Genomic DNA, 56,553 nt, shown 5'->3' with positions numbered 1-56,553 from the left:
CGCCGCCGGCACCCGAGGTGGCCACGCCGCCGCCGCCGTCGATCACCGGCACCGCCTGGCTGCTGATGGACTACCAGACCGGGCAGGTGCTGGCCGGCGAGAACATCGACGAGCAGCTGGAGCCGGCCAGCATCACCAAGGTCATGACCAGCTACGTCATCGCCTCCGAGCTTGAGGCCGGGCGCATCACCGAGGACGACCAGGTGATGATGACCGAGAACGCCTGGCGCAAGGGCGGGGCCGCCACCGGCGGCAGCTTCAGCGGCTTCGAGGTCAACCAGACCGCGCGCCTGCTGGACATGGAAATCGGCATGGCGGTGCAGTCCGGCAACGATGCGGCGATCGCGCTGGCCGAGCACGTGGCCGGCACCGAGGAGGCGTTCGCCTCGCTGATGAACGCCCACGCCCAGCGGCTGGGCATGACCAACAGCCACTTCGTCAATTCGCACGGCCTGAGCGAGGAGAACCACTACTCCAGCGCCCGCGACCTGGCCACGCTCGGGCGCGCGCTGATCCGCGATTTCCCCGACATCTACGCCCACAACAAGATCCGCGAGTTCACCGTTGGCCCCATCACCCAGCGCAACCGCAACCGGCTGCTGTGGCGTGACGATGCGGTCGACGGCATCAAGACCGGCCACCACTCGGGCGCGGGCTACTGCCTGATGACCTCCGCCCAGCGCGACGACCAGCGCCTGATCTCGGTGGTGCTGGGATCGACCGGCGAGGCCCAGCGCGCCAATGACTCGATGGCGCTGCTCAACTGGGGCTTCCGCTTCTTCGAAACCCATCGCCTGTACGACGCCGGCGAGGAGCTGGCCACCCAGCGGATCTGGAAGGGGCGTGCCAACGAGCTGCGCATGGGCCTGGCCGAGCCGCTGCTGGTGAGCACCGGCCGTGGCAAGTACGACCAGCTGCAGCCTTCGATGGATCTGCCCGCCACCCTGGTGGCGCCGATCGAGGAAGGCCAGGTGATCGGTACCGTACGGGTGAAGCTGGATGGCGAGGTGGTGGCCGAGCGGCCGCTGGTGGCGCTGGAGGCGGTGGAGCGCGCGGGCTTCTTCAAGCGCCTGTGGCACGAGTTCCTGATGTGGTGGCAGGCCGACTGATCCCACCGCCGCCGCGCGCACGCGCGGCTTGACGCTCCCACTGCAGGTGGCATTATTCCGGGGCAAGGATGGCCTCGGGCCAGGGAGCACACCATGCATGGAGCATCTGGTGCGGCCGCGCAGCTGGCCGCGCTCGTGGGGGTCGATGACGCGACCCGGCTGTACCGCCTGGAGCTGGCGGACGCCGGCGCCCCGCTGATTGTTGAACGCTGGGCCGGCCGTGAGCGGCTTTCAGGCGACTTCCAGTGGACGGTGGACGTGCTGTCCACCGACGCCGCGCTGCCTCTTGATGACTGGCTGGGCAAGCCCGCCACCCTGCAGACCCGGCTTGCCGGCGGGGGGCTGAGCCCCCGCAGCGGCCTGGTGCGCGAGGCCGCGTGTGTTGGAGCGGACGGCGGCCTGGCCCGCTACCGCCTGGTACTGGTGCCCTGGACGTGGCTGCTGAGCCGGGGCCGGCACAGCCGGGTGTTCCAGGATCGCAGCGTGGTGGAGATCGTGGAGGCGGTGTTCGCCGGCTACGCGCCGCTGGCGGCCTGGCAGCTCGGCGACGAGGTCGGCCCGTTCCTGGCCGGAACCCGCCCGCGCAGCTACTGCGTGCAGTACCGCGAAACCGATGCCGCGTTCGTCCAGCGACTGCTGGCCGAGGAGGGGCTGGGCTGGCGGCTGGAGGAGGATCCCGAAGCCGCTGCCGGCCACCGGATGGTGATCTTCGCCGAGAGCGCGGCGCAGCCGGAAGACGCCGCTTCGGCCGACGGGTCGGGCGTGCGCTACCACCGCAGCGACGCCACCGAGGCGCGCGACGCGGTGCAGGGCATCGGCCTGCAGCGGCGCATCGGTGCCGACCGCATGAGCGTGCTGGGCACCGATTACAGAACCATGCAGGCGGTGGCCGCGCAGCTGCCGCTGCAGCACGCCGGCCATGACGGCACCGTCGAACAGTACGATCCCGCCGGCGCCTACGCGTGGGCGGGTACCGCCGAGGCCGAGCGCCATGCACGGCTGATGGCGCAGGCGGTCGAAGCGGGACGCGAGCAGTGGCTGGGCCATGGCACCGCGCGCACGTTCCGCGCCGGAACCTGGTTCCGGCTGCTGCAGGCGCCATCGGCGGCAGGCAGCGAGTCGACCCCGCCCGAGCTGCTGCTGACCGGCGTCGACCACCTGGGCGTGAACAACCTGCCGGTGGATCTGCGCGAGGCGGTGCAGGCCGAGCTCGGGCCGGCACCGGGCCAGGATGAGGCGCATGGGCCGCACGGATTGGCGGCGGGGCGCCTGCTCGAACGCGCCGGGGCGGTTGGCTACGCCAATGCATTCGAAGCCGTGGATCGCAGCCGTCCGTGGCGGCCGGTGCTGGTTGACGACACCGGCGCGCGCGCCAACCCCCGCCCGACCGCACCCGGCTACCAGACCGCGATCGTGGTCGGCCCGGAGGGGCAGGATCGCGCGTCCGGCCATCAGGAATTGCACAGCGATGCGCTGGGGCGGGTGCGGGTGCGATTCCACTTCCAGCAGGGCCGGGAGCAGGGTGATCGCGACAGCTGCTGGCTGCGCGTCGCCCAGCGCTACGCCGGCCCCGGGGTGGGCAGCCAGTTCCTTCCGCGGATCGGGCAGGAAGTGCTGGTCGCGTTCCTGGAAGGTGACATCGACCGCCCGCTGGTGGTGGGCGCGCTGTACAACGGCCGCGGCGAGGCCGGCGTGCCGGCGACGCCGGGTGGCGAATCCGCCGACCAGGATCTGTCCGCCTACGCCCAGGCCAGCGACCGCGCACCCAGCGCCCAGGCCAACCTGGCCGGCGGCCACGCGCCGCCGTGGCACGGCATGGGCGCCGGAGACCAGGCGCACCGCAATGCCGGCGCGCTGTGGGGCATCAAGTCGAAAGAGTGGGGCGGGGAGGGCAACAGCCGGCTCGTCTTCGACGACAGCGACGGCCAGCTGCGCCTGCAGCTGGCCACCACCCAGGCGGCGAGCGAGCTGAACCTCGGGCACCTGGTGCATCAGGCCGACAACTTCCGCGGCAGCTTCCGCGGCGAGGGCTTCGAGCTGCGCAGCGACGCCTGGGGCGCGGTGCGCGCCGGATCCGGCCTGTGGCTGAGCGCCTATGGCAAGCCGGGCGACACTCCGGCCGGCGACGCGGTGGGCCCGTCAGCGCTGCTGGATCAGCTGCGCAGCCTGGGCGAAACGTTCTCGCAGGCGGCCGCCACCCACCAGGCCGTACGCCTGGCCGGCCATGAAGGCGCGCATGCCGCCCGGGCCTCCCGACTGATCGAAGACAGCGCGCCGCTGCAGGCGCTGCTGGCCAGCGCAAAAACCACCGTGCCGGGTGAAGACTACGGTGCCGCCCGTGGCGAAGCAGGCGAGCGCAGCCCGGCCGCAGGCGAAGGCCGCATCCCGCATACCGGCGATGCGCTGCTCGGGCTGGCGGCTCCGGCCGGGATCGGCCTCATTGCCGGCCAGACCCTGACCTGGAGCGTGGGCGAAACCCTGACCCTGGCCAGCGGTCAGTCCAGCAACCTGGCCGTGGCCGGCAGCCTGCGCCTGCACAGCGGCCAGGCGATCGGAGTACTCACTGCTGCGGTGGAAGGGCAGACCGAGGAGACCGGCCTGAGCCTGGTGACGGGTGAAGGCGAGCTGGATCTGCAGGCCCAGAACAACGACATCCGCGTGCGCAGCCGCGACCAGCTGAAGGTCGTCAGCGCCAACGCCGAGGTGGATCTTGCCGCCGGCAAGGCCGTGCACCTGGCCACCAGCGGCGGCGCCAGCCTCACGATCGAGGGCGGCAACATCGTCATCGCCTGCCCGGGGGAGATCAAGGTGCATGCGGGCAAGCACAGCTTCAGCGGGCCGACCCAGCTGAGCCGGGAGATGAATGCGTGGCCGGAGACGAAGTTCGCGGACGAATACGTGGTTCGCAGCCAGAGCTCCGGCAAGCCGCTGCCCAACACGGAGGTGGAACTCCGGCGGGCCGATGGTGCAGTTCTGCGGCTGGTCACGGATGCGGACGGCCGCCTGCCCAGGCAAAAGAGCGAGTGGCTGGAAAACGTGGGGCTGCGTGTGATTGGAAAGCGCGCGCCGTAACTTCGAAACGCAGGGAAGCAGGATGACTGGCGAGAAAACGGACGCGGGAGAAATCATCCTTCAGCCGGACACCGGCCCGGATGGCAGGCAGTCGTACCGGTCGAGCTTTGCGCCGGATGGAAGCGGCAAGACCAAGGTGCTGATGGCCGAGCAGCCGGCGGTGATTCCGGTGGTTTTCCTGCCGGGGATCATGGGGACGAACCTGCGCGACAAGGAGTCGGGCGACCCGGTCTGGCGCCCTCCCAATGCGAGCTTCAGGCCCGCGGATATCGTGGGGATTCTCGGTGCCCTGTTCACTTGGGGGTTCAAGGACGCCAAGGAACGGCAGGAGCTGCTGAATGGAGAGCGCCTGGAGGTTGATGATCGTGGATCAATCGACGTCGGCAAGTCCGGGCTCTCGCGCGAAACGGCCCGCGAGCGCGGCTGGGGCACCGTGAGCCGTTCAAGCTACAACCCGATCATGGCCCGGCTCCAGGAGAGCCTGAACAGTATCGTCAGGGCCGGGAATCCCGAGGCCTGGTGGGCCGAGGAAGGCGCGCGCAACCCGGCGGATTACGGAGAAGAGCTTGGCGGCAACGAGCCGCTGTCGACGGAGGAGTTGCAGCACGCCTCGCTCTACCAGTTCGACGTGTGGTGCTGCGGGTACAACTGGCTCAAGTCCAATCGTGACTCCGCCGAACACCTGAAGGGCTATATCGAGCACACCGTTCTTGCGCACTACCGGAGCCGTGAAGACGTGGCCGACCAGGTGGACGATATGAAGGTCATCCTGGTCACCCATTCCATGGGCGGCCTTGTTGCACGGGCGCTGAAGCTGGTGGATGGCGGTGACGAGCGCGTTCTCGGTGTGGTTCACGGCGTGCAGCCGGCTACCGGCGCTCCCGCGATCTATCACCACATGCGCTGCGGGTACGAAGGTGTCGTGCGGTTCGTGCTTGGGCGCAACGCCGGGCAGGTCACTGCGGTGACTGCAAACTCTCCCGGTGCGATGGAGCTGACGCCGACCTTCGACCATCATGATGGCAGGCCGTGGCTCTTCGCGTGCAGCGAAGGTGCGTGGAACCCGGAGAGCACGGAGTCCATGCCGCTTCGGCTGCCGCTGGCCGGGAATCCCTATGAAGAGATCTACAAGTCTCCCGAGTGGTATGGGCTGGTGCCCCGACAGAACGAGAAGTTTTTGGATATGTCACGTGCTGACACGGGGCCGCGCATGAACATTCGGCGAAAATTCAATCTCGTTGTTGACAAAGTTTCGGTTTTCCATAATGAGATCGTTGGCAGGTACCACGATGTCACCTATGCGCATTACGGCGCGGATGAGCACGACGACATGCATAGTTGGCGCGATGTCGTTTGGCAGGGGGATGTTTCGATTCTGGAAACGTCTGGAATTTCTCCCGAGGACAACGGGCGCGGCAGCTACCGTCGGTCGGGAATGAGGAGCGCCCCGCGGATAACCGCTGTTGCGGGCGCGGGTGATGGCACCGTATGCGACCGCTCAGGCGCCGCGCCAGGAAAGGCGGGAGTGCAGGCCAGCTTCAGGCATGGGCCGCAGGGTTCCGGGCAGTTCAACGACTCGATCAAGGGATATGATCACCAGGGCAGCTACAACGACAAGCATGGAGCGCGAACCGAGTGGATGACGCTGTTCTCGATAGCGAAAATCTCCAGAGAGGCGGATTGGCATCCGGAGGCGGAATGAGGTGCAAGTCTCTTCTCCGTCTGGCCGTTGCCGGGATTTCCATGTCCCTTCTGTTGGCGCTCAGCGCCTGTGTCCAGACATATGCAAGGAATGCTCCGATGAATAAAAATGGATGGACGACACATTGCTTCGGTCGTTTCCTGATTGATCTGCCTCCGGATGCGCGACTGGGTGTGGGCTACAGGATTTGGGGAGAGAAGATAGAGCGGGAAAGCCTTGACGCCGAATCAATCAAAAGCCGCCTCGACACGAGGGAGCAGGAACTCAAGGGGCAGGAGCACAGAACTCAAGGCAATATGTTTGTCCGCAGGACAGGTTTTGATGGGGCGTCGGCGGGTATTGTTTACTGGAGCAGCGCTCATAGTGTGGAAATGATGCACAGTGAAGCGTACCTTGCGGTGTCGAACAGTCCTGACTCCCCCGTGTTTTCGTATGGTGGAGGCGTTGCGCCAGAGAAGCTGGAGTCGGCGATTGCCTTCGATGAGTCGCTGTCCCGTAAAATCCGGTCGAGGGGCAGGAACGAGATTCCGGTTGAGCCCGGTTTCTGCCTCGATGGCGGTTACATTGCCGGAAGCGAATACATGTCCGAGGGGTTCCGTGCCGGCATTACCCTGCCGGATCATCCGGGCATGCATATGACCTTCCGGTCGAGCACCGGGGCGGCGGAAACCGGGCTCTTGGATCGGGTAGGCGGGTTCTTCCGCACGGAGGTGCTGGGCACCGTTGTCGGCATGAAGACCCTGCGCAAGGGTCGGCGGAGCGCAGGCTCAATCGCCGGCGAAGAGTACCTGGTAGCTGGGGGCGACCGGCAGCAACGCGTCTATGCGTTCCGCTGGGAGCTCCAGGGTCGCGACGACTCGCTGGCCGAGCCCAACCTGTCGCTGGAAATGGGTGTGCTTGAGCGCGACCCCGACGATGACGGCAACCCGCCGCCGCCCGCGTTCGAGTCCGATGAGCAGGCCCTGCAGCTGTGGGACACCATCCTGGAGTCGATTCGGCTCCGGCCCGGCGCTGTTTGAGCCGTTGTCGTTACGAGGTTCCTCGCGTGACCTTGTGAGCGGGGTCGGCCGGGCCGGCAGGCCCATGAGCCGTTGGCACCGGGCCCTGGCCGCGGTGCTGCGGGGGTTCTACTTCGGCCGGATCCCCATCGTGGGGGCGATGGCCGTGCCGGCGGCTCCGCGTGCGGGGCGGCTGGTGGTGTGCAGTCATCGCAACGGGGCCATTGATGGTTACCAGGTGCTGCGCGCGTTTCCACGCGTGCAGTTCCTGGTGTCGGTTCAGCTGCTGCGCCATCCGTTCCTTCGGCTCATGTTCGCGGGCATCCCGGTGGTGAGGGCCAAAGACCGGGCGCGCTACGGTATCGAGTCCGGTGATTTCGGTGATCCGGTGCAGGCGGGCTGCGCGCACCTGCGCGCCGGGGGCGAGCTGGCGATTTTTCCGGAGGGCAGCAGTGAGTGGGGGTCGCGTCCCCGGCGTTACCAGCATGGCGCGGCGCGGATTGCCCGGCGGCTGATGGATGAGGGCGTGGATCTGGAAGTGGTTCCGGCAGGGTTGTTCTACGCCCATCCGGATCGCTTCCGGTCGCGGGCCGAGGTGTATGTGGGCGCGCCGGTGGCCTTGCCGCAGCAGGAGGGGCGCAGCAGCAGGGAGTGGGAGCGTGCGATCCACGATGCGCTGGCGTCCGCGCTCGATGCGGTGTCCGTGGTGTGCCGGGATCAGGCGCACCTGGAAGAAGTGGAGAGGCAGGCCCTGGCGACGGCCGGGCGTGGAGGCTCGTATGCCGAGGCGTTCCTGCGCGTGCAGCGGGAAACGGCGCCGCCGGTATCCCCAGCCGCCTCGCCGCGGCGGGGTTCACTGCCGCGGACGCTGGGCCTGGCTTGCATGGCCCTGCTCTGGCCGCTGCTGCTTGCCGGCTGGCTGGCCGGTCGCAAGGCCGATGGCCGCAACACGGTGACTTTCTTCCGCATGGCCGGTGGCCTGGCCGTGGCCTTGCTTTGGCTGCCGATGCTGGCGGCTGGGGCCCTGGTGTGGCCGCTGCCGGTGGCAGGCATGGCGTTGCTGGCGGCGTTTGGCTGGTGGCTGCTGGGGCGCGGGGAGCTGCGCGCATGAGCCGGGTCGAGCGCGTGGCGCGCATCGCCGGCCTGGTGTTCGCCGTTGAGCTGCTGCTGGTACTGGTCCTGGGCGCGATGGCGGCCTGGCGACTGGAAGATCCGGCGCTGCGCGCGGCGGTTCCGGTGGCGGCGCTGGCCTGGGTCGTGCTGCTGGTTGCCATGCTGGCTCGGCCCGGCAGCATCCGGGCAAGCTGGGCGGGGCCGCTGCAGCTGGTGGCGGCTTGGATGGTCTTTCCGATGTTCAAGGCAATCGCGCAGGTGTTCGTAGCATCGCCTGCCGATGCCGCGCTGCTGGCGCTGGACCGCCGGCTGCTGGGCGGAACGAGCGCGCCCGAGCGCGTGTTCGGCTGGGAGCAGCCGTGGCTGTCCGAGATCCTCAGCGCAGGCTACTTCTCGTTCTACCTGATGATCATCGTGCCGGCGATCTACTACGGCTGGCGTCGGCGCACTGCCGAGGCGCGGGCGTTCTTCTTCGGGCTGATGCTGATGTACCTGGCCGGGTTCGCCGGCTACCTGCTGGTGCCGGCCGCCGGTCCGTTCCTCGCGTTTCCGGATGCGTTCCCCTATCCACCGCAGGGCGGGCCGATGACGGCGTTCCTGGTGGCCATCGTGTCCGAGGGCATCACCGGCATGGATGTGTTCCCCAGCCTGCATACCGGCATCGCGCTCTACGTGCTGGGCTTCTTCGCCCAGGCCGGGCATCGCCGTGTTGCCTGGCTGCTGGTGCCGTGGGTTGGCGCACTCATCGTGGCGACCGTGTACCTGCGCTACCACTACGGAATCGACCTGGTCGCGGGCGTCGTGCTCGCGGCCGCTGTCCTGGCCATTACCGGCCGCTATCGGGAGGCTGTATCCCCATGAACGAGATCCTGGCATTCGACGACCCGCAGGCCGCCGAGGTGGCGGTCAGCGGCGGCAAGGGCGCCCAGCTTGCGCGCGCGGCGCAGGTGCTGCCGGTGCCGCCGGGGCTGGTGGTGGGCAGCGCGGTGTATCGCGGGTTCATCGCGCCGCTGCGCACTCAGATCTCGTCGATCCTTGCCGAGCATGCGCACGACCACGCCGCCGCCAGCGAACGGATCCGGGCGCTGGTGCTGGCCCAGCCGCTGCCGGGCGCGGCGATGGAAGCCCTGGCAGACCGGCTGGCGGGCAGCGACTGGGGCGTGGGGCGGGTGGCGGTGCGCTCATCGGGAACGCTGGAGGATCTGCCGGGCGCTGCGTTCGCCGGCCAGCACGACACCTTCCTCGGCGTGCGCGGCGTGGAGGCCATCGCCGAGGCGGTACGGGCCTGTTACGCCTCGCTGTGGAACGCGCACGTGCTGCCGTATCGCGAACGCATGGGCCTGCGGCACCTGGACGCGGAGATGGCGGTGGTGATCCAGGCCATGGTGGAGGTCGGGGCGGACGAAGCGGCCGGGGTGGCGTTCTCCATCGACCCGGTGCGCGGCGCGCTGGACGAGGTGCTGATCAACGCCGCGTTTGGGCTGGGCGAGACGGTGGTTTCGGGCGAGGCGCCGGTGGATGAATACCGCTGCAGGCGCGGGGACTTCACCCAAGTGGCGGAGACGATCGCCGACAAGCCCATGGCGCTGGTGACCCACGGCGAGTCGACCCGGGCCGTGGCCCTGGAACCGGCGCAGGCCGGAGCCCCGGCATTGACCGCGGACCAGCGGGTGGAAGTAGCCAGGCTGGCGGTGGCGGCCGAGGAGCACTTCGGTTTTCCGCAGGACATCGAATGGGCCTGGCACGACGGCAAGCTGTTCCTGCTGCAGTCGCGTCCGGTCACCCGGGTGCCGGCGCGCTGGACCCGCGATGAATCTGCCGAGCGCTTCCCCAACGCGGTCACCCCGCTGAGCTGGGACCTGTGCGAGGCCGGCTTCCATGCCTCGCTCAACTACAGCTTCAAGCTGATGGGGCTGCCCCCGTTCGGCGACAAGTGGTTCGCGATGCGCGACTACTACATCTACGGCAACCAGAACGCGGTCGAGCTGTACGCCGGCCGCACCCCGGTGGGCATGCTCAAGGACGTGGACAGCATCCGCGCGGCGCTTCCTCAGATTGCGCGGCAGTTCTCCTGGGTGCAGGAGCTGCCCGTGCGCTGGATGCGCGACCTGGACGGCTACCTGATCGAGATCGGCGCCCTGGGCCGGGAGCCGCTGCGGGACCGGTCGCTGCAGGAGCTGTGGGAGTACGTGCAGCGCGTGAACGCGCTGGGCACCGAGTACTTCCTGCCCAACATCGCCATTTCACTGACCCAGCGCCTGCTGTATGCCGGCCTGCAGCAGATGCTGCGGCTGGCGCTGCCCGAAGACCGGGCGCAGGAGGTGTTCGACCGGCTGCTGGCGGTGACCCATACCAAGACCGGCCAGGTCAACGCGGAGCTGTGGGCGCTGTCACGGCGGGTTCGGGAAGATGTGGCGCTGAGGGAGCTGTTCGAAACCCTGTCGGGCACGGAACTGGTGGACGGGCTGGCGGAGTTCGCCGGGTTCGATGCGCAGTTCCAGGCGTTCCTGGGGCGGCACGGTCATCGCGAACTGGATTTCGACGCCTATATCCCCACCTGGTGCGAAGCGCCGCATACGGTGCTTGACCAGGTCCGGCTGCTGGCCGGACGCGCCGACGAAGACCGGGCCGGCGAAGAACAGGCACGCAAGGTGGCCCAGGCGGAAATGGAGCACCTGGTGCTGACCCATGCGCCGGACGGGCTGCGCTACCTGGTCCAGGAGGTGATCCACCTGGCACGTGCCTATACGGCGCTCGATGACCTGGAGCACTACCAGACCACACGCCTGATCCCGCCGCTGCGGCGCGGCCTGCGGGCGCTGGGCGGGAAGCTGGTGGAGGCCGGGGTGCTGGACGCGCCGATGGATGTGTTCTTCGCCCCGTTCGAGATCCTGGACGAGGCAATACGCAGCGGCGAGCTGGCACCGGTCGGCCCGGCCGTGGCCCGGCACAAGGCCGGCTATCAGGCCGCGCTGCAGCGGATGCCTGACTGGGTGCACGGAGAGAGCGACGACGGCGGCGACCTGTCCGGTGACGTCATGACCGGGCTGGCCGGCAGTCCGGGCCGGGTCGAGGGCGAGGTGTTCGTGGTGCGCGGCCCGGAGGACTTTCCGCGTTTCCCGAAGCAGGCAATCCTTGTGGCGCGAACCACCAACCCCGCCTGGACGGCGCTGTTCTACCAGGCCAGCGGCGTGATCACCGAGAGCGGCGGGCCGCTTTCGCACGGCGCGGTGACCGCCCGCGAACTGGGCCTGCCGGCGGTGATGAGCGTGCGCAACGCCATGGAGTGGCTGGATGATGGCCAGCGCGTGCGCGTTGATGGCGCGCGGGGGACGGTGGAGAAGCTCTCCGGCTGACCTTCACCGCCCCGCGGCCTGCCTTCAGCGCGACAGCCCGAACAGCGTCGAGTTCACCCACCCGCGGTTGCCCAGCTCGTCGTCGACTTCCCACATCAGGTCGGAGCGGTTGCCGGTGGGGTAGAGCATCATGCCCACGTCCAGGTCGCGCACGGCGCCGCCGCTGCCGTCGGCGTTGCGCAGCAGGCGGCCGGGCTTTTGCATGGTCACGGCCTGGTGGTGGTTGGCGGCGGAGGCGTCCGTGGGCAGGCCGCCGAGCTGGCCGACCAGATCGGTATAGGCCTGCAGGTAGGCCAGGGTGACGACCTGGCCGATCTCGGTGTTGGCGTAGCCGCTGGCGCCGCCGCCGAGCAGGCCGCTGCGGAATACCGCGCCGCCCCCGCCCCAGCCCAGGTCGGTGTGGCTGGCGTGGCCCTCGGCCATGGCGACCTGCATGGACGAGCGCATGTCGGTGACGGTCAGCAGCACGTCGGCGGTCTTGCGGCTGATGTCGATGCCGCCCAGCACCGCCGCGGCGGTGCGGTTGCCGATCAGGCCGCCGATCAGGCCGCCGATGCGGTTGCCGCTGGAGTTGGCGTTCTGGGAGATCAGGTCGGGCACCAGCACGTAGTCGGCGGCGCGGATCTGGCCGCGGCCGATGTTGGAGCCGCCGCGCAGGTCGCCGGAGGCGGCCAGCTCGCGCTCGTCCTGCATGCGCGCCATGCCGCGGCCGCGGTCGACCAGTTCGAAGCAGCGCGAGCGGTTCACGAACAGCTTGATCAGCGCCGAGGGCGATGACAGCTGCTGGCCTGTCCACCAGTTGCGGCCGGGCGGCTCGTCCACCGCGATCGCGCCCAGGCTGCGGCTGCAGACCGGGATCTCGGCGGTACGCTGGGCGCGCTCGGCCTGCGCGCGCTGGGCGTGGGCCGGGGTGGAGGCGAGCAGTGCGGTGAGCAGAACCAGGGGCAGTGAAATCCTGAGGTAGGCGGACATGGCGTGATCGGCAAATGGAGGGGTCACTCCATACACGCGATTGGCGGCCGCCGACGGACAGCCGGTGGCCGCGGAGTCGCCCCGTGGTCCTGGCCGGCGCGGGCGCGCAGGTCTGCGCGACGGTTGGGAAACCCGCTTCCGATCCCCATAATCCGTGGATGACGATCAAATCCGACAATCCCGACCACGGCTTCCAGTTCCCCGGCGAGTTCGAGCTCACCGCGATGGGCCCTGCCGACGCCGGGCTGGAAACCGAGGTGCCGAACCTGCTGGCCGCGGCCGGCGTCGGCGTGGTGCAGGACTCGCTGGCGGTGCGCGCCTCGCGGGCGGGCAATTACGTGTCGGTGCGCCTGGCGTTCCACGCGGTCTCCCGCGAGCAGTACGAGGCCGCGCACGAGGCCGTGCGCGAACATCCGCACGTGAAGTGGACGCTGTGAGCGCAGCCGCGCAGCCCGGCGTTCCGCCGGCGCAGGTGCGCGACCTCGGCCGGCAGGCGTACGAGCCGGTGTGGCGCGCCATGCAGCGCTTCACCGAAGCGCGCGACGAAGCCAGCGCCGATGAAATCTGGCTGGTCGAACACGATCCGGTCTTCACCCTGGGCCAGGCAGGCAAGGCGGAGCACGTGCTCGGTGCCGGCGGCATCCCGGTGCTGCAGGTGGATCGCGGCGGCCAGGTGACCTACCACGGCCCCGGCCAGGTCGTGGCCTACCCGCTGCTGGATCTGCGCCGGCTGAAGATCGGCGTGCGCGACTACGTGTGCCGGATCGAGCAGGCGGTGATCGATACCCTGGCCGAGTGGAATATCGAAGGCGCGCGGCGCGAGGGCGCCCCGGGCGTGTACGTGGCCGGGGCCAAGGTCGCGGCGCTGGGCATCCGCGTGCGCCGAGGCTGCACCTTCCACGGCCTGGCGTTCAACGTCGCCATGGATCTGGAGCCGTTCTCCCGCATCAATCCGTGCGGCTACGCCGGCCTGCAGGTTGCCGCGGTCGCCGACCTGGGCGGCCCGTCGGGGGTGGACGCGATCAAGCCGGTGCTGCTGGAGCAGATCGGCCGGCAGCTTGGCCTCGTGCTGCACAAGTCCAGCGGCCTGCCGGACTTCGCCGCCGCCGCGTGACCCGGGCGGACGTTGCGATTGCACGCCCCGAGCGTTCCGCCGCCGGGCCGGCCGCCCACGGAGGGTGGTCTACAATGGCGGCCTGCATGACGTACGGTTCAAAGCCATGAATTCCGCCGCTGACAAGTCCATTCCGCTGCAGGTCGTGACGCCGGAGCCGGCCGGGACGCTGCGTCCGGGCCAGCGCCAGGTGGCGGCGGACAAGATCGGCCGCTCGCCGGTGGAGTTCGTGGAAGCGCCGGTGCTGCGCAAGCCGTCGTGGATCCGGGTGCGGATCCCGTCCCACGGCGCGGTCGCCGCGCTCAAGTCCAAGCTGCGCGAAAACCGCCTGGTCACCGTGTGCGAGGATGCCAGCTGCCCGAACATCCACGAGTGCTTCGGCCACGGCACCGCGACCTTCATGATCCTGGGCGATGTCTGCACCCGCCGCTGCAGCTTCTGCGACGTCGCCCACGGTCGACCGAAGCCGCCCGACGCCGACGAGCCGCGCCGCCTGGCCGAGACCGTCGCCGACATGGGCCTGAAGTATGTGGTGGTCACCAGCGTGGATCGCGACGACCTGCGCGACGGCGGCGCCCAGCACTTCGTCGACTGCATCAGCGCGATCCGCCAGGCCACCCCGGGCACGAAGATCGAGATCCTGACTCCCGACTTCCGCGGCCGCGGGCGCATGGATCGGGCGCTGGAGATCCTGGCGGTGAACCCGCCGGACGTGTTCAACCACAACCTGGAAACCGTGCCCGACCTGTACCGCAACGTGCGCCCCGGCGCGGACTACCAGTGGTCGCTGACCCTGCTTTCGAGGTTCAAGGCGCAGCATCCGCACCTGCCCACCAAGTCCGGGATCATGCTCGGGCTGGGCGAGACCATGGAGCAGGTGCAGGCGACCCTGCGCGACCTGCGCGCCCACGACGTGGACATGGTCACCATCGGCCAGTACCTGCAGCCCAGCGTGCACCACCACCCGGTGATGCGCTACTGGACGCCGGAGGAGTTCAAGGCGCTGGAGGATTACGGCATGGCCCTGGGCTTCACCCACGTCGCGTCCGGGCCGCTGGTGCGCTCGTCCTACCACGCCGACCGCCAGGCGGCCGAAGCGGGCGTTGCCGCGTAACCGCGCCGTTTTGCGGCCGGTCGCGCATGCAAGCGCCGTTCACGTCAAGGCCACGATGCCCGGTTAGAGTGGATTGCACCTGGTTGAAACCGCCGCGCGGCGCCGGATGGAAACTTTCGGCACTGTGACGCTGTCCACAACCATCCATACTCAGCCGGCAATCCGGGTTTTCCGGGCCGCCCTTCCCAGGTAACGACACCACGCATGAAAGCCTCCCGCCTGATCTCCGCCGCGCTGGTTGCCCTGGCCCTTTCGGTGCCGCTGGCGCTGATGGCGCGTTCGGGCGGGGAAGACGCGATCCCGGCCTCGGCCAGCCAGGATCAGGTGCGCACCTCGCGCCTGGTCTACGGCCTGCTGTCGGACAGCCGCTTCGTCTACCGGCCGCGGGAGATGGACGCGCAGATGTCCTCGGACATCTTCGACGGCTACCTGGAGTCGCTGGACGGCAACAAGATGTTCCTCACCGCGGCCGACGTGGCGCAGTTCGAACAGTACCGCGGGCAGATGGGCGCGGCGGTGCGGCAGGGCGAGCTGGAGCCGGCCTACGCCATCTATGCGCTGTACAAGCAGCGGGTGGCCGATCGCGTGGAGCACGCCCGCGGCCTGCTGGAGCAGGACATCTTCGATTTCACCGGCGACGACCGTTGGGAGTACGACCGCGAAGACGTGGAGTGGGCCAGCGCCGAGGAGCTGGACGCGGTCTGGCGCCAGTCCGTGCGCAACGACTGGCTGCGGCTGGTGCTGGCCGGCCGCGAGGCGGACGAGATCCGCAGCACGCTCGATCGCCGCTACCAGAACATGGCCAACAGCGTGGCCCAGCTCAAGGGCGAGGATGCGTTCCAGACCTTCCTCAACGCCTACACCGCGTCGATCGATCCGCATACCGACTACTTCAATCCGCGCAGCACCGAGCTGTTCAACCAGAACATGTCGCTGGCGCTGGAGGGCATCGGCGCCCAGCTGCAGAAGCAGGACGACGTGGTGGTGATCCGCGAGCTGATCCCCGGCGGGCCGGCGGCGCTGAGCGGGAAGTTCCGCCCCGGCGACCGCATCACCGGCGTCGGCCAGGGCGAGGACGGGCCGATCGAGGACGTGGTGGGCTGGCGCATCGACGACGTGGTCGAGAAGATCAAGGGCCCCAAGGACACCCAGGTGCTGCTGGAAGTCATTCCGGCCGGATCGGGCATGGACAGCGAGCCGGTCGAGATCGTGCTGACCCGCGCGCGGGTGCAGCTGGAGGAGCAGGCGGCCAAGTCCGAGGTGATCGACATCGAGGGCGTGGGCGAGGCGGCCGACAGGCGCGTGGGCGTGATCGAGCTGCCGGCCTTCTACCAGGATTTCCAGGGCCGGCGGAACCGCGACGGCGAGTACACCTCCGCCACCCGCGACGTGGCCAGGATCCTGGAACAGTTCAAGGCCGACGGTGTCGACGGGGTCGTGCTCGACCTGCGCGGCAACGGCGGCGGCTCGCTCAACGAGGCGGTGGAGCTGACCGGCCTGTTCATCGACACCGGGCCGGTGGTGCAGGTGCGCGAGTCGGGCGGACGGGTGAACGTGGAGGGCGTGCGCACGCCCGGCGTGGCCTGGGAAGGCCCGCTGGCGGTGCTGGTCAACCGCGGTTCGGCCTCGGCTTCGGAGATCGTCGCCGGCGCCATCCAGGATTATGGCCGCGGCCTGATCATCGGCGAGACCACCTTCGGCAAGGGCACGGTGCAGAACCTCATCGACCTGGATCGCCTGCCGACCGGCGAGGGCAAGCGCTACGGCTCGGTCAAGCTCACCGTGGCCCAGTTCTACCTGCCCGGCGGCAGCAGCACCCAGAACCGCGGGGTGGTGCCGGACATCCTGTTCCCGGTCACCGTGGATGCCACCGAGTTCGGCGAAAGCACCTATGACAACGCGCTGCCGTGGAACCGGATCGCCCCGGTGCCGCACACCCGCTACGGCGACTTCGCGCCGATCCTGCCGCGGCTGACCGCGCTGCACGATTCGCGGGTGGCCGAGGATCACGAGTTCCAGTGGTTCCTGGAAGATGTGGAAGAGGTTCGGGCCGAGCGCGCCAAGAAGTACGTGGTGCTCAACGAGGCCGAGCGCCGCGCCGAGCGCGACCGCCAGGATCGCAAGCGCCGCGAGCGCCAGGAAGTCCGCCGCGAGCAGGGGCTGCCGCTGGATCCGCTGGCCGAGGATCGCGACGACGGCCTGTTTGCCAGCGAGCGTGACATCGCCGTGGACACCGCCCGCGAGAAGGCCGCCGAGGAGCGTCCGGATCCGCAGCTGCACGAGTCGGCGGCCATCCTGGCCGACGCCATGCGCCTGCTGGACGGCGACCGGCAGCTCTCGGTGCAGGTGCTGCCGGAGTCGACCCGCCCCGGAAGCTGGGCCCGCTGAAGACCTGAGGATGGCGGCCGGTCGCAGGATCGGGCCGGATGAGCATGGGGAACGACGATGTGATTGATCGCCGCGGTCTGTGGACCGCGGTCGCCGCCTTCGTGCTGTGGGGGCTGATGCCGCTGTACTGGCACCTGCTCAAGGTGGTGCCGTCGTTCCAGATCGTGCTGCACCGGGTGCTGTGGGGCGCGCTGCTGGTGGCCGCCTGGCTGACCTTCAAGTACGGCCGCGGCTGGCTGCGCGACACCCTGTCGCGGCCGCGGGCGGCGGTGATGCTGGCCGTCAGCGGCACCCTGATCGCCTTCAACTGGGGGCTGTACATCTGGGCGGTCAACGCCGGGCACGTGGTCGAGACCAGCCTGGGCTACTTCATCAACCCGCTGCTCAACGTGCTGATCGGGGTGATGGTGCTGCGCGAGCGGCTGAACCGGGCCCAGTGGATCTCGGTCGCGGTCGCGGGCGCGGGGGTGCTGTGGTTGACGTTCAACTACGGCAGCTTTCCGTGGATCGCGCTGGCGCTGGCGGGGTCGTTCGGGCTGTACGGACTGATCCGGCGGCAGCTCGACGTGGGCCCGGTGCGGGGGCTGGGGGTGGAGAGCCTGTACATGCTGCCCATCGCCGTGGTGCTGCTGGCCTGGACGGCGGGTGGCCCGGACGGCGGCGGCCTGTTCGCCTGGGGCGCGCCGGCGGCGGCGCTGCTGGTGATGGCGGGTGCGCTGAGCGTGCTGCCGCTGATCGGCTTCGCGTACGCGGTGCGCAGGATCCCGTTCACCGTCATCGGGCTGATCCAGTACATCGGGCCGACCCTGCAGCTGATCTGCGGGGTGTTCTTCTTCGGCGAGCCGTTCGGCATGGATCGGGCGATCGGGTTCGGGTTCATCTGGGTTGCGCTGATCATCTTTGCCGGCGACGGCCTGTTGCGCGCCCGCCGCCGCGCGGTTGCCCCGGTCGCGTAGGAGCGCGCCATGCGCGCGAAGCCGCGGGCAGCTCAGCGCAGGGCGAGCCAGGCGATGGCCGCGCTGCCGAGGACGGCGATCGCGATCGTGGCGATCCACCAGCGGCGCGCCCGCAGCCGCAGCCGCCGCAGCCGCTCGTTGTGCACCGCGCGGGCCTGCTCGATCAGCGGTTCGGCGCGCCTGCGCGCGGCCACCTGCGCGGCCTCGCGGCGCGCCTCCGGCAGCTCGTCGATGCCGTCGTAGAAGGCGAACACGCTGCGATGGAAGTCTTCGTACAGCGCCTCCAGCTCGCGGCCGGACAGCCGCCGCAGCGCCTCGGGCGAGGTATCCACGTGAAGCTTGCCCTGCCGTCCGCTCATGCCGCCCTCAGCGCAGTGGTCACCGGCAGACGCGCCGCGCGCACGGCGGGGAACAGGCCGCCGACGAAGCCGATCGCCAGCGCCCACTTCAGCCCGTTCCACAGCAGCCCGGGCGTGACCTGGAACTCGAACGTGAGCTGGCCCACGCCGCCGGCCAGGGTGGACGCGGTGTAGCCGTTGAACACCAGCCATGCCAGCAGCCCGCCCAGCGCGCCGCCGATGGCCGCCAGCAGCATCGTCTCCAGCATCACCGCCACCACCACCGGCAGGCCGCCAAAGCCGATGGCGCGCAGGGTGGCGATCTCTCGCGCCCGCGCGGCGACGGTGGCGAACATGGTGTTGAGCGCGCCGAACACCGCGCCGATCGCCATGATCGAGCCGACCACGATGCCGATGATCCGCAGCAGCGTGGTCATGCCCTCGGACTGGCGGGCGAAGTAGTCGGCGGTGGTCTCCACCTCCACTTCCAGCCGCGGGTCGTCGTCGAGCGCGGTTTCGAACGCCTCGAACACAGCCGGATCCGCCAGCCGCAGCGTCAGCGAATTGCGGCTGCTGCCGCGGCGGTAGGTGGTGGCGACGATCCCGGCGTCGCCCCAGATCTCCGACTCCATCGCGTCGCCGGATTCGAACACGCCCACCACCTGCCACAGATCCGGCCCCAGGCGGATTTCGCCGCCCGGCTCAAGCCCGGCAAACTGCTGGCGGGCGCCGCGCCCGACCACCAGCTCGCGGCGCCCCGACTGCAGCGCCCGCCCTTCGACCACCCGCATCGCCGGGCGCACCTCCCAGGCGATCGGATCCACCCCGCGCAGCTGCACGCTGCCGTCCTCGTCGGCGGTGCCGCGCCGGGTGAGGCTGGCGGCCACCACCAGCTCCGCGGAGGCCAGCGGCACGTTGTCGGCGCTGCGCGCGACCTGCGGCATCTGCGCGATCGTGACCACGTTCTCGCGCGAGAGCACCGAGAGCACTTCCGCTCCCGAGCCGCCGCGCAGCACGATGGCCGTCCCCTCGTCGCCGGTCGAAGCCACCGTCTGCCGGTAGCCCTCGGCCATCGCCAGCAGCGCCACCAGCACCGCCACCACGCCGGCGATGCCGATCACCACCACCGAGGAGGCGCCCAGCCGCTGCGGCAGCGTGCTCACGCCCACGCGGGTGACGGAGCCGGCCTGGCGGCCGCTGCGGCTGGCCAGCATCCAGCCGGAGAACGCCAGCGCCAGCGCCAGGAGCACCGGCCAGGGCAGGACGATCCACGCCGCCAGGCCAACCACCACGACCATGCCCAGCCCGAGCCCTGAGAGCATGGAGCCGAGTTTCTTCATGGCGCCCGACCTGCCCATGCTCATCGCCCCGCCAGCGCGTCGACGATGTTCAGGCGCATGCCGCGTAGCGCCGGCAGCAGGCCGATGATCACGCCGATGGCGGCCATCAGCCCCAGGCCCAGCAGCCAGCTGTCCGGGCCGACCGGAGGCAGGGTGATCATGCCGCCGCTGGCCTGGCCCACCGCCGGGCCGGCCAGCATCGCCAGCCCCAGCCCGGCCACGCCGCCGATCACCACCAGCAGCACCGACTCGGCCAGGATCATCAGCAGCACGCTGGTGCTGGTGAAGCCGAGCGTCTTGAGCACGCCGATCTCCGAGGTGCGCTCGCGCACCGCTTGGGCCATGGTGTTGCCGGTCAGCAGCAGCAGGGTGAAGAACACCGCGCCCATGATCGAGCCCACGATCAGGCCGATGTCGGCCATCTGCCGCACCTGCGAGGCCATCGCCGCCTGCTCGCTCATGCTGCGGGTCTCGTGGCGCGAGTTGGCCGACAGCGCGTCGATGTCGCGGGCGATGCGGTCGGACTGGTGCACGTCGGCCACCCGCGAGATGTACCAGCCCACGTCGCCGCTGACGTAGGGCGTGGACTCCTCGAAATAGTCGTAGCGCATCAGGATCACCGCGTTGGCCAGCGGGTAGTCGGCGCCGTCGGCGGGGCTGAGGATGCCAACCACGTCGAATTCCCAGTCCATGCTGCCGTCGCTGTTGGGGTAGATCGACGACAGCAGCGGGATACGGTCACCGACTTCCCAGTCGTACCGGGCCGCAGTGTCCCTGCCGACCAGGATCCCGGTGCGGGTGCGGGCGAAGCCCTCGCGGGCCTCGCGCGAGGCCGCGTACTCGGGGTAGAGATCCAGGTAATTGTCCGCCACCGCGAAGGCGAAGACCTGGTTGCGCGGGCCCTGGTAGGTGGCCAGGAACCAGTTGGCCCAGGTCACGTCCACCACGCCGTCGACCTGGCCGATGCGCTGGCGCAGCGCCAGCGGCAGGGTGTCCATGAAGGAAAGCCGCGAGCTGGTCTGCAGGCGCTGGGCGCCCTCTGCGCTCTGGCCGATCTGCACGAACGCGGTGCGGATGCCGTCGAGCAGCCCGAACAGCAGGAACGCGGCCATGATCGAGGCCAGGGTCAGAAAGGTCCGCGCCTTGCGCCGGAACAGCGATGCCCAGACCAAGTGCAGGTACTTCATGCCGGCGTCCCGGTCACACCGCGTGCGCGGGCTGTTCGACCAGCACGCCCTTGTCCAGGTGCAGGGTGTGCGAGGCGTGGTCGGCGGCCTTGGGGTCGTGGGTGACCATGACGATGGTCTTGCCGTGCTCGCGGTTGAGTTCCTGCAGCAGGCCCAGGATCTCTTCGGCCGACTGCCGGTCCAGGTCGCCGGTGGGCTCGTCGCAGATCAGCAGGGTCGGGTCGGAGACGATGGCGCGGGCGATCGCCACCCGCTGCTGCTGGCCGCCGGACAGCTCGTTGGGCCTGTGCTTCGTGCGGTCGGCCAGATCCACCAGGGCCAGGGCGATCTGTGCGCGCCGCCTGCGCTCGGCGCCGCTGAGGCGGGTCAGCAGCAGCGGCAGCTCCACGTTCTTGAGCGCGCTCAGCGCCGGCATCAGGTTGTAGAACTGGAACACGTAGCCGACGTGGTGGCTGCGCCAGGCGGCGAGCTGGCCGGGGCCCATCCGGTCGATGCGCTCGCCGGCCACTTCGATCTCGCCCGCGGTCGGCGTGTCCAGTCCGCCGATCAGGTTCAGCAGGGTGGATTTGCCGGAGCCGGATGGGCCCATCAGCGCCACGAAGTCGCCCTCGGCGATTTCCAGATCCAGTCCGTGCAGCACCTCGACCGTCTCCGGCCCGCGCCGGTAGGCCTTGGCCAGGTTGCGAACCGACACCAGCGGCGGCGCGGGAGGGCTCACTGCAGCACCTGCACCCGGTCGCCGTCGGCCAGGCTGGCGGGCGGGTCGAGCACCACGTTCTCGCCGGCCGCCAGGCCCGAGTGGACTTCGCGCTGGCTGCCGATGGTCTCGCCCAGTTCGAGGGCGCGCTGCTGCACCTGGCCTTCCGCGTCGACGGTGAACGCCACGCTGGCGCCGTCGCGTTCGGCCACCGCCGCGGCGGGCACCCGCAGGCTGGGCGGCTCGTCGTGACCCGGCGCGCGCGGCTGCTCCAGGAAGCTCACCGAGGCGCCCATCTCCGGCACGATCCGCGGATCCTTTTCCTTCAGCGCGATGCGCACCTTGACCGTGGCCTTGCCGCGGTCGGCGGCGGGCACGATCGCGATCACCTCGGCCGGGATCTTCCAGTCCGGGTAGGCGTTGAGCGTGGCCTCCACCGGCATTTGCGGTTCAACCCGGCCGATGTAGGCCTCGCCCACGTCGACCTCGATCTCCAGCGAATCCATGTCCACCACGGTGCCGATGCCGGTGCGGGTGAAGCCGCCGCCGGCCGACAGCGGCGAGACGATCTCGCCCGGCTGCGCGGCCTTGGCGATCACCACGCCGGCGAACGGCGCGCGCACGATGGTGTTGTCCACGCCGATGTCGGCGATGTCGAGCTGGTCGGAGGCGACGTCGACCTGGCGCTGGGCGGTGGCCAGCTGGGCGCGCAGCGAGTCGCGGGTGGCGACCGCCTGATCGTACTGCGCGCGCGATACGAGTCGCTGGTCGACCAGCGATTGCAGCCTGCGGGCGTTGGCCTCGGCTTCGCCCAGCTGGGCCTGCACGCTGCCGACCTGGGTGCGTGCGGCGGCGAGCTGGGCGGCGGCCAGGCTGCGCTGGGCGTCGGCGTCCACCGGATCCAGGGTGGCCATCACCTGGCCTTGTTCGACCTGCATGCCTTCCTCGATCAGCACCTCGCGCACGCGGCCGGTGATTTTGGCCGAGACGGTGGCCATGCGCCGGGCGACGACGTAGCCGCTGGCGTCCAGCACCGAGGCCGGGGCGGCGCCCGCGCCGCCGGCCACCGGGGCCGTGCGCACCTCGGCCGCGCCGCCGCCGCCGAACAGGGCCGAGGCGGCCAGCGCCAGCAGGAGCAGCCCAGCCAACACGGCCAGGGTGATCCACAGCCACCGCCGCGACGGTGGCGGGGTGGGGCTGCGGTCGATGCGCAGTTCCCTGAGCAGTTCGGCTTTGTTGTTCATCGGCTCGGCAGTGGGTACGGATGCCCCGATTGTGACAGGGGGAGCCGCCGGCCACAGCCGGCGGTTGGTTGCCGGCGGCAGCACCCGGCCCGGCCAGTCTGGATCCGCAGCCGGTTCGCGTCACGTGACACCTGTCACCTGCGATGGCTGACCATCGCGACTGCCGCCGGGCCCGGCCGGGGCGCAGGATGGCGCCATGGACACGATCACGCCGCTTCGTAACGACGCCCCGCCCGCATCCGCGCACGCTCCTCTGGCGTGCCTGCAGGCGGCCCGCAAACGCTACGGCGAGGTGGTCGCCCTGGATGCGGTCGACCTTGCGGTGCATCCCGGCGAAGTGGTTTCGCTGCTTGGCGCCAACGGCGCTGGCAAGAGCACCGCGATCGGCCTGATGCTGGGCCTGCTGCAGGCCGACTCCGGCCAGGCCCGGCTGTTCGGCCAGGCGCCGGGTGCGCTGGCCGCGCGCCGCCAGACCGGGGTGATGCTGCAGGACGGCGGCGTCCAGGATGACCTGAGGGTGGGCGAGCTGCTGCGCCTGACCCGCAGCTACTACCCGCGTCCGCGCAGCGTCGACGACTGCGTGGCCCTGGCCGGGCTGGAGGGCCTGCTGGAGCGCCGCTACGACAAGCTGTCCGGCGGCCAGCAGCGGCGGGTGCAGTTCGCGCTGGCGGTCTGCGGCCGGCCGCGGCTGCTGTTCCTGGACGAGCCCACCACCGGCCTGGACATCCAGATCCGCCAGCGGCTGTGGCAGGCGATGCGCGCGCTGGTCGCCGAAGGCTGCGGCGTACTGCTCACGACCCATTACCTGGAAGAGGCCGAGGCGCTGTCGGATCGGGTGGTGGTCCTGGATCGCGGCCGGGTGGTCGCAGAAGGCAGCGTCGGTCAGATCCGTGCCCACGTCGCCCAGCGCCGCATCCGCTGCGTTTCGGTGCTGCAGGAAGCGCAGGTGCTGGGCTGGCCCGGGGTGCGCGCGGCCACCCGCGACGGCGACCGGATCGAGATCGTCGCCGAAGCCGCCGAGCCGGTGGTCCGCCGCCTGCTTGACGCCGACCCGACGCTGCAGGATCTGGAGGTGCTGCGCGCCGGCCTGGCAGATGCCTTCATCCACATCACCAGTGAACAGGAAGCCGCCTGATGAACGCCGTCGCCCAAGCCCCATCTTTCCGCGCGTGGCGCTGCTACCTGCTCGAAGCCCGGTACGAACTGCTGCGCCAGGTGCGCGAGCCGGCCTTCGTGCTGCCCACGCTGCTGTTTCCGACCGCGTTCTACCTGCTGTTCGGGGTGCTGCTCTCGCGCAGCAGCGCGGCGGCGGAATACATGCTGGCCGGCTATGGCGTGTTCGGGATCATGGGTGCGGCGCTGTTCGGCTTCGGCGCGGGGATCGCGCACGACCGCGAGCGCGGGCTGCTGCGGCTCAAGCGCGCGCTGCCGGCGCCGCCCGGCGCGTGGCTGCTGGCGAAGATGGTCGCGGCGATGGCGTTCGCGGCCGTGATCTCCCTGCTGCTGGCGTTGCTGGCCTCCACGCTGGGCGGGGTGGCGCTGGCGCCGTGGCAGTGGCTGGCGCTGTTCGCCGTCAACGTGGCTGGCGTGCTGCCGTTCTGCGCGCTGGGCCTGTACATCGGCAGCCTGGTCGGCGGTAACGCCGCAGTTGCGGTGGTCAACATCCTGTTCCTGCCGATGGCGTTCCTGTCCGGGCTGTGGATGCCGCTGTCGGTGCTGCCCGATGTCTTCACCCGGTTGGCGCCGGTCTGGCCGGCCTATCATCTGGGCCAGGTCGCGATGAAAGTGGTGGGGCACGACGCCGGCGGCAGCGCGTGGCTGCACCTGGGGGTGCTGGCGGTGGTGACCACGGTGTTCTTCGTGCTCGCGCGGCGGCGGCTTGCCGCGGCGGGCTGATTCCTCTCGAACGACCTTGCTGGAGTAGCGGATCATGAAACGACTCCCTGAAATCCTCGCCTTCACCGCCCTGGCCGCGACGCTCGGCCTGGCGGTCGCCCTGCAGGGCACCGCCGGCGACCGCTCCGGGGAGGCAGGCGAGCCGGCCGCCGGGACGGACGGCAACAGCTTCGCCATCCGCGGCGCGCGCGTGTTCGACGGCGAGCGCGACCTGGGCGTGGCCACGGTGGTGGTGCGCGACGGCGTGGTGGAAGCGGTGGCTGCCGATGCCGCGGTGCCCGACGGCCTGCCGGTGGTGGACGGCGCCGGCAAGACCCTGCTGCCCGGGCTGATCGACGCCCACGTGCACGCCTGGGGCGACGCCCAGCGCGACGCGGCGCGCTTCGGCGTCACCACCGCCTTCGACATGCACGGCATGGCCGACCGCCTGCCGGCGCTGCGCGAGCAGCGCGAATCGCTGGCCGACACCGGCCAGGCCGACCTGTGGGCGTCCGGGTATGCCATCACCGCGCCCGGCGGGCACGGCACCCAGTACGGCTTCCCGGTGCCGGCGGTGGACGCGGATACCGATATCGACGCCTTCATCGGCGCGCGGGTCGATGAAGGCGCGGACTTCATCAAGCTCATCGTCGAAGACCTGAGCGCCTATCCCGGCGCACCGACGCTGCCGACTCTGGCGCCCGCGCAGGTGTCGGCGGTGATCGCCGCCGCCCACGCCCGCGACCGGATCGCGGTGGCCCACGTGTCCACGCAGGAAGACGCGCGCCATGCGGTGGCGTCCGGGGTGGACGGGCTGGTGCACGTCTTCGCCGACGAGGTGGCCGACCGGGACTTCATCGAGGCGGCGGCTGCGGCCGACGTGTTCGTGACGCCGACCCTGGCGGTGGTGGCCTCGTTCGCCAACGCCGGCCACGGCGATGCGCTGGCGGCCGATCCGCGGGTGGGGTCGTTGCTCACCGCCGAACAGCGCGCGACGCTGGGCGCGGTGATCCCCGGCGTCCCGGCCAACGACAGGCTGGATCGGGCCATCGCCAGCGTGCGCGCGCTGCATGCCGCCGGGGTGACCATCCTCGCCGGCAGCGATGCGCCCAATCCCGGCACCGCGCACGGCGCGAGCCTGCACGCGGAGCTGGAGCTGCTGGTGGGCGCCGGGCTGTCGCCGGCGCAGGCGCTGGCCGCGGCCACGTCGCTGCCGGCCGCGCGCTTCGGCGTTGAAGGCCGCGGCCACGTCGCGCCGGGCATGCGCGCCGACCTGGTGCTGGTGGACGGCGATCCGCTGGCCGACATCACCGCGACGCGTACGATCGCCCAGGTGTGGAAGAACGGCTACCCGGTCGAGCGCGACCCGGCCGCCGGCGTGGTCGAGGCGCAGGCCGCGCCCGCGCAGACCTTGGTTGGCGACTTCGAGGACGGCACGTTCGGCGCGGCGTTCGGAAGCTGGCAGCCCACCACCGACCAGATGGCCGGGGGCGCTTCTACGGTCGAACATCGGCTGGTGGAAGGCGGCGCGGCCGGCTCGGCCGGGGCGCTCGCGGTGGCCGGTGAGATCCGGGCCGGGTTCCCGTTTCCCTGGGCCGGGATGATCTTCTTCCCGGCCGCCGAGCCGATGCAGCCGGTGGATTTTTCCGCGCGCACGGAGCTGGTGTTCCAGGTGCGCGGTGACGGCCGCAGCTACAGCGCGATGCTGTTCTCCGGGCCGTCGATGCAGTCCGTGCCGAGCACGCTGGCCTTCCAGGCCGGGCCGGAGTGGGCCGAGGTCAGGCTGGCGCTTGCGGACTTTCCCGGTGCGGATCTTTCACAGCTGCGCGGCATCGCCTTCACCGCCGGCCAGCCGGCTGGAAGCTTCGAATTCTTCCTCGACCGCGTGGAGCTGCGCTGACCGATGAGGGCGACCGATACCCTGATGCGCTGGCTGTCGCCGGCCCCTGACTCGGCCATCGCCTGGTCGGTGCGCCAGGGCCGATCGCCCTGGACGGATCTGGTGCACCTGCTGTGGTCGGCGTGGGTGTTTATCACCCCGGCGTTCTCGCCGGGCGGCTACAACGCCCGCTGGTGGCTGCTGACGGCGGTGTCGTATCCGCTGTTCGTGCTGCTGTACACGCGCGTGCTGGCCGCCCCGGCGCGCAGCGCCTGGCGCTACGCGGCGGCGATGATCGCGCTGTGCGTGGTGCTGCTGCCGTGGTATCCGTCGGGCATGTCGTACTTCGTGTTCGGCTGCGTGTTCCTGCACATGGACGGGCGCGGGCGGATATGGGCGGCGGTGGCGCAGGTGCTGCTGCTGGGGCTGGCCTTCGTCGGCTACGCGATCGTGCTGGGGTATCCGTGGCAGACGGTGGTGTGGATGCCGCTGGTGACGCTGATCGTTGCCACGGTGGTGCAGGTCGAGAACCTCAACCAGATCAAGGACGCGGCGCTCAAGCTGTCGCAGGAGGAAGTGCGGCGGCTGGCGGCCACGGCCGAGCGCGAGCGCATCGGCCGCGACCTGCATGACCTGCTGGGGCACACGCTGTCGATGGTGGCGCTGAAGTCGGATCTGGCGGCGCGCCTGGTGAAGCGCGATCCGGCGGCGGCGCGGCGCGAGATCGAGGAGGTGGCGGGCGGGGCCCGCCAGGCGCTGGATCAGGTGCGGCGCGCGGTCAGCGGCATCCGGGCGGCGGGGCTGGCGGCGGAGCTGGCTTCGGCGCGGCTGCTGCTGGAGACGGACGGGGTGGCGTTCGGCTACGAGATCGGCGAGGGCGGTGATGGTTCGGCGCTGCCGCCCGGGGTGGAGTCGGCGCTGGCGCTGACGGTGCGCGAGGCGGTGACCAATATCCAGCGCCACGCGCGGGCGCGTTCGGCGCGGGTGAGCTTTTCGGTCGAGGGCGGGGAGGCGGTGCTGCTGGTCGAGGATGACGGCCGCGGCGGCGCGATCGTGCCGGGCAACGGGCTGTCGGGCATGCGCGAGCGGCTGGAGGCGGCGCGCGGCAGCCTGCGGGTCGGCCCGGGTTCTGACGGCGGTACCCGGATCGAGGCGCGGTTGCCGCTGGCGGCGAACGATGATCTCCCGGCGACTTGAGTCTTCGTGCTGTGCGGGCGGGCCGGTGGGATGGCCCCTGGCGGGACACGCAGGCAAGTACGTCCATGTTCGCTTGTCGGCGCCGTCCATGGCGCCGACAGTCCCGCCAGGGGCCATCCCACCGGCCCCTCGTTGTCGCGGCGGAGAAGCTGGGGTCACACCGGCTTCTGGTAGCGTTCGGGGATGATCCGGATCCTGCTTGCAGAGGACCAGGCGATGGTGCGGGGCGCGCTGTCGGCGCTGCTGGGCCTTGAGCCCGACATCGAGGTGCTTGGCGCCTGCGCCGACGGCGAGGCGGCTTGGCGCGAGGTGCAGCGGCTGGGGCCGGATCTGCTGGTGACCGACATCGAGATGCCCGGCCTGACCGGGCTGGAGCTGGCCCAGCGCATACAGCGCCACGGGCTGGCGGTGAAGGTGGTGATCGTGACCACGTTCGCCCGCGCCGGCTACCTGCGGCGGGCGCTGGATGCCGGGGTGTCGGGCTACCTGCTCAAGGACGCGCCGTCCGAGGAGCTGGCGGCGGCCCTGCGCAAGGTCCACGACGGGGGCAAGGCGATCGATCCGCAGCTTGCGCTGGAGGCGTGGTCGGAGGCGGATCCGCTCAACGACCGCGAGCGCCAGGTGCTGCGGCTGGCCGGGGAGGGGCGTTCGGCGGGTGAGATCGCGGCGCAGCTGAATCTTTCCCAGGGCACGGTGCGCAACTACCTGTCCGAGGCGATCGGCAAGCTCGGCGTGGGCAACCGGATCGAGGCGCATCGGCTGGCGCGGCAGAAGGGCTGGCTGTAGCCGGCCCCGGCGGCGGTACACTGCCGCCATTCAACCGGGGATGCAGCGATGACGACTTCAAGCACACCCGCGAGCCTGCGCGTGATCGGCTGGCTGGCGCTGTTCTGGAACCTGGTGGGCGTGGTGATGTTCATCATGCAGACCGGGCTGACCGCCGAGCAGGTCGCGGCGATGCCGGAGGAGCGGCGGATGGTCTACGAGGCGATGCCGCCGTGGCTGACCGTGGCCTACGCGGTGGGCGTGTTCGGGGGAACGCTGGGTGCCTTTGGCCTGCTGCTGCGCAAGCGCTGGGCGGTGGTGGCGTTCGGCGCGTCGCTGTTGGCGGTGGTCGCCAACATGGTGGGCGTGTACGTGCACACGCCGGCGTGGGAGATCTCCGGGGCGGCCGGGCTGCCGCTGGGGATCCTGCTGATCGCGATTGCCGCGTTCCTGTTCGGGTACGCGCGCCGTGCCGCGGCCCGGGGCTGGCTCGGCTGAAGCCGGCCAGCCGTCCCCGCGGGCGGTGGAGGGGGTAAACTGGCGGCTGGTTCATCCACGCGTATCCCGCCATGTCCGCTGTCCCCGCCCAATCCGAGCAGGCCAACGCCCGCCAGACCTACGAGGTTCGCCGCGGCGACCTGCCGCTGAGCTGCCCGCTGCCGTCGATGGCGCTGTGGAACTCGCATCCGCGCGTCTACCTGCCGATCGAGAAGGACGGCGGCGAGACCGACTGCCCGTACTGCAGCGCCCATTTCGTCCTGGTGGACTGAGCCGCGGCCGCGCGGAAGGATTCCGCCATGCCCGGCCGCCAGCGCCTGACCATCGTCCAGCTGCTGCCGGCCCTGGAGTCCGGTGGGGTGGAGCGTTCCACGATTGAGATCGCCCAGGCGCTGGCCGCGGCCGGCCATCGCGCGGTGGTGGTGTCGGCCGGAGGCCGCCTGCTGCCGGCGCTGCAGGCGACGGGCGCCGAACATGTGGCCCTGGAGATTGGCCGCAAGTCGCCGCTCACCTTCCGCCACGTGCCGCGGCTGCGCCGGCTGCTGCTGGAGCTGGATGCGGACATCGTCCACGCCCGCTCGCGGCTGCCGGCCTGGATCGGCTGGCGCGCGCTGCAGGGGATCGCGCAGGCGCGGCGTCCGCGCTTCGTCACCACCGTGCACGGACTCAACTCGCCCTCGCGCTACAGCGCGATCATGGCCCGCGGCGAGCGGGCCATCTGCGTGTCCGGAACTGTTCGCGACTACGTGCTTGAACACTATCCGCAGACGGATCCGGAGCGGCTGCGGGTGATTGCGCGCGGGATCGATCCGGCGGCGTTCCCGCGTCGGCCGGCCCCGGATCGCGAGGCGCGGGCGCGTGCGGCCGAAGAACACCCGCAGCTGGGAGGAAGCGGCCCGCTGATTCTGCTGCCCGGCCGCGGCACCCGGCTCAAGGGCCACGCCGACGCGCTGGCGCTGCTGGCATCGCTGCGCTCGCAGGGATCCGATGCGCGGCTGTGGATGCCGGGCGCGCGCGAACCGGGGCGCGAGCGCTATCTGGAAGAGCTGGGACACCAGGCCGCGCAGCTGGGCGTGTCCGGCGCCCTGGCGATGACCCCGCCCACCGCGCGGATTGCCGAGGCCTATGCCGCCAGCGACCTGATCCTGCAGCTGTCGCGCAAGCCCGAGGCGTTCGGCCGCACCGTGCTGGAGGCGCTGTCGGTGGGCCGCCCGGTGCTGGGCTGGAGCCACGGCGGGGTGGGCGAGCTGCTGCGCGAACTGCAGCCGTCCGGCGCCGTGGCCGCGTTCGACCGGCAGGCGCTTGCCGCGCGCGCGCTGGATCTTCTGCGCGACCCACCCGCGCCACCCGCCGCGATCCCCTATACCCTGTCCGCGATGCAGGACGCCACGCTTGCCGTATATGACGAATTCGACCGCCGCTGATTCGACCGCCGCTGGATCCGGCGCGGCCGCGCCTGGCTGGCGCTGGTCGCCGCATTTCGTACTCGCCTTCGTGGCGCTGTGGCCCGCGCCCGGCTACGCCGAGGGGGTGATGGTGCTGGGCGCGCTGGTGGCGATCGTGCTGCTGCTGCGCGCGCGCTTCGCCAACGGCTCCGCGCTGCTCAGTGTGCAGGCGTGGGCGCTGACCACGGTGCTGTTCTGCGCCTACTGGCTGCCGGAGGTGTTCTCGGTGGTGGGCGCGGTGGACGGCCCGCGGGCGATGCGCGAGGCGCTGGTGGACATCCGCTACCTGCCGTTCCTGTGGCTGGTGGCCTCGTCGGTGGCCAATGCCCGCGGGCGGCGGATCACCTTCATCGGCCTGGCGGTGATCGTGGCGGTGTGGACGGTGGACGCGCTGGCCGAGGCATTCGCGGGCACCAGCCCGCTGTTCTTCGGCATCGATCAGCTCAAGCAGCTCATCAGCGGCGGGCCCATGTGCTCGGCGGAGGATGTCGAGGCGGCCGATCGCCTGGGCGGGGTGCTCGGGCCCTGCAACCTGAAGATCGGGCTGGTGCTGGCCAGCCTGTCGCCGTTCCTGCTGTTCCCGGTGGCGCGGCGCTGGGGCACCGTGGGATGGGTGGTGGTGGCCGCGGCGGTCGGGCTGGCGGTGCTGCTGGCCGGTGCGCGGGCTTCGTGGATCACGTTCGCGCTGGTGCTGGTGTTTTCCGGCTGGGGACTGCTGGGCTGGAAGCGGATGCTGCTGGTGTTTGCCGCCGGCGCGGCGGTGCTGGTGGCGCTGACCCTGGGCTCGCCGGAGGTGCGTGAGCGGGTGGAGCGCACCGCGCAGCTGGCCACCGCCGACGAGTCGGGCGTGGACATCGCGCTGTCCGGGCGCCTGCGGATCTGGGAAGGGGCGCTGTGCATGGTGCGCGAAAGCCCTGTCAACGGCGTGGGCGTGCGCGGCTTCCGCGCCGCCTGGCCGGAGTGCGATCCGGTGCCGGAGCACGCGCCCGCCTGGGGTGACGGCCCGGCCCTGCACGCGCACCAGATCGTGCTGGAGGTGCTCAGTGAAACCGGCATCCTCGGCCTGCTGCTGTGGCTGGCCGGGGCGGCGCTGGCCTGGCGCGCCTGGCGGTTCTCCGACAGGGCGGCCCGCGAGCGGGCGCGTCCGGCGATGCTGGCGCTGGCGGTGACGGTGTTCCCGCTCAACACTCACCTGGCGTTCTATTCGACGTTCTGGGGCGGCCTGACCCTGATGCTGGCCGCGCTGTACGCCGGCAGCCTGCTCGCCCGCGAAGAACCCGGATCCGACCCGGGATAGGCGCGCACGGCGCGGTCTACCGCGGGGCGTAGACGTCCCCGCCGTCTGGACGGCGCTTGAAGCGGCGGTGGATCCACAGGTACTGCGCGGGGGCCGCACGCGCCATGTCCTCGATGCCCGCCATCACCCGCGCGGTATCCGCCGTCGCGTCGCGTGACGGAAACTCTTCGAATGCCGGCGACAGGCTCAGCGTGTAGCCGCCATCGTCCCGGCGCCGGTGCCGGAACAGCAGCACCGCCGCCCCCGACATGCGCGCCAGCTGGTGGGTGGAGGTCAGGCTGTGCGCGGGCTGGCCGAAGAACGGCACGTAGACCGCGTCGCCGCGGCTGGGATCCTGGTCGGGTGCGTACCACAGCAGCCCGCCGCGCTTGAGATGGCGCACGCTGCCGCGCAGATCCTGTTTGGGAAACATCGCCGCCGCATAGCGCGCGCGCCCGCGGCGCACCGCCCATTCCATCGCCGGCTCCGAGTGCGGCCGGTACATGCCGGCCAGCGGCACGTGGTCGCACATCAGCCGTCCGCAGACCTCCAGGGTGGTGAAGTGGCCGGACACCACGATCACCCCGCGCCCGTCCGCGCGCGCGGCCTGCATGTGCTCCAGGCCTTCCACCACCAGCCCGCGCCGCAGCGGCGCCACCGATCCCCACCACGCCCGCGCGAACTCGAACAGGCCGATGCCCAGCGCGTGGAAGTGCCCGCGCAGCAGGCGCCCGCGGGCGTCGTCGTCCAGCTCCGGGAAGCACAGCTGCAGGTTGCGCACGGCGATGCGGCGGCGGCTGCCCAGCAGCACGCGCAGCAGGCTGCCCAGCGCCCGCCCGAGCCCGCGCTGCAGCGGCCACGGTATCCGTGCCGCGGCGGCCATCAGCCCGATGCCCAGCCAGGTCGGCCAGTGGCGTGGCGCAAGCGGCGGCCGGGGGAAGGGAGCGGGCGTGGTCATGCGCAGATTGTAGAGGGCCGCGGCGGTGGGCAACGGGTATCCTTGCGCGATGCGCGAAGCCCTGACCGAACGCCTGCTGCGCGGCCTGTACTCGGCCGCGCTGTACGTACTGGTGCCGGTGACGGTGTACCACCTGATCTGGCGCGGGTTCCGCCAGGTGGAATACCTCCACCGCTGGGGGGAGCGCTACGCCTCGTACGCGGATGAACCGCACCGCGCCACCCTGTGGGTGCATGCGGTGTCGGTGGGCGAGGTCAACGCCGCCGCGCCGCTGGTGGATGCGCTGCTTGCGCTGCGCCCGGGCATGCGCCTGCTGGTCACCACCATCACCCCCACCGGTTCGGCGCGCGTGTCCAGCCTGTGGGGCGACCGGGTGGAGCACGCGTACCTGCCCTATGACCTGTCCGGCGCGGTGGAACGCTTCCTGGATCATTTCCAGCCCCGGCTCGGGCTGATCGTGGAGACCGAGCTGTGGCCGAACCTGCTGTTCTGCTGCCGCGACCACGGCGTGCCGGTGTACATCGTCAACGCCCGGCTGTCGGCGCGCTCGCTGCGCGGCTACCGCGCGCTGCGGCCGCTGGTGGGCCGCGCCCTGCGCACCACCCGCAGGATCGCCGCGCAGTCGCCCGAGGATGCGCGGCGCTTCCGGCGCCTGGGCGCGCGCGAAGACCAGGTCGCCGTGACCGGGAACCTCAAATACGACATCGCCGCGGATCCGGAGGTGGAAGCCTTCGCCCGGGCCTTCCGCGAGCGTGCGGGCCCGCGGCCGGTGTGGATCGCCGCCAGCACCCACGTGGACGAGGAGGCGCCGGTGCTGGAGATCCATGCCCGCCTGCGCCGGCGCTGGCCCGATCTGCTGCTGCTGTGGGCGCCGCGCCATCCCGAACGCTTCCGCGCCGCCACCCAGCAGGCGGTGGATGCAGGCATGCGCACCGCCACCCGCACCCTCACGCGCGAGCCCGACGCCGACGACGCCGTATTCGTGATCGATACCCTGGGTGAGCTGACCCGTTTCTACGCCTGCGCCGACGTCGCCTTCGTGGGCGGCAGCCTGCAGGAGATCGGCGGCCACAACCTGCTGGAGCCGGCGGCCATCGGAACCGCGATGGTCACCGGGCCGCACCTGCACAACTTCGCCGACATCGCCCGCCGCCTGCGCGAAGTGGATGCGCTGTGCGTGGGCCGCGATGCCGGCGCGGTGGGTAGGGAGGTGGAGGCACTGCTGGCCGGCCCCGAGCGGCGCGAGCGCATGGCCGCCGCCGCCCTGAAGCTGGTCATCGAAGGCCGCGGCGCGGTCGAGCGCACGCTCGCGGTGGTCGCGCCGGATCTGCCCGAATCGTCGGCGCCGGGGCCCGGACGGGCCTGACGCCGACGCCGTGGATTACTGTTCCGCGTCCGGCTGTTCCAGGTGCGAGTCGGCGGCCACGGTCAGCAGGCTGTTGATCGCCTGCAGGTTGCCGATGTCCAGGGTGCCGGCGGCCTGGGCCAGCAGCAGCCGGCTCTGCAGGAACCGGTAGCGGGCCAGGGCCAGGTCGCTTTCGGCGTTGAACAGGTTCTGCTGGTTGATCAGCACGTCGACCACGGTGCGGGTACCCACTTCCAGCCCGACCTGCGAAGCCTCGTACGCGCTGCGCGCCGAGACCACCGCCTGGCGGCGCGCCTCGACTTCGCTCACGCCGGCCACCACCGCGTTGTAGGCGGCGCGGGTGCTGCGCTCCAGCGAGCGGCGGGTGGCTTCCAGCTGGTCTTCGGAGATGTCGCGCTGGGCGATCGCCTGGCGCACGCCGGAGCGGATCGCGCCGCCGGCGAACAGCGGCACGGTCAGGCTCAGGCCAACGCCGTAGCCCTCGCTGCCGCTGCTGCCCGGCTGGCCGGGCACGTCGCCAGTGTTGAGGTCGCCCCACTGCGAGGAGTTGCCGTAGTCGGCGCCCAGGGTGATGCGCGGCAGGTGCTGGGCGCGGGCGGCGGTCACGCCGTGGGCCGCGGCCCGGGTGTCGTACTCGGCCGCGCGCAGGGTCGGGTTCTGCGCGAACGCGGTGGCCACCCAGTCGTCGACGCCGCCGTCGGCGGGCAGGCTGGGCTGGAAGTCCTCGGGCAGCGCGCGCAGCTGGCGAACCGGCTGGCCGGTGATCTCGGCCAGCGCCTGGTAGGCGTCTTCCAGCGCGTTGCGGGCCAGCAGCACGTTGGCGCGGGCGGTGTCGTACTGCGCGCGCGCTTCGTGCACGTCGGTGATCGGCGCCAGGCCGACCTCCAGCCTGCGGTCGGCGAAGTCGTACTGGCCCTGCAGCGCCTCCTCGGCGGCCACCGCGGCGGCCAGGGTCTCGATCGCCACCAGCACGTCGAAGTACGCGGCCGAGGTGCGGGTGATCAGCTCGTCGTTGGCGGCTTCCAGGTTGTAGCTCGCGCCGGCGTCCAGCTCGCGCTGGGCGCGGTAGTTGGCAATCTGGCCCAGGTCGAACACGGTCTGCTGCAGGCCCACGCCCCATCGCCGGCTGCGCGAGTCCCCGGAGGCGCCGGCCACGTAGTCGCGGTTGATCGAGGCGCTGCCGCTGAGTGAGGGCAGCAGCTGCGCGCGCGCCTGCACCCGGCCTTCGCGGGAGATGTCGCGCTGGGACTCGGAGATCGACAGCACAGGATCGCCGGTGCGGGCCATTTCATAGGCCTGCATCAGATCCTGGGCCTGCACGGCCGCCGGCAGCGCGGCGAGGGAAAGGGCGAGTGCGAGGGGGAGACGGCGCAGCATGGGGAGATCCTTGTGGTTTCCGTACGGCCCGGGACCGGGGAGTGTTGGCCCCGGGGGGCGGGTTTGGCGGCTACAGCTGGAATTCGGCGGCCGGCTCGGCGCCGGCCAGGTAGCCAAGCTCGGTATCGAACAACGACCGGGTGCGGCTTGCGTTGACGTCGCCGCCTTCGCCCGGCTGCACCAGCACCGCTTCCATCACCGGGGCGCGGCCGCGGACGATGAACATCCGCCCGTCCGGCTTGAGCCACTGCAGGAACCGCGCTGGCACCTGGTCGACGGCATCGGTGACGAAAATCGCGTCGAAGCGGCGCCGGGTGTCCCAGCTGAACGCGTCGGCGTTCTCGACCGTCACGTTGGCCACGCCCAGCGCGCGCAGGCGCTCGCGTGCGGCCTCGGCCAGCTCCGGCACGCGCTCCAGGCTGAGCACGTCGCGGCCCAGTTCGCCCAGGCAGGCGCTGACGTAGCCGCTGCCGGTGCCGATTTCCAGCACTTCCTCGCCATCCTGGACAAGCAGGTTGTGCAGGGCGCGCCCGACGACGACCGGCTTGAGCATGCGCTGGCCGTGGCCGAGCGGGATTTCCAGGTCGGCGTAGGCCACCGCGCGGTAGGCCTCGGGCACGAACTCCTCCCGCGGCAGCCTGCCCAGCACATCGAGCACGCGCGGATCCAGCACCCACCAGGGGCGGACCTGCTGTTCGACCATGGCGTGGCGGGCTTTGGCGTAGTCAATCGTCATTGTTGCGGTCTCGATCGCGGGGTTCGCAAGTTTACCGGGACGGGCGCGGCTGCGCCGGATACAGCATCGCCGCCGCGGCCGCGGCAGGCTGAGTGCCGGAAGTCACCGGGCCGGTGGGCATGGCCGGGGCGGGGCGCGTGCTCATGGCGCCGGCTTCCGCGCCCCGTAGGCGCGCAGGAACATGCCCACCGCCGCCTCCAGGTGCGCGTCCGCCTGCTCCCTGCAGCCGGCCCGCGGCTCGTCGTCGCAGTCGAACACCAGGCGCGAATGCAGATCGCCCCTGACCAGGGCGAAAAACTGCCCGGCCGCGCGCTGCACGTCGTCGATTTCCAGGTCTCCGGCGGCGATCCGGCGCTCCAGGAAGCGCGCGAACTCGTCCTGCACCCGCTGCGGCCCGGCCTCCCAGAACAGCCGCGCCAGCTGCTTGCCGACCATCTGCGGCGAGCACAGCAGGCGGTGGCCGGCGACGGCCTCGGGCGCGCAGATCATGGCGAAGTAGGCGCCGGCGATGTCCTCCAGGCGCTCGCGCACCGGCAGGTGCGGGGCCCGTTCGAACACCGAACCGGGCATCTGCTGCTCGCACCAGGCCCTGGCGGCCGCGGTGAAAAGCGCGTCCTTGTCGCCGAAGTGGCTGTACACGGTGAGCTTGGAGACCCCCGCCGCGGCGGCGATCTGATCCATGCTCGCGCCCTCGAAGCCGTGCTCCAGGAACATGCGCTCGGCCGCCTCCAGGATCGCGGCGCGCTTGGCGGGATCCTTGGGCCGGCCCGGGCTGGCCGCCGGTCGGGCGTCCTTGTTGGAGGGTTCGGGAATCATCACGGCCATTATGATACCTGCCGGTTCTGTAAATATTGCTGAACCGGAGGGTTCAGTAAATGGCGGGCCCACCCCGTGCCGCAACATGACCACCGGCAGGATTCGGTCTAGAGTCGGCCTGCAAGCGGCGGCCGGCGCATCCGGCCAAGGCCAGCAGCGGGGGCAGCGCGGTGAAACCGACCGACATTCGCGACCCGGACGTCTTCCACAGGGTGGTGGACTGCCAGTGGGCGTGCCCGGCGCACACGCCGGTGCCCGAATACATCCGCCTGATCGCCGCCGGCCGCCACGCCGACGCCTACATGGTCAACTGGCGCAGCAACGTGTTCCCCGGGATCCTCGGCCGCACCTGCGACCGGCCCTGCGAGCCGGCCTGCCGGCGGGTGCGGGTGGAGCAGAACAACGGCGAGAAGCCGCAGCCGGTGGCGATCTGCCGGCTCAAGCGGGTGGCCGCCGACAACAAGGGCGATGTCAGCGCGCGGATGCCGGCGCCGGTTGTGCGCCCCAACGGCCGCCGGATCGCCTGCGTCGGCGCCGGCCCGTCCTCGCTCACCGTGGCCCGCGACCTGGCGCCGCTGGGCTACGACATCACCGTGTTCGAGGCCGATCCGAAGGCCGGCGGCTTCATGCGCACCCAGGTGCCGCGCTTCCGCCTGCCCGAGTCGGTGATCGACGAGGAGACCGGCTACATCCTCGACATGGGCGTGAACTTCGTCGGCGGCCGCCGGATCGATTCGATGAAGGCGCTGCTGGCCGAGGGCTTCGACGCGGTCTTCGTCGGCAGCGGCGCGCCGCGCGGGCGCGACCTGGACCTGCCGGGGCGCAGGGAGTGCGCGGCCAATATCCACGTTGGCCTGGACTGGCTGGCCAACGTCTACTTCGGCCATGTGACGAAGATCGGCAAGCGGGTGCTGGTGCTGGGCGGCGGCAACACCGCGATGGACTGCTGCCGCAGCGCGCGCCGGCTGGGCGGGGCGGACGTGAAGGTGCTGGTGCGCTCGGGCTTCGACCAGATGAAGGCCAGCCCGTGGGAGAAGGAGGACGCGATGGAGGAGGGGATCCCGATCCTCGACTGCCGCTTGCCCAGGAGCTTCGTGCACGCCAGCGGCCGGCTGACCGGCATGAGCTTCCAGAAGGTGCGGGTGGAGTTCGACGACGCCGGCCGCCGCAGCCTGGTGCCGACCGGCGAGCCGGACGAGTTCCATCCCTGCGACGAGGTGCTGATCGCGGTCGGGCAGGAGAACGCGTTCCCGTGGATCGAGCGTGACATCGGCATCGAGTTCAACGAGTGGGGCATGCCGGTGGTGGACGAGGTGACCCACCAGTCGACGCTGCCCAACGTGCTGTTCGGCGGCGACGCCGCGTTCGGGCCGAAGAACATCATCTGGGCGGTGGCCCACGGCCACGCCGCGGCGGTGTCGGTGCACCGGCTGCTGGAGGGCGACGACCCGCACGAGCGCCCGGCGCCGGGGGTGAGCCTGGCCTCGCAGAAGATGGGCATCCACGAGTGGAGCTACGACAACGCGGTCTCGCCCGACGAGCGCTACGCGGTGCCGTGGTCGGAGGCGGCCAGGAAGCTGGACAGCATGCAGGTGGAGGTGGAGCTGGGCTTCGACGCCGCCACCGCCTGGAAGGAAACCCAGCGCTGCCTCAACTGCGACGTGCAGACCGTGTTCACCCGCGACAAGTGCATCGAGTGCGACGCCTGCGTGGACATCTGCCCGACCGACTGCATCACCTTCACCATGAACGGCGAGGAGGCCGAACTGCGCACGCGGCTGACCGCGCCGGCGCTGAACACCGGGCAGCCGCTGTACGTGTCCGCGCCGCTGCCGACCGCCCGTGTGATGGTCAAGGACGAGGACGTGTGCCTGCACTGCAGCCTGTGCGCCGAGCGCTGCCCAACCGGCGCCTGGGACATGCAGAAGTTCCTGCTGCAGGAGACCTACGCCGGCGAGGACGACCACCGCCGCCGGAGGCAGGCCGCATGACCCCCGCCCACGCGCCGCTGCGGGCGGTGAACGACTTCGTGGTCAAGTTCGCCAACGTCAACGGCTCGGGTTCCGCCTCGGCCAACGAGCTGTTCGCCAAGGCCATCCTGCGCATGGGCGTGCCGGTCAGCCCGCGCAACATCTTCCCCTCCAACATCCAGGGCCTGCCGACCTGGTACGAGGTGCGGGTGTGCGAGGACGGCTGGCTGGGCCGGCGCGGCGGCGTCGACCTGATGGTGGCGATGAACCCGCAGACCTGGGACGCGGATCTGGCCGAGATCGAGCCCGGCGGGTACCTGCTCTACGACAGCAGCAGGCCGCTGCAGCGGTCGCGCTTCCGCGACGACGTCACCGTCATCGGGATCCCGCTCACCCGGCTGTGCAACGGGGCCTGGGAGGATCCGCGCCAGCGCCAGCTGTTCAAGAACATCATGTACGTGGGTGCGCTCGGCGCGCTGCTCGGGATCGAGACGGAGGCGATCGAGGCGCTGGTCGGCGAGCAGTACCGGAGCAAGCCCAAGCTGCTGGCGCCGAACATCAGGGCGCTGGAGATCGGCCGCGACTGGGTGCGCGAACACTGCGCCGATGCGTTCGGCCTGCAGGTGCGCCGGGCCGACGCCGTCGGCGACCGGATCTTCGCCGAGGGCAACGCGGCGGCGGCGCTGGGCTGCGTGTACGGCGGCGCCACCGTCTGCGCCTGGTATCCGATCACGCCGTCGTCCTCGCTGGCCGAGGCGTTCGAGAAATACTGCCGCAGGTTCCGCGTCGACGGGGAGGGCAGGGCGCGTCACGCCATCATCCAGGCCGAGGACGAGATCGCCTCGATCGGCATGGTGGTCGGCGCCGGCTGGAACGGCGCGCGCGCCTTCACCACCACCTCCGGCCCCGGCGTTTCGCTGATGAACGAGTTCATCGGCCTGGCCTACTTCGCCGAGATCCCGGTGACCATCATCAACGTGCAGCGCGGCGGGCCGTCGACCGGCATGCCCACCCGCACCCAGCAGTCGGATGTGCTTGCCTGCGCCCATGCTTCGCACGGGGATACCAAGCACGTGCTGCTGTTTCCGGAGGATCCGGCCGAGTGCTTCGAGTTCTCGGCCGCCGCGTTCGACCTCGCCGACCGGCTGCAGACGCCGGTGTTCGTGATGAGCGACCTGGACATCGGCATGAACCAGCGCCTGTGCGCGCCGTTCGCCTGGGACGATGCGCGCGGCTACGACCGCGGCAAGGTGATGACCGCCGCGCAGCTTGAGGCCGGTGCAGAGTTCGCCCGCTACAAGGACGTGGACGGCGACGGCATCCCCTGGCGCACCTGGCCGGGCACCCACCCGGAAAAGGGCGCGTATTTCACCCGCGGCACCTCGCGCAACCCGCAGGCGCAGTATTCCGAGCGCGGCCCGGACTACGTCTACAACATGCAGCGGCTGCTGCAGAAGTTCGACACGGCCAAGGGGCTGGTGCCGCAGCCGGTGGTCGCGCAGGGAGCGGCGCCGGCGCGCCACGGAGTGATCTTCTACGGTTCGACCAGCCCGGCGATGGCGGAGGCGATCGGGCAGCTGCGCGGCGAGGGGGTCGAACTGGACACGCTGCGGGTGCGGGCGTATCCGTTCCCGGACGGCGTGCGCGACTTCATCCTCGGCCACGACTCGGTGTTCGTGGTCGAGCAGAACCGCGACGGCCAACTGCGCAGCCTGCTCATCAACGAGTTCGAGGTTGATCCCGCGCGACTGGTGGCGGTGCTGCACTACGACGGCACCCCGGTCACCGCGCGCTTCATTGCCGGTACCATCGCGCAGCATGTGCGCCCCGGGGCGGAGCGGCCCGAGGCGGAGCGCCCCGAGGGGACACGGGAGGTGACCGCATGACCTACCTGGCCAAGCCGAAGCTGCGCCACCCGACCCTGCCGTGCAACGCGCTCGGCTTCACCCGCCGCGACTACGAGGGCAAGATCAGCACCCTGTGCGCGGGCTGCGGGCACGACTCGATCTCGGCCGCGATCATCCAGGCCTGCTGGGAGCTGGAGATCGAACCGCACCGGTTGGCCAAGCTGTCGGGCATCGGCTGCAGCTCCAAGACCCCGGACTACTTCCTCGGCCAGTCGCACGGCTTCAACACCGTGCACGGGCGCATGCCCAGCGTGCTCACCGGCGCCAACCTGGCCAACCGCGACCTGATCTACCTGGGCGTGTCCGGGGACGGTGACTCGGCCTCTATCGGCATCGGCCAGTTCGTGCACGCCATCCGCCGCGGCGTGAACATGACCTACATCGTCGAGAACAACGGCGTCTACGGGCTGACCAAGGGCCAGTTCTCGGCCACCGCCGACCAGGGCTCGGTGTCGAAGAAGGGCGCGGTCAATTCCGATGCGCCGCTGGACATGGTGACCATGGCCCTGCAGCTTGGCGCCTCCTACGTCGGCCGCGGCTTCTCCGGCGACAAGCAGCAGCTGGTGCCGCTGATCAAGGGCGCGCTCAGCCACCGCGGGGCGGCGTTCCTGGACGTGATCAGCCCGTGCGTGGCGTTCAACAACCACGCCGGCAGCACCCGCAGCTACGACTGGGTGCGCGAGCACAACGAGGCGGTCAGCCGCCTGGACGTGATGCCGCCGCGGGCGGAGATCGTCGCCGACTACGCGCCCGGCGAGGTGGTCGACGTCGAGCAGCACGACGGCTCGGTGCTGCGCCTGCACAAGCTGGCCGACGACTACGACCCGCGCGACCGCATTGCCGCCATGAACCTGATCCAGCAGCGCCACGCCCACGGCGAGATCGCCACCGGCCTGCTGTACGTGGATCCGGAGGCCGACGACCTGCACGCGCACCTGGGCACCGTGGAGGTTCCGCTCAATTCGCTGGAGGCCGACACGCTGTCGCCCGGCGCCGAGGCGCTGGAGCGGATCAACGCCTCGCTGCGCTAGCGCTCCGTGTCCGCCGGCCCGCGGCCGGTATCCACCGTGGCCACCGCCACCCCGCTGCGCCGTGCGCGCTCATGCCACAGCTTGCGGGCGTACTCGCGCAGATCCGGCACCGTGTCCAGCTCGTCGACGATCTCGAAGCCGAAGACGGTTTCCACCACGTCCTCCAGGGTCACGATGCCCAGCACCGCGCCGTACTCGTCCACCACCAGCATGATGTGGTGGCCGTCGGCGATCATGTTGCGGAACAGCCCGTCCACCGGCATCCGATCCAGGGTGGAGATGATGGGCCGGGCGAGGTCGGCCAGGGTGGCATCCGGATCCTCGCCGGTGATGCACCGCATCAGCACCTCGCCCTTGATCACGAAGCCGGTGATGTCGGCCGAATCGCCCGGCTGGTGCACCGGGATGCGGGTGAACGGGGAGTCCTTCACCGCCTCCACGAACCCGTCCAGCCGGGTGTCCACCGGCAGCGAGAACACCACCGTGCGCGGGGTCATGATGTCGGCGGTCTTGATCGCGTCCAGCTGCAGCAAGTTGTGCACCAGCCGGGTTTCGCCCGGATGCAGCTGGCCGGCGTTCTCGCCCATCGTGGCCACCGTCATCAGCTCGTCGCGGTGGCGCGGCGCCGGCGGCGGGCGGCCGCGGGTGATCAGCTTCGTCAGCTGCTGCGACATCCACACCAGCGGCCCCAGCGCCACCACCAGGAACGGCAGCACCCGGGCTACGAGCGGCGCCACCCCGACCGCGTAGCGGGCGCCGATGGTCTTGGGGATGATCTCGGTCACGATCAGCACCGCCGCGGTCAGCGCCGCCGCGAACAGCGCTTCGCTGCCGTAGCCGAACACGCGCGCGTACTGCGCGCCGGCCCCGGCCGCGCCCATGGTGTGGGCCACGGTGTTGAGGGTCAGGATCGCCGCCAGCGGACGATCCACGTCGGCCTTCATGGTTTCGTAGACCCCCGCCCAGTGCCTGCCTTCGGCCTTGCCGGCCTGGATCTGGGTGGGGGTGATGGCCAGCAGCGAGGCTTCCAGGATGGAACACAGGAACGACACCCCGAGCGCGAGCAGGACATAGATGATGAGCAGGATCATGTGGCGGACTCGATGAGGCCCGCTCCGGGCGCCGCCACCGGGGACACCCAGCTGCGGGCCGGAAAGCCGGCGGATTGGAATGCGGCGCGCATCGCCGGGGCGGCGGCTTCGGCCCCGGCCCGGGAGGCGAACCACGCGAACACGGCCGGCCCGGCGCCGGAGAGGCTGGCGCCCAGCGCATCATGGTCGAGCGCGGCGGCCTTCACCTGGGCAAAGCCCGGCACCAGCGGCGCGCGCCGCGGCTCCACCAGCAGGTCGTGCAGGCCGGCGCGGAGCAGGCCTTCGTCGGCGCGCTCCAGGCCCAGCAGGAACTGGGCCAGGCAGGCCGAGTGGGCCGTGATCTCCCGCAGCGGGTACGGCTCGGCCAGCACCGCGCGCGCGCGCCGGGTTTCCAGCACCTGGCCGGGATGAACCACCACGCAGTGCAGCCACCCGGGCACCCGCAGGGGGATGATCCTGTCGGCCGTCGCCAGCACCGCGCCGCCCATCAGCATCGGCGCAACGTTGTCGCCCTGGCGGCTGTTGCTGGCGACCGACTCGCCGTCCAGCGCGAACGGATACAGCGCCTGCAGCGGCAGCGGCGTCTCCAGCAGCGCGTTGGCGGCCACCAGCGCGGCCACGCAGGAGGCCGCCGAGCCGCCCATGCCCGATCCCAGCGGGATGCCCTTGTCCAGCTCGATGGCGAAGCCGTGCGCCAGCCCGAGGCCCTCGCGCAGGGCCATCAGCGCCCGCCCGGCGGTGTTGGCGGCGGCCTCCAGCGGGATCTTCTCCACGCCGGGCGCATCGCCGGTGATGGTGTCGATGCGGACGAAGGGCTCGTCGATCCTGCGCACGACCGCGACGTCGCCCGGCCCGTCGAAGACGTGGCCGAGCAGATCGAAGCCCACGCCGATGTTGCCTACCCCGGCGGGTGCGGACGCGGTGGTGGCGTGGGCTGGGTCGTCGTGCATCGGCGGCATCATACGGCGCTGGCCATGGTGGGCGCTTCATGATCCAATGGATCCCGAAGCGGGGGTACCGCGGCCGGCACGGCGTGGTTGAGACAGACCCTTCGAACCTGATCCGGCTCATACCGGCGTAGGGAAGCTTCGCAGGATGTGCCGTATCGCCGCCGCGCTTGCCGGCCCGCGATCCGTGCGCAGCATGCGCCGCCGCTTCGTCCCGCCCACACAGGACGATGCCGATGAACGCCATGCCTTCGCCCCTGCAGCAGCAGGCCCAGCAGCTTTCCGATTCCGTCACCCGGCCGATCCCGGGTTCGCGCAAGGTCTTCGTCGCGGGCTCGCGCCCGGATCTGCGCGTGGCCATGCGCGAGATCGTGCAGACGGCGACGCCGACCCTGTTCGGCGGCGAGGACAATCCGCCGATCACCGTCTATGACACGTCCGGGCCGTACACGGATCCGGATGCGCGCATCGACCTGTCGGCGGGCCTGCCCGCGCTGCGCGCGGGCTGGATCGCCGGGCGCGGGGATACGGAAGCGCTGCCGGCGCTGACTTCGGAGTTCGGGCGCGCGCGCGAAACCAACTCCAGGCTCGATGGGGTGCGTTTCCCCGCGCGCGCGCTGCCGCGCCGGGCCAGGGACGGCGCCAATGTCACCCAGATGCATTACGCCCGGCGCGGCATCGTGACCCCGGAGATGGAGTACGTGGCGATCCGCGAGAACCAGCGGCTTGAAGCGCTGGCCGACGCGGGCGGGCTGCTGGACCAGCACCCCGGACAATCGTTCGGTGCTTCGATTCCGGCGCGGATCACGCCGGAGTTCGTGCGCGACGAGATCGCCCGCGGCCGCGCGATCCTGCCCTGCAACATCAACCATCCCGAGAGCGAGCCGATGATCATCGGCCGCAACTTCCTCACCAAGATCAACGCCAACATCGGCAATTCGGCGGTGAGTTCGGGCATCGCCGAGGAAGTGGAGAAGCTGGTGTGGGCGATCCGCTGGGGCGCCGACAACGTCATGGACCTGAGCACCGGCAAGCACATCCACGAGACCCGCGAGTGGATCATCCGCAACTCGCCGGTGCCCATCGGCACGGTGCCGATCTACCAGGCGCTGGAGAAGGTCGACGGCCGCGCCGAGGAGCTCACCTGGGAGATCTTCCGCGACACCCTCATCGAGCAGGCCGAGCAGGGCGTGGACTACTTCACCATCCACGCCGGCGTGCTGCTGCGCTACGTGCCGCTGACCGCGAAGCGGGTCACCGGCATCGTCAGCCGCGGCGGTTCGATCATGGCCAAGTGGTGCCTGGCGCATCACCGCGAAAGCTTCCTCTACGAACACTTCGAGGACATCTGCGACATCATGAAGGCCTACGACGTGGCCTTCTCGCTGGGCGACGGCCTGCGTCCGGGCTGCATCGCCGATGCCAACGATGCCGCCCAGTTCGGCGAGCTGGAGACGCTGGGCGAGCTGACGAAGATCGCGTGGAAGCACGACGTGCAGACCATGATCGAAGGCCCCGGCCACGTGCCGATGCAGCTGATCAAGGAAAACATGGACAAGCAGCTGGCCGAGTGCGGCGAGGCGCCGTTCTACACCCTGGGCCCGCTGACCACCGACATCGCGCCCGGATACGACCACATCACCAGCGCGATCGGCGCGGCGATGATCGGCTGGTACGGCACCGCGATGCTTTGCTACGTCACCCCCAAGGAACACCTGGGCCTGCCCAACCGCCAGGACGTGCGCGACGGGATCATGGCCTACAGGATCGCCGCCCACGCAGCCGACCTGGCCAAGGGCCATCCCGGTGCGCAGGTGCGCGACAACGCGCTGAGCAAGGCGCGCTTCGAGTTCCGCTGGCAGGATCAGTTCAACCTCGGGCTGGATCCGGAGAAAGCGCAGTCCATGCACGACGAGACGATGCCGAAGCAGGCGCACAAGCTGGCCCACTTCTGCTCGATGTGCGGCCCGCAGTTCTGCTCGATGAAGATCAGCCAGGAGGTGCGCAACCACGCCGCGGGAGAACGGGCCGGGGAAGAAGCGGCGCTGGAAGCGGGCATGGCGGAGAAGGCGGCGCAGTTCCGGGCCGGGGGCGCGCAGGTCTACCGGCGTGAATGAACGGTTCACGCGGCTGTCGCAACGGTTGCACGCCCGGTTGCGTATAAATTGACGAGCCGCCGGGACGCCGCGTTCGGTGCCCCGGCCAATTTCACCCGGCCGGGAGATCCGCCATGAGCACCACCCGTCGTACCGCAGCCTGGATCGTTGCCTTTTGCGCCGCGCTCCTGCTGGCCGGCTGTGCCACCGGCCCGCGCATCAGCGCCGAGGCCGATCCGCGCGCCAACTTCGCCGCCTACCGCACCTGGGCCTTCCACGATCCGCTGGCCGTCGAGGCGTACGGCTATGAAACGGCCACCAGCGAGATCATCAAGGACGCGGTCGGCCGCGAGATGCAGGCGCGCGGCTACCGCTACGATGCCGAGAGTCCGGATCTGTGGGTCAACGTCAACGCCTACATGCAGCGGCGCACCGACGTCAGTTCGATCCCCACCGTGGATCATGCCTACTATTACAGCTACCGGCACCGCGCCTATATCGCAGTGCCGTACTGGCGTGACGAGACCCACGTGCGGCGCTACACCGAGGGCACGATGAACGTGGATCTGGTGGACGTGGCGCAAAACCGGCTGGTGTGGGAAGGAATCGCGGTGGGACGGGTAGGCAGCATCGACGCCGAAAACCGCGAAATGCGCATCAGCCAGGCGATCAGTGAGATCTTCGCCCGCTATCCGCACCGAGCCGGGGCGGCCGCGCCGCCCATGTAGCCCTCAGGACTGCAGGCGCTGCCTGATGTCGGCCAGCCAGTCGTGCCAGCTGGTGTCGTCGCGGGTCGGGTCGTATTCGCATCCCAACCCGCGTACCGCCGCCCCCAGCGCCGCCTCGTCGAAGTCGCGCGCAAGCAGGCGGTCGAGCTCGTCGCGGGCACGGGCGATGTATTCATCGCCCTCGCTCTCGCGCCAGGCGTCGACCACCGCGTCCGCGCTGTCATGGTCGAGCATCCAGTCCTGATGGAACCAGGCGGAGAAGAAGTTCTGCAGCGTGGGGTAGTCGTTCATCGGGATCAGGGCGCCGAGGGATATCCGGTGATGATTCTATAACCGATGTCCAGGCGGTCGGAGCGTTCCAGCACCAGCCTCACCGAGAACACGTCCTCGGCCTGGCTCTCGCCCCGGGCCACGGAGATGCCGGTGGTGGCATCGAAGCTCGAGTCGATCACCAGGCGGTTGCCACCCTTGCCGTTGAGCCAGTCGTCGACCGCGCCCTGGTGGTCGGCGATGGTCTCGGACACGAAGTACTCGGCTTCGGGCAGGTCGCGGAAGCTGGAGGCGGCGCTGATGTTGTCATTGCGCACCCGGTCGACCAGCCACTGTTCGCTCTTGCCCACATGGCGCTCGATCAGGTGGCCGCCGGCATCCTCATGGGCCTGCAGGCCGCCACCGGGCACCTGGGCGGTGCCACCGGTTTCCTCCAGGTGGGTGTCGAGCAGGGCGACGACGTCGCCGATCGCATCCTGTTCGGTGCGCGGCAGCTGGCTGGCGTCGAAGCCGGCCAGCGCGTCGCGGATCACGCCCAGCGCCGGGTCAAGCTGTTCGCGCAGGAACGGGGTCTGGCTGGCCAGATCCACGGCCGAGCGGGTCTGGTCGAGGAACTCGCCCAGGTTGCCCTGCTCGGCCAGGTTGGCGATGTGTTCGCCAAGGTCGGGGCCGGCGTTGGCGGCGTCAAGGGCGAAGGCGTGGGCGTCAAGCCCGGCAGGCAGCGGCGGCAGGCCGCCGATGTCGAACGGGGATTGCTGGATGGGAGCGGCGAGGGCGTCCATGTTGTGCACCGGAATCGGGAAAGTGCACAGGCTAGGGAGCGGCGCTCCGTAATACAGCTGGTGGCGACCCTAGGTCGCTGGCGCCGGACGCTTCGCAGCCGTCCTGAACCAGCAGGGATCGCAAAGGAAAAGCGGGCCCGGGGCCCGCCTTCCTGTTTCCGCTGTTTCGATCCGGCCGGCTCAGCCGCCGCTGAAGCGCTTCATCGACTCGACCAGCACGCGCTTGGCCTCCTCGGCGTTGCCCCAGCCCTCCAGGCGCACCCACTTCTCCTTCTCCAGATCCTTGTAGTGCTCGAAGAAGTGGCCGATGCGCTCCAGCCAGTGCGGCGAGACCTGGTCGATATCGTTGACGTGGGCATAGCCGGCGAAGACCTTCGCCACCGGCACCGCCAGGATCTTCTCGTCGGAACCGGCCTCGTCCACCATGTTCAGCACGCCCACCGGGCGGCAGCGGATCACCGAGCCGGGCACCAGCGGCAGGGGCAGGATCACCATCACGTCGGCCGGGTCGCCGTCGCCGCAGACGGTGTCGGGCACGTAGCCGTAGTTGCACGGATAGCGCATCGGCGTGGACAGCACGCGGTCGACGAAGATCGCGCCGCTCTGCTTGTCGACTTCGTACTTCACCGGCTCCGAGTCCTTCGGGATCTCGATGATGACGTTGATTTCTTCCGGCGGATTGTTGCCGGCGGGAACGTGGTCCAGGCCCATGGGTGGTCTCCGACGCGCGGCGCATCGGCGCCGCTGGGGTGGGGGGTGGCTTGTGGCCGCCTATTTTAACGGGTTCCTGCTGCGACGCAGCATCCGCGCTCCCCGCCCGCGCTCCGGCCCCCTAGGGTGAACCCCAGATGGGGAACGCCCCAGCTTGGATGCGTCCATACGCAGGCGTATCTATTTCACCACGATATCCGAGAGGGAGTGCCCGAAATGTCCGTACAGCTTGATTCCGCGAACCCGGCCGCAGCCGCCCTGCACAACCAGGCGGGGGTGTGGGAGCAACCGCTCGACAGCGCCGCCCGCATCCAGCGGCACGAGCTGGAGAGCTCTCCGACCCATCCCACCGCCGGCCCTGTGGACGGTTCGGGCATCGGGCCGCGGGTCGACCTGGGCGCAACCCGCATCGACGGCGACGCCACCAACGAGGGCACGCGCACCCAGGAGTCCACCGTCGACGGCAAGCCGATCCTGGTCGACCAGCTGCATGAGTCGCCGGGGGTGTCCATCACCCGCGAGCGCACCGCGGTCGAGCAGGGCGGGCAGTACTACGTGGCGTCCGACCAGCTGGTGTTCACCACCGGCGACGGCAACGACCAGGTCCAGGTGACCCAGAACGCGAACGGCAGCGTCAGCTTCGACGTCAACGGCGAGACCTACGAGGTCGAGCTGGCCCGCGGGCAGGAGATCACCATCCGCGCCGGCGACGGCGACGACACCATCGAGATCGATTCGGGGGTGACGGTGAACTTCGTCATCGAGGGCGGCGCGGGCGACAACGTCATCTCCGCGCTGGGCAGCGGTGACGACCGCATCCAGGGCGGCGCCGGCAACGACGTTATCACCCTGGGCGAAGGCAACAACTACGTCTACGGCGGCGCCGGGGACGACGCCATCTCGGTGCTGGGCGCCGGCCGCAACGTGCTGTACGGCGGCGAAGGCAACGACACCATCACCGGCGGCCAGGGCATCGACTACATCGATGGCGGCGTGGGCGACGACCGGATCGACGGCGTCACCGGCCAGAACATCCTGGTCGGCGGGCTGGGCAACAACGTCATCCATACCGGTACCGGTGATTCGCGCGTGTACGCGGGTGACGACAGCACCGTGGTCAACAACGGCGGCCAGGACGTGATCTACGCGACCGAGGCGATCTCCGACCGCATCAGCGCCGAGAACGGCGGCAGCAACACGGTCGTCAACGTGGTGCTGGATCCGTCGCTGGGCCGCAGCATGACCATCGAGGGCTCGGAGGAGTTCGTGAGCCGCGTGCAGGCCGACATCGAGATGCTGCGCAACTCGCCCAACGGGCAGCAGATGCTGGCCGAGTTCGATGCCGCGGCCGCCAATGGCAACACGGTGACCATCCGCGAGCTGCAGAACGAGCAGAACGGCTATGCCAGCATGATCCCGAGCTACATCAGCAACGGCCAGGCCGGCGGCGGATCGGACGTGACGATTTCCTACAACCCGTCGTTCTTCGTTGAAAGCCTGCCGGCTCCGTCGGTGATCCTCTACCACGAGATGTCGCACGGCTTCAACGCGGTGACCGGCACCTTCATGCCGGGCAACTATGACGGCGGCGCCGAGGGCCGCAGCCATCCCGACTACGGGCTGGTGAACGTCGAGCGCCAGGCCGTGGGCCTGCCGAGCAGCCATCCGGAGTTCGACTTCGGCAACGGGCGGGTGACCAACTCCAACCCCTACGAGCTGACCGAGAACGGCATCCGCGAGGAAATGGGGCTGGATCTGCGTCCCAGCTACATGGCGCCCTGATCGCGCCGGACGCGCTCGATGATCCGGCCGGGCCGGCCCGCAGACGGGCCGGCCCGGTCGCCCGATGACCCGGGCGATCCCCCTACCTCGGGTACGCCCCAGCTTGGCGGACGCAATGCCTGAGCGTATCTATACGCCACCGTACTGACAAAACATGCAGGCCACGCCCATGTCACTGAATCTGGACACAGCAGTTTCCCCTTCGACGATCGCCCAGTCGCAGCAGCAGTACTGGGAGGATCCCGCGCTGGCAGGCGACCGGTTCGCCGAGGCGCCGCTGCGCAGCGACCAGGCCGCGCCGGTGGACGCGCCCCTGGACGGTGCCGCGGACGGCGCCGTCACCATCTCCGGCAACGACACCGGCTCCAGCCTGCCGAACAAGACCACCCCGGACGGCAAGACCATCCGCAACGCCGAGCTGCACCAGGGCGAGCAGGCCACCGTGACCCGCGAGCAGACCCAGGCCGGCAGCCTGTTCAGCAGCTATGTGAGCAGCGACCAGGTGGTGTTCACCACCAACGGGGACGGCGACGACCACGTGCAGATCAGCCAGCGCGACGACGGCACCCTGGACATCGACGTCAACGGCGAGGTCTACGAAGTGCGCCTGACCGAGCGCCAGGAGCTGACCATCCGCACCGGCGCCGGCAACGACATCATCGAGGCCGCGCCCAACGTCACCGTCAACATGGTGGTGGATGCCGGCGCCGGGGACGACCGCATCGTCACCGGCATGGGCGACGACCGCATCCAGGGCGGCGACGGCAACGACTCCATCCAGACCATCGGCGGGCGCAACGACATCGACGGCGGCGACGGTGACGACGTCATCCACGGCGGCGACGGCGCCAACGTGATCTTCGGTGGCCGCGGCAACGACGAGATCCACGCCGGCAGCGGCTTCAACCATATCGACGCCGGCCGCGGCGACGACGTCATCCACGGCGGCGCCGGGCAGAACATCATTTCCGCCGGCGGCGGCAACGACCAGGTCAACCTGACCGGCAGCCAGAACACGGTGTATACCGGCGACGGCAGCACCGAAGTGGAAGGCGCGCACGCCGACGACACCGTCTATGCCACCGTCAACGACCTGATCAATGCCAGCGGCGGCGCCGCGCCCACGGTGGTGAACGTGGAGATCGATCCGGAGCTGGGCAGCAGCGTGGTGGTGACCGGCTCGGAGGCCTTCCAGCAGCGCATGGAAGCCGAGCTCGATTTCCTGCGGGCGTCCCCGGCCGGGCAGCAGATGCTGGCCGAGCTTGATGCCGCCGCCGAGCAGGGCAACGTGGTGACCATCCGCGAGCTGGCCAACGAGCAGAACGGCTACGCCCAGACCATGGGCCGGACCAACGCCGAGATCAGCAACGGCCAGGCCGGCACCGGATCGGACGTGCTGGTGAGCTACAACCCGTCCTTCCACATGGATGCCTTCCCGACCTCCAGCGTGGTGCTCTTCCACGAGCTCTCGCATGCCTACAACGGCGTGACCGGCACCTTCCAGCCGGGCACCTACCGGGGTGAAGGCCCCGATTCGGGCCGGGTGCCCAACGCCGAGCGGCAGGCCGTTGGCCTTGAGACCTCCGCCGATCCCTACGACTTCGACGGCGATCCCTCCACCCCGCCCACCACCCACAACCCGATGCACCTGACGGAGAACGGCATCCGTCGGGAAATGGGGCTGCCCGATCGCCCCAGCTACGCCCTGTAACCGCCTGCCCCTGGCAGCGGTTGCACTCTCCAGGGACGGAGACGGCGGGCAGCCTGCTTCACGGCAGGCTGCCCGTCATTTTTTTATCCTGATTGACCAGGCTCGACCCGAGGACGCTATCGCATGAAATCCAGACTCCCCGGCGCCAGCGCGCGCCATGCGCTGCTGGCAGCGCTGGTGATGGCGGGAGCCGGCGGCGCGTGCGCGCACGGCGGCCACGCCGGTTACGATCAGACCAACGAACCGATGGAGGGCACCACCATGACCGAAGCGCCGGCGACCACGATCCAGGGCGATGGCGTACGCGTCGAGGCCGCGTTCGATGTCCGCGCGGGCGGCCCGCTGCAGGTGCGCTATCGCGTGCACAACACCGGCGATGCGGATCTGGCGGTGTTCGACCGTGGCAATCGCCACGCGGTGATGACCAGGCGCCAGCAGACCGGGGAAGTGGGCGAACCCGGGTTCCACGAGGACGGCGATGGCGGCCTGGTGCTCAGCCACGTGGCCCGGCCGCTGCCGCAGCCCAGCCCGACCCTGCCGCCGACGCCGCTTGCCGCCAGGCTTGCCCCCGGCCAGGCGCTGGAAGGCAGCTTCAGCTTCTCGCCGCTGGTGGGCGAGCCGCCGCGGCGGCTGCGCTGGTGCCTGGGCGTGGCGGCGTTCGACGGGGAGCTGTTCCGTGATCCGGAGCAGGTGGACGGCGTGGAGGTCTGGCAGGCGTCCTTTGCCCTGGCCGACAGCCAGCAGCAGCTGTGCACGCCGTGGTTCGACGTGGCGGCCGGGGCGTTCGAGGCGCAGTAGCCCTGCATCCCGCTGGATCGTGAAGAAGAACGGCGGCCCTGGGGCCGCCGTTCCGTTTCAGGCAGGTGTCGCCCGGGCCCTGCTCAGAGCAGCGGCACCATCAGCAGGGCGACGATGTTGATGATCTTGATCAGCGGGTTGATGGCCGGGCCGGCGGTGTCCTTGTAGGGATCGCCGACGGTATCGCCGGTGACCGCCGCCTTGTGGGCCTCGCTGCCCTTGCCGCCGTGGTGGCCGTCCTCGATGTGCTTCTTGGCGTTGTCCCAGGCGCCGCCGCCGGCGGTCATGGAGATCGCCACGAACACGCCAGTGACGATGGTGCCGATCAGCAGCCCGCCCAGCGCCTGCGGCCCCAGCAGCAGGCCGACGATGACCGGCACCGCCACCGGCAGCAGCGAGGGCAGGATCATTTCCTTGATCGCCGACTTCGTCAGCATGTCCACCGCGCGGCCGTAGTCGGGCTTGCCGGTGCCCTCCATGATCCCGGGAATCTCGCGGAACTGGCGCCGGACTTCCTCGACCACCGAGCCCGCCGCCCGGCCCACGGCTTCCATCGCCATGGCGCCGAACAGGTACGGGATCAGGCCGCCGATCAGCAGGCCGATGATCACCATGTGGTTGGACAGGTCGAACGTGGTGCCCGCGCCCAGGTGGGTTTCCAGGTTGTGGGTGTAATCGGAAAACAGCACCAGCGCGGCCAGCGCGGCCGAGCCGATGGCGTAGCCCTTGGTCACCGCCTTGGTGGTGTTGCCCACCGCGTCCAGCGGGTCGGTGACGTCGCGTACGTCCGACGGCAGCTCGGCCATCTCGGCGATGCCGCCGGCGTTGTCGGTGATCGGGCCGTAGGCGTCCAGGGCCACGATCATGCCGGTCATCGACAGCATGGCGGTGGCGGCGATGGCGATGCCGTACAGGCCGCCCAGCTCGAAACAGGCCCAGATCGCGATGCACACCGCGACCACCGGCCACGCCGTGGCCTTCATCGAGATGCCCAGGCCGGCGATGATGTTGGTGCCGTGGCCGGTGGTGGAGGCCGCCGCGATCTGCTGCACTGGCTTGTACTGGGTGCCGGTGTAGTACTCGGTGATCCACACGATCGCGCCGGTCAGCACCAGGCCGATGATGGCGCAGGCGAAGATGTTCATCGCGCCGTGCACGTTGTCGGCCATCAGCGAGGTGGTGATCGGGTAGAACGCCACCGCCGCCAGCACGCCCGACACGATCACGCCCTTGTACAGCGCGCCCATGATCGAGCCGCCCGGCTTCACCTTGACGAACATCGCGCCGATGATCGAGGCGATGATGGACGCGCCGCCCAGCACCAGCGGATACAGCACGCCGTTGCTGCCGACCTCGGACACCATCAGGAAGCCCAGCAGCATGGTCGCGATCACGGTGACCGCATAGGTCTCGAACAGGTCGGCGGCCATGCCGGCGCAGTCGCCCACGTTGTCGCCCACGTTGTCGGCGATCACCGCCGGGTTGCGCGGATCGTCCTCCGGGATGCCGGCCTCGACCTTGCCCACCAGGTCGGCGCCCACGTCGGCGCCCTTGGTGAAGATGCCGCCGCCCAGGCGGGCGAAGATGGAGATCAGCGAGGAGCCGAAGGCCAGGCCCAGCAGGGCGTGCAGCACGTCCTCGGTGGGCATGCCCATGAAGTTGAGCACCGCCCAGTAGCCGGCAACGCCCAGCAGGCCCAGCCCGACCACCAGCATGCCGGTGATGGCGCCGCCCTTGAAGGCCACGTCCATCGCCGCGCTGATGCCGTTGCGGGCGGCCTCGGCGGTGCGCACGTTGGCGCGCACCGACACGTTCATGCCGATGTAGCCGGCCATGCCCGAGAGCACCGCGCCGAGCAGGAAGCCGATCGCGGTGGGCCAGTTGAGGAACAGCCCGACCAGCACGAACAGCACCACGCCGACGATGGAAATGGTCAGGTACTGCCGGTTCAGATAGGCGCGCGCGCCTTCCTGGATCGCTCCGGCGATCTCCTGCATGCGTTCATTGCCGGCAGGCTGGCGATTGATCCAGCCGGTGGCGAAGACGCCGTAGAGAATCGCGATGACGGCGCACCCCAGCGCCAGCCACAAACCGTATTGCTCAAGCATGAAACCCCTCCCAGAGTGATGCTTCGAAGAGACAGCGGTAAATTGGCAACCAGCGGACTATGGCACAGCGCCGCGGACGCGCCAAACGGCGCGCGGGCGGGCTTCCCGGCCCGCCGGGCCTGCCGTAACCTTGGGCGATGAAGCTCGCCATCCTGTCGCGCAACGGCCGGCTGTATTCGACCCGCAGGCTGGTGGAAGCAGCCCGCGCGCGCGGGCATACGGTGCGGGTGCTCGACCCGCTGCGCTGCTACATGCGCATCGCCGCCGACGGCTTCGCCATGCATTACAGGGGCAGGCCGCTGAAGGGCTACGACGCGGTGATCCCCCGAATCGGCGCCTCGGTCTCGCGCTACGGCAACGCGGTGCTGCACCAGTTCGAACTGATGGGCTGCCATACGCCCAATCCGTCGGCGGCCATCGTGCGTGCGCGCGACAAGCTGCGCTGCCACCAGCTGCTGGCGGCCGAGGGCATCGACATGCCGGCCACGGTGTTCGGCGACAACCCGGACGACACCGCCGACCTGCTGTCGATGCTCGGGCCGCCGCCGCACGTGATCAAGCTCAACGAGGGCGCCCAGGGCGCCGGGGTGATGCTGACCGAGAAGCTGTCCTCCTCGCGCAGCGTGGTGGAGGCGCTGCGCGGGCTGCATGCCACGTTCCTGGTGCAGGAGTTCGTGGCCGAGGCGCAGGGCAGCGACCTGCGCTGCCTGGTGGTGGGCGACCGGGTGGTGGCGGCGATGCGGCGCGAGGCCCCGGAAGGGGATTTTCGCGCCAACCTGCACCGCGGCGGGAGTGCGGCGGTGGCGAAGCCCTCCGCGCGCGAGCGCGCGCTGGCGGTGCGCGCGGCGCGGGTGCTCGGGCTGGGCGTGGCCGGGGTCGACCTGGTGCATTCCGCGCGCGGGCCGCTGGTGCTGGAGGTCAACGCCTCGCCGGGGCTGGAGGGCGTGGAGGCGGTGTCGGGGGTGGACGTGGCCGGGGCGATCGTGGATCACGTGCACGCCGGGGCCGGCCGGCGCCGCCGCCCGCGCCGGCCCGTGCTTTAACCATCCGCTAACGTCCGGCTTAACAGCTGTTTAATCGGCGCCCGCGTAGCGTTGGGTCTCCGCAGCGAGCTCTCCAGGGCCGGGCCATGGGCCGGCAGGCGGATTGCGTCGATCGGGGCGGTTGATCTCATTGGCCCGGGCATGTCCCGGGTCTTTTGTGTCCGCGGATCGCGCGGCGGAGGCGACGCCGGCTTCGCGCGGTTGTGTGCCAGAATCCGGGCATCCCGTCCACGCACCATGGAAGCCATCGCCGATGCGCATACTCGTCATCGAGGACAACCAGGACATCGCCGCCAACCTGGGCGATTATCTCGAGGAGCGCGGCCATACGGTCGACTTCGCGGCCGACGGCGTCACCGGCCTGCACCTGGCAGTGGTGCACGACTTCGACGCCATCGTGCTCGATCTCAACCTGCCGGGCATGGACGGCCTGGAGGTCTGCCGCAAGCTGCGCAACGAGGCCCGCAAGCAGACGCCGGTGCTGATGCTGACCGCCCGTGACAGCCTGGACAACAAGCTGGCCGGGTTCGATTCTGGCGCCGACGATTACCTGGTCAAGCCGTTCGCCCTGCAGGAAGTGGAGGTGCGCCTGAACGCGCTGCTGCGCCGCGGGCGCGGGGTGCAGACCCGGGTACTGGAAGTGGGCGACGTGGAGTACAACCTGGACACGCTGGAAGTGCGCCGCGAGGG

At 70.3% G+C, this 56,553-nt stretch carries 48 protein-coding genes and 1 riboswitch (2 of these 49 only partly in view); of the genes, 32 read left to right on the top strand and 16 right to left on the bottom strand.

Annotation, left to right across the window (positions count from 1 at the left end; translation table 11 throughout):
* The 7 genes from ACOZ90_RS07165 to ACOZ90_RS07135 all read left to right on the top strand — a co-directional run.
* On the top strand, positions 1-1,109 hold the 3' portion of the coding sequence (locus tag ACOZ90_RS07165) for a D-alanyl-D-alanine carboxypeptidase family protein (RefSeq protein ID WP_422892967.1). It extends 118 nt beyond the left edge of the window; 1,109 of the gene's 1,227 nt are visible here — the last part of the coding sequence; the start codon falls outside the window, past its left edge; its stop codon occupies positions 1,107-1,109.
* 93 nt (positions 1,110-1,202) lie between these two features.
* Positions 1,203-4,181 (top strand): type VI secretion system tip protein TssI/VgrG, encoded by a 2,979-nt coding sequence (locus tag ACOZ90_RS07160; RefSeq protein ID WP_422892966.1) that lies wholly within the window; start codon positions 1,203-1,205, stop codon positions 4,179-4,181.
* Positions 4,182-4,203: 22 nt separating this feature from the next.
* Complete coding sequence (locus ACOZ90_RS07155) at positions 4,204-5,883, top strand: esterase/lipase family protein (RefSeq protein WP_422892965.1); 1,680 nt, start codon at positions 4,204-4,206, stop codon at positions 5,881-5,883.
* A 98-nt stretch (positions 5,884-5,981) separates the two neighbouring features.
* Positions 5,982-6,902, top strand: coding sequence for a T6SS immunity protein Tli4 family protein (locus tag ACOZ90_RS07150; RefSeq protein WP_422892964.1), 921 nt, complete (start codon positions 5,982-5,984; stop codon positions 6,900-6,902).
* A 64-nt stretch (positions 6,903-6,966) separates the two neighbouring features.
* Positions 6,967-7,992: a lysophospholipid acyltransferase family protein gene (locus tag ACOZ90_RS07145; RefSeq protein WP_422892963.1), complete on the top strand. Its 1,026-nt coding sequence runs from the start codon at positions 6,967-6,969 to the stop codon at positions 7,990-7,992.
* Complete coding sequence (locus ACOZ90_RS07140) at positions 7,989-8,855, top strand: phosphatase PAP2 family protein (RefSeq protein ID WP_422892962.1); 867 nt, start codon at positions 7,989-7,991, stop codon at positions 8,853-8,855. Before ACOZ90_RS07145 ends, ACOZ90_RS07140 begins: the two co-directional genes overlap by 4 nt.
* Complete coding sequence (locus ACOZ90_RS07135) at positions 8,852-11,350, top strand: PEP/pyruvate-binding domain-containing protein (protein ID WP_422892961.1); 2,499 nt, start codon at positions 8,852-8,854, stop codon at positions 11,348-11,350. The genes ACOZ90_RS07140 and ACOZ90_RS07135 overlap by 4 nt, the downstream gene beginning before the upstream one ends.
* Positions 11,351-11,374: 24 nt before the next feature.
* Here ACOZ90_RS07135 and ACOZ90_RS07130 read toward each other — a convergent pair whose 3' ends face one another.
* Positions 11,375-12,322 (bottom strand): CsgG/HfaB family protein, encoded by a 948-nt coding sequence (locus ACOZ90_RS07130; RefSeq protein WP_422892960.1) that lies wholly within the window; start codon positions 12,320-12,322, stop codon positions 11,375-11,377.
* Between the two features lie 158 nt (positions 12,323-12,480).
* Here ACOZ90_RS07130 and ACOZ90_RS07125 point away from each other — a divergent pair, with 158 nt between their 5' ends.
* The 5 genes from ACOZ90_RS07125 to rarD all read left to right on the top strand — a co-directional run bounded on the left by ACOZ90_RS07125 (position 12,481) and on the right by rarD (position 17,894).
* Entirely contained in the window at positions 12,481-12,759 is a 279-nt protein-coding gene (locus tag ACOZ90_RS07125; RefSeq protein WP_422892959.1) for a DUF493 family protein, read from the top strand.
* Complete coding sequence (gene lipB, locus ACOZ90_RS07120; protein WP_422892958.1) at positions 12,747-13,436, top strand: lipoyl(octanoyl) transferase LipB; 690 nt, start codon at positions 12,747-12,749, stop codon at positions 13,434-13,436. The genes ACOZ90_RS07125 and lipB overlap by 13 nt, the downstream gene beginning before the upstream one ends.
* Positions 13,437-13,542: 106 nt before the next feature.
* Entirely contained in the window at positions 13,543-14,550 is a 1,008-nt protein-coding gene (gene lipA / locus ACOZ90_RS07115) for a lipoyl synthase (protein ID WP_422892957.1), read from the top strand.
* 204 nt (positions 14,551-14,754) lie between these two features.
* Positions 14,755-16,938, top strand: coding sequence for a carboxy terminal-processing peptidase (locus tag ACOZ90_RS07110; protein ID WP_422892956.1), 2,184 nt, complete (start codon positions 14,755-14,757; stop codon positions 16,936-16,938).
* A 44-nt stretch (positions 16,939-16,982) separates the two neighbouring features.
* Positions 16,983-17,894, top strand: coding sequence for an EamA family transporter RarD (gene rarD, locus ACOZ90_RS07105; RefSeq protein WP_422892955.1), 912 nt, complete (start codon positions 16,983-16,985; stop codon positions 17,892-17,894).
* A gap of 32 nt (positions 17,895-17,926) precedes the next feature.
* On the opposite strand, the gene ACOZ90_RS07100 is transcribed toward rarD, so the two are convergent.
* The 5 genes from ACOZ90_RS07100 to ACOZ90_RS07080 are packed head-to-tail and all read right to left on the bottom strand — an operon-like array spanning position 17,927 to position 22,700.
* Positions 17,927-18,253, bottom strand: coding sequence for a hypothetical protein (locus ACOZ90_RS07100; protein ID WP_422892954.1), 327 nt, complete (start codon positions 18,251-18,253; stop codon positions 17,927-17,929).
* On the bottom strand, positions 18,250-19,572 hold the full coding sequence (locus ACOZ90_RS07095) for an ABC transporter permease (RefSeq protein WP_422892953.1): 1,323 nt from the start codon (positions 19,570-19,572) through the stop codon (positions 18,250-18,252). The genes ACOZ90_RS07100 and ACOZ90_RS07095 overlap by 4 nt, the downstream gene beginning before the upstream one ends.
* Positions 19,573-19,592: 20 nt before the next feature.
* Positions 19,593-20,759, bottom strand: coding sequence for an ABC transporter permease (locus ACOZ90_RS07090; protein ID WP_422892952.1), 1,167 nt, complete (start codon positions 20,757-20,759; stop codon positions 19,593-19,595).
* A 13-nt stretch (positions 20,760-20,772) separates the two neighbouring features.
* Entirely contained in the window at positions 20,773-21,456 is a 684-nt protein-coding gene (locus ACOZ90_RS07085; RefSeq protein ID WP_422893177.1) for an ABC transporter ATP-binding protein, read from the bottom strand.
* A 17-nt stretch (positions 21,457-21,473) separates the two neighbouring features.
* Positions 21,474-22,700 carry an efflux RND transporter periplasmic adaptor subunit gene (locus ACOZ90_RS07080; RefSeq protein WP_422892951.1) on the bottom strand — a complete coding sequence of 409 codons (1,227 nt, stop codon included), beginning with the start codon at positions 22,698-22,700 and terminating at the stop codon, positions 21,474-21,476.
* A 196-nt stretch (positions 22,701-22,896) separates the two neighbouring features.
* Here ACOZ90_RS07080 and ACOZ90_RS07075 point away from each other — a divergent pair, with 196 nt between their 5' ends.
* The 9 genes from ACOZ90_RS07075 to ACOZ90_RS07035 all read left to right on the top strand — a co-directional run bounded on the left by ACOZ90_RS07075 (position 22,897) and on the right by ACOZ90_RS07035 (position 31,656).
* Positions 22,897-23,835 (top strand): ABC transporter ATP-binding protein, encoded by a 939-nt coding sequence (locus tag ACOZ90_RS07075; protein ID WP_422892950.1) that lies wholly within the window; start codon positions 22,897-22,899, stop codon positions 23,833-23,835.
* Complete coding sequence (locus ACOZ90_RS07070; RefSeq protein ID WP_422892949.1) at positions 23,835-24,596, top strand: ABC transporter permease; 762 nt, start codon at positions 23,835-23,837, stop codon at positions 24,594-24,596. Before ACOZ90_RS07075 ends, ACOZ90_RS07070 begins: the two co-directional genes overlap by 1 nt.
* A gap of 34 nt (positions 24,597-24,630) precedes the next feature.
* Positions 24,631-26,475: a CIA30 family protein gene (locus ACOZ90_RS07065; protein ID WP_422892948.1), complete on the top strand. Its 1,845-nt coding sequence runs from the start codon at positions 24,631-24,633 to the stop codon at positions 26,473-26,475.
* Positions 26,476-26,478: 3 nt separating this feature from the next.
* Positions 26,479-27,651 (top strand): sensor histidine kinase, encoded by a 1,173-nt coding sequence (locus ACOZ90_RS07060; RefSeq protein WP_422892947.1) that lies wholly within the window; start codon positions 26,479-26,481, stop codon positions 27,649-27,651.
* 183 nt (positions 27,652-27,834) lie between these two features.
* Positions 27,835-28,437, top strand: coding sequence for a response regulator (locus ACOZ90_RS07055; RefSeq protein WP_422892946.1), 603 nt, complete (start codon positions 27,835-27,837; stop codon positions 28,435-28,437).
* Between the two features lie 48 nt (positions 28,438-28,485).
* A complete protein-coding gene (locus tag ACOZ90_RS07050) occupies positions 28,486-28,914 on the top strand; it encodes a hypothetical protein (RefSeq protein WP_422892945.1) in 429 nt (142 codons plus the stop codon).
* Positions 28,915-28,985: 71 nt separating this feature from the next.
* Entirely contained in the window at positions 28,986-29,186 is a 201-nt protein-coding gene (locus tag ACOZ90_RS07045) for a zinc-finger domain-containing protein (protein ID WP_422892944.1), read from the top strand.
* 27 nt (positions 29,187-29,213) lie between these two features.
* On the top strand, positions 29,214-30,338 hold the full coding sequence (locus ACOZ90_RS07040; RefSeq protein ID WP_422892943.1) for a glycosyltransferase: 1,125 nt from the start codon (positions 29,214-29,216) through the stop codon (positions 30,336-30,338).
* Positions 30,316-31,656, top strand: a complete 1,341-nt coding sequence (locus ACOZ90_RS07035; protein WP_422892942.1) for an O-antigen ligase family protein — start codon at positions 30,316-30,318, stop codon at positions 31,654-31,656. Before ACOZ90_RS07040 ends, ACOZ90_RS07035 begins: the two co-directional genes overlap by 23 nt.
* A gap of 16 nt (positions 31,657-31,672) precedes the next feature.
* Here the strand turns inward: ACOZ90_RS07035 and lpxL are convergent, their stop codons facing one another.
* Positions 31,673-32,593, bottom strand: coding sequence for an LpxL/LpxP family Kdo(2)-lipid IV(A) lauroyl/palmitoleoyl acyltransferase (gene lpxL / locus ACOZ90_RS07030; protein WP_422892941.1), 921 nt, complete (start codon positions 32,591-32,593; stop codon positions 31,673-31,675).
* Between the two features lie 49 nt (positions 32,594-32,642).
* Here lpxL and waaA point away from each other — a divergent pair, with 49 nt between their 5' ends.
* A complete protein-coding gene (gene waaA / locus ACOZ90_RS07025; protein WP_422892939.1) occupies positions 32,643-33,959 on the top strand; it encodes a lipid IV(A) 3-deoxy-D-manno-octulosonic acid transferase in 1,317 nt (438 codons plus the stop codon).
* Between the two features lie 15 nt (positions 33,960-33,974).
* Here the strand turns inward: waaA and ACOZ90_RS07020 are convergent, their stop codons facing one another.
* The 3 genes from ACOZ90_RS07020 to ACOZ90_RS07010 all read right to left on the bottom strand — a co-directional run bounded on the left by ACOZ90_RS07020 (position 33,975) and on the right by ACOZ90_RS07010 (position 36,888).
* Positions 33,975-35,336, bottom strand: a complete 1,362-nt coding sequence (locus tag ACOZ90_RS07020; RefSeq protein ID WP_422892938.1) for a TolC family outer membrane protein — start codon at positions 35,334-35,336, stop codon at positions 33,975-33,977.
* Between the two features lie 70 nt (positions 35,337-35,406).
* Positions 35,407-36,072 carry a protein-L-isoaspartate O-methyltransferase family protein gene (locus ACOZ90_RS07015; RefSeq protein WP_422892937.1) on the bottom strand — a complete coding sequence of 222 codons (666 nt, stop codon included), beginning with the start codon at positions 36,070-36,072 and terminating at the stop codon, positions 35,407-35,409.
* A gap of 141 nt (positions 36,073-36,213) precedes the next feature.
* The gene (locus tag ACOZ90_RS07010) at positions 36,214-36,888 is read right to left on the bottom strand and encodes a TetR/AcrR family transcriptional regulator (RefSeq protein WP_422892936.1); all 675 of its coding nucleotides are present in this window, start codon (positions 36,886-36,888) and stop codon (positions 36,214-36,216) included.
* A 170-nt stretch (positions 36,889-37,058) separates the two neighbouring features.
* On the opposite strand from ACOZ90_RS07010, the gene ACOZ90_RS07005 reads away from it, so the two are divergent.
* The 3 genes from ACOZ90_RS07005 to ACOZ90_RS06995 are packed head-to-tail and all read left to right on the top strand — an operon-like array spanning position 37,059 to position 41,796.
* Positions 37,059-38,879, top strand: a complete 1,821-nt coding sequence (locus tag ACOZ90_RS07005) for an FAD-dependent oxidoreductase (RefSeq protein ID WP_422892935.1) — start codon at positions 37,059-37,061, stop codon at positions 38,877-38,879.
* Entirely contained in the window at positions 38,876-40,744 is a 1,869-nt protein-coding gene (locus ACOZ90_RS07000; RefSeq protein WP_422892934.1) for a 2-oxoacid:acceptor oxidoreductase subunit alpha, read from the top strand. The genes ACOZ90_RS07005 and ACOZ90_RS07000 overlap by 4 nt, the downstream gene beginning before the upstream one ends.
* The gene (locus tag ACOZ90_RS06995; protein WP_422892933.1) at positions 40,741-41,796 is read left to right on the top strand and encodes a 2-oxoacid:ferredoxin oxidoreductase subunit beta; all 1,056 of its coding nucleotides are present in this window, start codon (positions 40,741-40,743) and stop codon (positions 41,794-41,796) included. Before ACOZ90_RS07000 ends, ACOZ90_RS06995 begins: the two co-directional genes overlap by 4 nt.
* On the opposite strand, the gene ACOZ90_RS06990 is transcribed toward ACOZ90_RS06995, so the two are convergent.
* Together ACOZ90_RS06990 and ACOZ90_RS06985 are read right to left on the bottom strand one after the other, a co-directional pair.
* A complete protein-coding gene (locus tag ACOZ90_RS06990) occupies positions 41,793-42,887 on the bottom strand; it encodes a CNNM domain-containing protein (RefSeq protein WP_422892932.1) in 1,095 nt (364 codons plus the stop codon). The two genes, ACOZ90_RS06995 and ACOZ90_RS06990, sit on opposite strands and share 4 nt — an antisense overlap.
* Positions 42,884-43,837, bottom strand: coding sequence for a homoserine kinase (locus tag ACOZ90_RS06985; protein ID WP_422892931.1), 954 nt, complete (start codon positions 43,835-43,837; stop codon positions 42,884-42,886). The genes ACOZ90_RS06990 and ACOZ90_RS06985 overlap by 4 nt, the downstream gene beginning before the upstream one ends.
* A gap of 50 nt (positions 43,838-43,887) precedes the next feature.
* Positions 43,888-43,989: riboswitch (TPP riboswitch) on the top strand.
* Between the two features lie 81 nt (positions 43,990-44,070).
* Here ACOZ90_RS06985 and thiC point away from each other — a divergent pair.
* Together thiC and ACOZ90_RS06975 are read left to right on the top strand one after the other, a co-directional pair.
* Positions 44,071-45,951 carry a phosphomethylpyrimidine synthase ThiC gene (gene thiC / locus ACOZ90_RS06980; protein ID WP_422892930.1) on the top strand — a complete coding sequence of 627 codons (1,881 nt, stop codon included), beginning with the start codon at positions 44,071-44,073 and terminating at the stop codon, positions 45,949-45,951.
* 113 nt (positions 45,952-46,064) lie between these two features.
* Positions 46,065-46,658 carry a DUF4136 domain-containing protein gene (locus ACOZ90_RS06975; RefSeq protein WP_422892929.1) on the top strand — a complete coding sequence of 198 codons (594 nt, stop codon included), beginning with the start codon at positions 46,065-46,067 and terminating at the stop codon, positions 46,656-46,658.
* Positions 46,659-46,661: 3 nt separating this feature from the next.
* Here the strand turns inward: ACOZ90_RS06975 and ACOZ90_RS06970 are convergent, their stop codons facing one another.
* From ACOZ90_RS06970 to ppa, 3 genes are all read right to left on the bottom strand, one after another.
* Positions 46,662-46,949 carry a contact-dependent growth inhibition system immunity protein gene (locus ACOZ90_RS06970; protein WP_422892928.1) on the bottom strand — a complete coding sequence of 96 codons (288 nt, stop codon included), beginning with the start codon at positions 46,947-46,949 and terminating at the stop codon, positions 46,662-46,664.
* 5 nt (positions 46,950-46,954) lie between these two features.
* The gene (locus ACOZ90_RS06965; RefSeq protein ID WP_422892927.1) at positions 46,955-47,710 is read right to left on the bottom strand and encodes an RNase A-like domain-containing protein; all 756 of its coding nucleotides are present in this window, start codon (positions 47,708-47,710) and stop codon (positions 46,955-46,957) included.
* A gap of 180 nt (positions 47,711-47,890) precedes the next feature.
* Positions 47,891-48,421: an inorganic diphosphatase gene (gene ppa / locus ACOZ90_RS06960; protein WP_422892926.1), complete on the bottom strand. Its 531-nt coding sequence runs from the start codon at positions 48,419-48,421 to the stop codon at positions 47,891-47,893.
* Positions 48,422-48,637: 216 nt separating this feature from the next.
* Between ppa and ACOZ90_RS06955 the strand changes: the two genes are divergently transcribed.
* From ACOZ90_RS06955 to ACOZ90_RS06945, 3 genes are all read left to right on the top strand, one after another.
* Positions 48,638-50,203 (top strand): M91 family zinc metallopeptidase, encoded by a 1,566-nt coding sequence (locus ACOZ90_RS06955; protein ID WP_422892925.1) that lies wholly within the window; start codon positions 48,638-48,640, stop codon positions 50,201-50,203.
* Positions 50,204-50,372: 169 nt separating this feature from the next.
* Positions 50,373-51,914 (top strand): M91 family zinc metallopeptidase, encoded by a 1,542-nt coding sequence (locus ACOZ90_RS06950; RefSeq protein ID WP_422892924.1) that lies wholly within the window; start codon positions 50,373-50,375, stop codon positions 51,912-51,914.
* A gap of 123 nt (positions 51,915-52,037) precedes the next feature.
* Entirely contained in the window at positions 52,038-52,712 is a 675-nt protein-coding gene (locus ACOZ90_RS06945) for a hypothetical protein (RefSeq protein ID WP_422892923.1), read from the top strand.
* 83 nt (positions 52,713-52,795) lie between these two features.
* On the opposite strand, the gene ACOZ90_RS06940 is transcribed toward ACOZ90_RS06945, so the two are convergent.
* Positions 52,796-54,820 (bottom strand): sodium-translocating pyrophosphatase, encoded by a 2,025-nt coding sequence (locus ACOZ90_RS06940; protein WP_422892921.1) that lies wholly within the window; start codon positions 54,818-54,820, stop codon positions 52,796-52,798.
* A 137-nt stretch (positions 54,821-54,957) separates the two neighbouring features.
* Here ACOZ90_RS06940 and rimK point away from each other — a divergent pair, with 137 nt between their 5' ends.
* The gene (gene rimK / locus ACOZ90_RS06935; RefSeq protein WP_422892920.1) at positions 54,958-55,863 is read left to right on the top strand and encodes a 30S ribosomal protein S6--L-glutamate ligase; all 906 of its coding nucleotides are present in this window, start codon (positions 54,958-54,960) and stop codon (positions 55,861-55,863) included.
* 253 nt (positions 55,864-56,116) lie between these two features.
* Positions 56,117-56,553, top strand: partial view of a response regulator transcription factor gene (locus ACOZ90_RS06930; protein ID WP_422892919.1) — the 5' portion only. 247 nt of this gene lie beyond the right edge of the window; the window shows 437 of its 684 coding nt (coding positions 1-437); it begins with the start codon at positions 56,117-56,119; the stop codon falls past the right edge of the window.

This window comes from Luteimonas dalianensis (assembly GCF_049339425.1).
Lineage (GTDB): Bacteria > Pseudomonadota > Gammaproteobacteria > Xanthomonadales > Xanthomonadaceae > Luteimonas > Luteimonas dalianensis.
This window is presented reverse-complemented; position numbering and strand designations above follow the sequence as displayed.

Coding starts and splice junctions, on each gene's coding strand:
- ACOZ90_RS07160 (WP_422892966.1), top strand. CDS start 1,203: ATGCATGGAGCATCTGGTGCGGCCGCGCAGCTGGCCGCGCTCGTGGGG.
- ACOZ90_RS07155 (WP_422892965.1), top strand. CDS start 4,204: ATGACTGGCGAGAAAACGGACGCGGGAGAAATCATCCTTCAGCCGGAC.
- ACOZ90_RS07150 (WP_422892964.1), top strand. CDS start 5,982: ATGAATAAAAATGGATGGACGACACATTGCTTCGGTCGTTTCCTGATT.
- ACOZ90_RS07145 (WP_422892963.1), top strand. CDS start 6,967: ATGAGCCGTTGGCACCGGGCCCTGGCCGCGGTGCTGCGGGGGTTCTAC.
- ACOZ90_RS07140 (WP_422892962.1), top strand. CDS start 7,989: ATGAGCCGGGTCGAGCGCGTGGCGCGCATCGCCGGCCTGGTGTTCGCC.
- ACOZ90_RS07135 (WP_422892961.1), top strand. CDS start 8,852: ATGAACGAGATCCTGGCATTCGACGACCCGCAGGCCGCCGAGGTGGCG.
- ACOZ90_RS07130 (WP_422892960.1), bottom strand. CDS start 12,322: ATGTCCGCCTACCTCAGGATTTCACTGCCCCTGGTTCTGCTCACCGCA.
- ACOZ90_RS07125 (WP_422892959.1), top strand. CDS start 12,481: ATGACGATCAAATCCGACAATCCCGACCACGGCTTCCAGTTCCCCGGC.
- lipA (WP_422892957.1), top strand. CDS start 13,543: ATGAATTCCGCCGCTGACAAGTCCATTCCGCTGCAGGTCGTGACGCCG.
- ACOZ90_RS07110 (WP_422892956.1), top strand. CDS start 14,755: ATGAAAGCCTCCCGCCTGATCTCCGCCGCGCTGGTTGCCCTGGCCCTT.
- rarD (WP_422892955.1), top strand. CDS start 16,983: ATGGGGAACGACGATGTGATTGATCGCCGCGGTCTGTGGACCGCGGTC.
- ACOZ90_RS07100 (WP_422892954.1), bottom strand. CDS start 18,253: ATGAGCGGACGGCAGGGCAAGCTTCACGTGGATACCTCGCCCGAGGCG.
- ACOZ90_RS07095 (WP_422892953.1), bottom strand. CDS start 19,572: ATGAAGAAACTCGGCTCCATGCTCTCAGGGCTCGGGCTGGGCATGGTC.
- ACOZ90_RS07090 (WP_422892952.1), bottom strand. CDS start 20,759: ATGAAGTACCTGCACTTGGTCTGGGCATCGCTGTTCCGGCGCAAGGCG.
- ACOZ90_RS07080 (WP_422892951.1), bottom strand. CDS start 22,700: ATGAACAACAAAGCCGAACTGCTCAGGGAACTGCGCATCGACCGCAGC.
- ACOZ90_RS07075 (WP_422892950.1), top strand. CDS start 22,897: ATGGACACGATCACGCCGCTTCGTAACGACGCCCCGCCCGCATCCGCG.
- ACOZ90_RS07070 (WP_422892949.1), top strand. CDS start 23,835: ATGAACGCCGTCGCCCAAGCCCCATCTTTCCGCGCGTGGCGCTGCTAC.
- ACOZ90_RS07065 (WP_422892948.1), top strand. CDS start 24,631: ATGAAACGACTCCCTGAAATCCTCGCCTTCACCGCCCTGGCCGCGACG.
- ACOZ90_RS07060 (WP_422892947.1), top strand. CDS start 26,479: ATGAGGGCGACCGATACCCTGATGCGCTGGCTGTCGCCGGCCCCTGAC.
- ACOZ90_RS07055 (WP_422892946.1), top strand. CDS start 27,835: ATGATCCGGATCCTGCTTGCAGAGGACCAGGCGATGGTGCGGGGCGCG.
- ACOZ90_RS07050 (WP_422892945.1), top strand. CDS start 28,486: ATGACGACTTCAAGCACACCCGCGAGCCTGCGCGTGATCGGCTGGCTG.
- ACOZ90_RS07045 (WP_422892944.1), top strand. CDS start 28,986: ATGTCCGCTGTCCCCGCCCAATCCGAGCAGGCCAACGCCCGCCAGACC.
- ACOZ90_RS07040 (WP_422892943.1), top strand. CDS start 29,214: ATGCCCGGCCGCCAGCGCCTGACCATCGTCCAGCTGCTGCCGGCCCTG.
- ACOZ90_RS07035 (WP_422892942.1), top strand. CDS start 30,316: ATGACGAATTCGACCGCCGCTGATTCGACCGCCGCTGGATCCGGCGCG.
- lpxL (WP_422892941.1), bottom strand. CDS start 32,593: ATGACCACGCCCGCTCCCTTCCCCCGGCCGCCGCTTGCGCCACGCCAC.
- waaA (WP_422892939.1), top strand. CDS start 32,643: ATGCGCGAAGCCCTGACCGAACGCCTGCTGCGCGGCCTGTACTCGGCC.
- ACOZ90_RS07020 (WP_422892938.1), bottom strand. CDS start 35,336: ATGCTGCGCCGTCTCCCCCTCGCACTCGCCCTTTCCCTCGCCGCGCTG.
- ACOZ90_RS07015 (WP_422892937.1), bottom strand. CDS start 36,072: ATGACGATTGACTACGCCAAAGCCCGCCACGCCATGGTCGAACAGCAG.
- ACOZ90_RS07010 (WP_422892936.1), bottom strand. CDS start 36,888: ATGATTCCCGAACCCTCCAACAAGGACGCCCGACCGGCGGCCAGCCCG.
- ACOZ90_RS07000 (WP_422892934.1), top strand. CDS start 38,876: ATGACCCCCGCCCACGCGCCGCTGCGGGCGGTGAACGACTTCGTGGTC.
- ACOZ90_RS06995 (WP_422892933.1), top strand. CDS start 40,741: ATGACCTACCTGGCCAAGCCGAAGCTGCGCCACCCGACCCTGCCGTGC.
- ACOZ90_RS06990 (WP_422892932.1), bottom strand. CDS start 42,887: ATGATCCTGCTCATCATCTATGTCCTGCTCGCGCTCGGGGTGTCGTTC.
- ACOZ90_RS06985 (WP_422892931.1), bottom strand. CDS start 43,837: ATGCACGACGACCCAGCCCACGCCACCACCGCGTCCGCACCCGCCGGG.
- thiC (WP_422892930.1), top strand. CDS start 44,071: ATGAACGCCATGCCTTCGCCCCTGCAGCAGCAGGCCCAGCAGCTTTCC.
- ACOZ90_RS06975 (WP_422892929.1), top strand. CDS start 46,065: ATGAGCACCACCCGTCGTACCGCAGCCTGGATCGTTGCCTTTTGCGCC.
- ACOZ90_RS06970 (WP_422892928.1), bottom strand. CDS start 46,949: ATGAACGACTACCCCACGCTGCAGAACTTCTTCTCCGCCTGGTTCCAT.
- ACOZ90_RS06965 (WP_422892927.1), bottom strand. CDS start 47,710: ATGGACGCCCTCGCCGCTCCCATCCAGCAATCCCCGTTCGACATCGGC.
- ppa (WP_422892926.1), bottom strand. CDS start 48,421: ATGGGCCTGGACCACGTTCCCGCCGGCAACAATCCGCCGGAAGAAATC.
- ACOZ90_RS06955 (WP_422892925.1), top strand. CDS start 48,638: ATGTCCGTACAGCTTGATTCCGCGAACCCGGCCGCAGCCGCCCTGCAC.
- ACOZ90_RS06950 (WP_422892924.1), top strand. CDS start 50,373: ATGTCACTGAATCTGGACACAGCAGTTTCCCCTTCGACGATCGCCCAG.
- ACOZ90_RS06945 (WP_422892923.1), top strand. CDS start 52,038: ATGAAATCCAGACTCCCCGGCGCCAGCGCGCGCCATGCGCTGCTGGCA.
- ACOZ90_RS06940 (WP_422892921.1), bottom strand. CDS start 54,820: ATGCTTGAGCAATACGGTTTGTGGCTGGCGCTGGGGTGCGCCGTCATC.
- rimK (WP_422892920.1), top strand. CDS start 54,958: ATGAAGCTCGCCATCCTGTCGCGCAACGGCCGGCTGTATTCGACCCGC.